The sequence below is a fragment of the Micromonospora sediminimaris genome (assembly GCF_016863575.1).
GTDB classification, from domain to species: domain Bacteria; phylum Actinomycetota; class Actinomycetes; order Mycobacteriales; family Micromonosporaceae; genus Micromonospora; species Micromonospora sediminimaris.
On sequence record NZ_BOPD01000002.1, the window covers coordinates 399447 to 457117 of the forward strand.

The 57671-nt window shown below is 72.3% G+C and carries 53 protein-coding genes and 1 riboswitch (2 of these 54 cut by a window edge); of the genes, 26 read left to right on the plus strand and 27 right to left on the minus strand.

What is annotated here, in order from left to right; translation table 11 throughout:
• The 3 genes from lnt to Vse01_RS01795 all read left to right on the plus strand — a co-directional run.
• Window positions 1-1075 carry the 3' portion of an apolipoprotein N-acyltransferase gene (lnt, locus tag Vse01_RS01785; RefSeq protein ID WP_232511110.1) on the plus strand. It extends 509 nt beyond the left edge of the window, so only the last 1075 of its 1584 coding nucleotides appear in the window; its start codon lies off the left edge, out of view; its stop codon occupies window positions 1073-1075.
• 41 nt (window positions 1076-1116) lie between these two features.
• Window positions 1117-1896 (plus strand): polyprenol monophosphomannose synthase, encoded by a 780-nt coding sequence (locus tag Vse01_RS01790; protein ID WP_093402490.1) that lies wholly within the window; start codon window positions 1117-1119, stop codon window positions 1894-1896.
• Window positions 1897-2031: 135 nt separating this feature from the next.
• Window positions 2032-2589, plus strand: a complete 558-nt coding sequence (locus Vse01_RS01795) for an FxsA family protein (protein ID WP_093402365.1) — start codon at window positions 2032-2034, stop codon at window positions 2587-2589.
• Between the two features lie 54 nt (window positions 2590-2643).
• Here the strand turns inward: Vse01_RS01795 and Vse01_RS01800 are convergent, their stop codons facing one another.
• From Vse01_RS01800 to Vse01_RS01830, 7 genes are all read right to left on the minus strand, one after another.
• The gene (locus Vse01_RS01800) at window positions 2644-2985 is read right to left on the minus strand and encodes an RNA polymerase-binding protein RbpA (RefSeq protein ID WP_046564157.1); all 342 of its coding nucleotides are present in this window, start codon (window positions 2983-2985) and stop codon (window positions 2644-2646) included.
• Window positions 2986-3259: 274 nt separating this feature from the next.
• Window positions 3260-3853 (minus strand): pyridoxamine 5'-phosphate oxidase family protein, encoded by a 594-nt coding sequence (locus Vse01_RS01805; protein ID WP_093402366.1) that lies wholly within the window; start codon window positions 3851-3853, stop codon window positions 3260-3262.
• 53 nt (window positions 3854-3906) lie between these two features.
• Window positions 3907-5064, minus strand: a complete 1158-nt coding sequence (locus Vse01_RS01810; protein WP_093402367.1) for a coiled-coil domain-containing protein — start codon at window positions 5062-5064, stop codon at window positions 3907-3909.
• A 58-nt stretch (window positions 5065-5122) separates the two neighbouring features.
• On the minus strand, window positions 5123-7321 hold the full coding sequence (locus tag Vse01_RS01815; RefSeq protein WP_093402368.1) for a glycosyl hydrolase family 95 catalytic domain-containing protein: 2199 nt from the start codon (window positions 7319-7321) through the stop codon (window positions 5123-5125).
• Window positions 7318-8391 carry a LacI family DNA-binding transcriptional regulator gene (locus tag Vse01_RS01820; protein WP_093402369.1) on the minus strand — a complete coding sequence of 358 codons (1074 nt, stop codon included), beginning with the start codon at window positions 8389-8391 and terminating at the stop codon, window positions 7318-7320. The genes Vse01_RS01815 and Vse01_RS01820 overlap by 4 nt, the downstream gene beginning before the upstream one ends.
• Complete coding sequence (locus Vse01_RS01825) at window positions 8388-10835, minus strand: beta-glucosidase family protein (protein WP_093402370.1); 2448 nt, start codon at window positions 10833-10835, stop codon at window positions 8388-8390. Before Vse01_RS01825 ends, Vse01_RS01820 begins: the two co-directional genes overlap by 4 nt.
• A 255-nt stretch (window positions 10836-11090) precedes the next feature.
• Window positions 11091-12308 carry an ROK family transcriptional regulator gene (locus Vse01_RS01830; protein WP_093402491.1) on the minus strand — a complete coding sequence of 406 codons (1218 nt, stop codon included), beginning with the start codon at window positions 12306-12308 and terminating at the stop codon, window positions 11091-11093.
• A 195-nt stretch (window positions 12309-12503) separates the two neighbouring features.
• Between Vse01_RS01830 and Vse01_RS01835 the strand changes: the two genes are divergently transcribed.
• The 3 genes from Vse01_RS01835 to Vse01_RS01845 are packed head-to-tail and all read left to right on the plus strand — an operon-like array spanning window position 12504 to window position 16199.
• Window positions 12504-14168 carry an extracellular solute-binding protein gene (locus Vse01_RS01835; protein ID WP_232511099.1) on the plus strand — a complete coding sequence of 555 codons (1665 nt, stop codon included), beginning with the start codon at window positions 12504-12506 and terminating at the stop codon, window positions 14166-14168.
• 43 nt (window positions 14169-14211) lie between these two features.
• Window positions 14212-15219: an ABC transporter permease gene (locus Vse01_RS01840; RefSeq protein WP_093402372.1), complete on the plus strand. Its 1008-nt coding sequence runs from the start codon at window positions 14212-14214 to the stop codon at window positions 15217-15219.
• On the plus strand, window positions 15216-16199 hold the full coding sequence (locus tag Vse01_RS01845) for a carbohydrate ABC transporter permease (RefSeq protein WP_093402373.1): 984 nt from the start codon (window positions 15216-15218) through the stop codon (window positions 16197-16199). Before Vse01_RS01840 ends, Vse01_RS01845 begins: the two co-directional genes overlap by 4 nt.
• Before the next feature lie 72 nt (window positions 16200-16271).
• Here Vse01_RS01845 and Vse01_RS01850 read toward each other — a convergent pair whose 3' ends face one another.
• Complete coding sequence (locus Vse01_RS01850) at window positions 16272-18620, minus strand: TIM-barrel domain-containing protein (protein ID WP_093402374.1); 2349 nt, start codon at window positions 18618-18620, stop codon at window positions 16272-16274.
• 160 nt (window positions 18621-18780) lie between these two features.
• On the opposite strand from Vse01_RS01850, the gene Vse01_RS01855 reads away from it, so the two are divergent.
• Complete coding sequence (locus tag Vse01_RS01855) at window positions 18781-20805, plus strand: beta-galactosidase (RefSeq protein WP_373870613.1); 2025 nt, start codon at window positions 18781-18783, stop codon at window positions 20803-20805.
• Between the two features lie 157 nt (window positions 20806-20962).
• The gene (locus Vse01_RS01860) at window positions 20963-22144 is read left to right on the plus strand and encodes a phosphotransferase (protein ID WP_093402493.1); all 1182 of its coding nucleotides are present in this window, start codon (window positions 20963-20965) and stop codon (window positions 22142-22144) included.
• A 38-nt stretch (window positions 22145-22182) separates the two neighbouring features.
• Here Vse01_RS01860 and Vse01_RS01865 read toward each other — a convergent pair whose 3' ends face one another.
• The gene (locus Vse01_RS01865; RefSeq protein WP_093402375.1) at window positions 22183-22833 is read right to left on the minus strand and encodes a LysE family translocator; all 651 of its coding nucleotides are present in this window, start codon (window positions 22831-22833) and stop codon (window positions 22183-22185) included.
• 130 nt (window positions 22834-22963) lie between these two features.
• Here Vse01_RS01865 and Vse01_RS01870 point away from each other — a divergent pair, with 130 nt between their 5' ends.
• Window positions 22964-23422 carry a DnaJ family domain-containing protein gene (locus Vse01_RS01870; protein WP_170863345.1) on the plus strand — a complete coding sequence of 153 codons (459 nt, stop codon included), beginning with the start codon at window positions 22964-22966 and terminating at the stop codon, window positions 23420-23422.
• 112 nt (window positions 23423-23534) lie between these two features.
• Here Vse01_RS01870 and Vse01_RS01875 read toward each other — a convergent pair whose 3' ends face one another.
• Window positions 23535-23738, minus strand: a complete 204-nt coding sequence (locus Vse01_RS01875; protein ID WP_093402376.1) for a cold-shock protein — start codon at window positions 23736-23738, stop codon at window positions 23535-23537.
• A 311-nt stretch (window positions 23739-24049) separates the two neighbouring features.
• Window positions 24050-24370 carry a MerR family transcriptional regulator gene (locus tag Vse01_RS01880; protein WP_093402377.1) on the minus strand — a complete coding sequence of 107 codons (321 nt, stop codon included), beginning with the start codon at window positions 24368-24370 and terminating at the stop codon, window positions 24050-24052.
• Between the two features lie 935 nt (window positions 24371-25305).
• Between Vse01_RS01880 and Vse01_RS01885 the strand changes: the two genes are divergently transcribed.
• Both Vse01_RS01885 and Vse01_RS01890 read left to right on the plus strand, forming a co-directional pair.
• Window positions 25306-26043: a VOC family protein gene (locus tag Vse01_RS01885; RefSeq protein WP_093402378.1), complete on the plus strand. Its 738-nt coding sequence runs from the start codon at window positions 25306-25308 to the stop codon at window positions 26041-26043.
• A 283-nt stretch (window positions 26044-26326) separates the two neighbouring features.
• The gene (locus Vse01_RS01890; protein WP_093402379.1) at window positions 26327-26887 is read left to right on the plus strand and encodes a DUF1062 domain-containing protein; all 561 of its coding nucleotides are present in this window, start codon (window positions 26327-26329) and stop codon (window positions 26885-26887) included.
• A 78-nt stretch (window positions 26888-26965) separates the two neighbouring features.
• On the opposite strand, the gene Vse01_RS01895 is transcribed toward Vse01_RS01890, so the two are convergent.
• Window positions 26966-27433, minus strand: a complete 468-nt coding sequence (locus Vse01_RS01895; RefSeq protein ID WP_093402380.1) for an HNH endonuclease — start codon at window positions 27431-27433, stop codon at window positions 26966-26968.
• A 112-nt stretch (window positions 27434-27545) separates the two neighbouring features.
• Here Vse01_RS01895 and Vse01_RS01900 point away from each other — a divergent pair, with 112 nt between their 5' ends.
• Entirely contained in the window at window positions 27546-28544 is a 999-nt protein-coding gene (locus tag Vse01_RS01900; RefSeq protein WP_093402381.1) for a tyrosine-type recombinase/integrase, read from the plus strand.
• A gap of 8 nt (window positions 28545-28552) precedes the next feature.
• Here the strand turns inward: Vse01_RS01900 and Vse01_RS01905 are convergent, their stop codons facing one another.
• Window positions 28553-29335 carry an FkbM family methyltransferase gene (locus tag Vse01_RS01905; protein ID WP_093402382.1) on the minus strand — a complete coding sequence of 261 codons (783 nt, stop codon included), beginning with the start codon at window positions 29333-29335 and terminating at the stop codon, window positions 28553-28555.
• Window positions 29336-29390: 55 nt separating this feature from the next.
• Complete coding sequence (locus tag Vse01_RS01910) at window positions 29391-30923, minus strand: ArnT family glycosyltransferase (protein WP_093402383.1); 1533 nt, start codon at window positions 30921-30923, stop codon at window positions 29391-29393.
• Between the two features lie 148 nt (window positions 30924-31071).
• Between Vse01_RS01910 and Vse01_RS01915 the strand changes: the two genes are divergently transcribed.
• Window positions 31072-31497: an Hsp20/alpha crystallin family protein gene (locus Vse01_RS01915; RefSeq protein ID WP_093402384.1), complete on the plus strand. Its 426-nt coding sequence runs from the start codon at window positions 31072-31074 to the stop codon at window positions 31495-31497.
• Window positions 31498-31602: 105 nt separating this feature from the next.
• Complete coding sequence (locus Vse01_RS01920) at window positions 31603-32061, plus strand: Rv0361 family membrane protein (protein ID WP_093402385.1); 459 nt, start codon at window positions 31603-31605, stop codon at window positions 32059-32061.
• Window positions 32062-32065: 4 nt separating this feature from the next.
• Here the strand turns inward: Vse01_RS01920 and Vse01_RS01925 are convergent, their stop codons facing one another.
• From Vse01_RS01925 to Vse01_RS01955, 7 genes are all read right to left on the minus strand, one after another.
• Window positions 32066-32767 (minus strand): ABC transporter ATP-binding protein, encoded by a 702-nt coding sequence (locus Vse01_RS01925; protein ID WP_093402386.1) that lies wholly within the window; start codon window positions 32765-32767, stop codon window positions 32066-32068.
• Window positions 32768-32789: 22 nt separating this feature from the next.
• Window positions 32790-33758, minus strand: coding sequence for an ABC transporter ATP-binding protein (locus tag Vse01_RS01930; protein WP_093402387.1), 969 nt, complete (start codon window positions 33756-33758; stop codon window positions 32790-32792).
• Entirely contained in the window at window positions 33755-36436 is a 2682-nt protein-coding gene (locus Vse01_RS01935; protein WP_093402388.1) for an FtsX-like permease family protein, read from the minus strand. Before Vse01_RS01935 ends, Vse01_RS01930 begins: the two co-directional genes overlap by 4 nt.
• Window positions 36437-36488: 52 nt before the next feature.
• Entirely contained in the window at window positions 36489-39686 is a 3198-nt protein-coding gene (locus Vse01_RS01940) for an FtsX-like permease family protein (protein WP_093402389.1), read from the minus strand.
• 108 nt (window positions 39687-39794) lie between these two features.
• On the minus strand, window positions 39795-40499 hold the full coding sequence (locus tag Vse01_RS01945; protein WP_373870615.1) for a thymidine kinase: 705 nt from the start codon (window positions 40497-40499) through the stop codon (window positions 39795-39797).
• A 111-nt stretch (window positions 40500-40610) separates the two neighbouring features.
• Complete coding sequence (locus tag Vse01_RS01950; protein WP_093402390.1) at window positions 40611-42005, minus strand: MFS transporter; 1395 nt, start codon at window positions 42003-42005, stop codon at window positions 40611-40613.
• Between the two features lie 21 nt (window positions 42006-42026).
• Window positions 42027-42797: a glycerophosphodiester phosphodiesterase family protein gene (locus Vse01_RS01955; protein ID WP_093402391.1), complete on the minus strand. Its 771-nt coding sequence runs from the start codon at window positions 42795-42797 to the stop codon at window positions 42027-42029.
• A 106-nt stretch (window positions 42798-42903) separates the two neighbouring features.
• Here Vse01_RS01955 and Vse01_RS01960 point away from each other — a divergent pair, with 106 nt between their 5' ends.
• From Vse01_RS01960 to Vse01_RS01970, 3 genes are read left to right on the plus strand one after another with little or no spacing between them, the layout of a single operon-like run.
• Window positions 42904-43617, plus strand: a complete 714-nt coding sequence (locus Vse01_RS01960; RefSeq protein ID WP_093402392.1) for a hypothetical protein — start codon at window positions 42904-42906, stop codon at window positions 43615-43617.
• A 1-nt stretch (window position 43618) separates the two neighbouring features.
• Window positions 43619-45334, plus strand: a complete 1716-nt coding sequence (locus Vse01_RS01965) for an AbeC-like domain-containing protein (RefSeq protein WP_093402393.1) — start codon at window positions 43619-43621, stop codon at window positions 45332-45334.
• A complete protein-coding gene (locus Vse01_RS01970; protein ID WP_093402394.1) occupies window positions 45331-45696 on the plus strand; it encodes a hypothetical protein in 366 nt (121 codons plus the stop codon). The genes Vse01_RS01965 and Vse01_RS01970 overlap by 4 nt, the downstream gene beginning before the upstream one ends.
• A gap of 3 nt (window positions 45697-45699) precedes the next feature.
• Here the strand turns inward: Vse01_RS01970 and Vse01_RS01975 are convergent, their stop codons facing one another.
• A complete protein-coding gene (locus tag Vse01_RS01975; RefSeq protein WP_093402395.1) occupies window positions 45700-46479 on the minus strand; it encodes a lysophospholipid acyltransferase family protein in 780 nt (259 codons plus the stop codon).
• Between the two features lie 177 nt (window positions 46480-46656).
• On the opposite strand from Vse01_RS01975, the gene Vse01_RS01980 reads away from it, so the two are divergent.
• Window positions 46657-48072 (plus strand): cytochrome ubiquinol oxidase subunit I, encoded by a 1416-nt coding sequence (locus tag Vse01_RS01980; protein ID WP_093402396.1) that lies wholly within the window; start codon window positions 46657-46659, stop codon window positions 48070-48072.
• A gap of 15 nt (window positions 48073-48087) precedes the next feature.
• Entirely contained in the window at window positions 48088-49086 is a 999-nt protein-coding gene (gene cydB, locus Vse01_RS01985) for a cytochrome d ubiquinol oxidase subunit II (RefSeq protein WP_093402397.1), read from the plus strand.
• A gap of 42 nt (window positions 49087-49128) precedes the next feature.
• Here cydB and Vse01_RS01990 read toward each other — a convergent pair whose 3' ends face one another.
• Complete coding sequence (locus Vse01_RS01990) at window positions 49129-49566, minus strand: winged helix DNA-binding protein (protein ID WP_093402398.1); 438 nt, start codon at window positions 49564-49566, stop codon at window positions 49129-49131.
• A 92-nt stretch (window positions 49567-49658) separates the two neighbouring features.
• On the opposite strand from Vse01_RS01990, the gene Vse01_RS01995 reads away from it, so the two are divergent.
• From Vse01_RS01995 to Vse01_RS02005, 3 genes are read left to right on the plus strand one after another with little or no spacing between them, the layout of a single operon-like run.
• Window positions 49659-50117 carry a MarR family winged helix-turn-helix transcriptional regulator gene (locus Vse01_RS01995; protein WP_093402496.1) on the plus strand — a complete coding sequence of 153 codons (459 nt, stop codon included), beginning with the start codon at window positions 49659-49661 and terminating at the stop codon, window positions 50115-50117.
• Window positions 50118-50119: 2 nt separating this feature from the next.
• Window positions 50120-50587: an OsmC family protein gene (locus tag Vse01_RS02000; RefSeq protein WP_093402399.1), complete on the plus strand. Its 468-nt coding sequence runs from the start codon at window positions 50120-50122 to the stop codon at window positions 50585-50587.
• A gap of 52 nt (window positions 50588-50639) precedes the next feature.
• On the plus strand, window positions 50640-51806 hold the full coding sequence (locus Vse01_RS02005) for a GNAT family N-acetyltransferase (RefSeq protein ID WP_093402400.1): 1167 nt from the start codon (window positions 50640-50642) through the stop codon (window positions 51804-51806).
• Window positions 51807-51869: 63 nt separating this feature from the next.
• Here the strand turns inward: Vse01_RS02005 and Vse01_RS02010 are convergent, their stop codons facing one another.
• Together Vse01_RS02010 and Vse01_RS02015 are read right to left on the minus strand one after the other, a co-directional pair.
• A complete protein-coding gene (locus Vse01_RS02010) occupies window positions 51870-52601 on the minus strand; it encodes a hypothetical protein (RefSeq protein ID WP_093402401.1) in 732 nt (243 codons plus the stop codon).
• Between the two features lie 72 nt (window positions 52602-52673).
• A complete protein-coding gene (locus Vse01_RS02015) occupies window positions 52674-53135 on the minus strand; it encodes a peroxiredoxin (protein WP_170863333.1) in 462 nt (153 codons plus the stop codon).
• Between the two features lie 141 nt (window positions 53136-53276).
• Here Vse01_RS02015 and Vse01_RS02020 point away from each other — a divergent pair, with 141 nt between their 5' ends.
• Window positions 53277-54005 (plus strand): glucose 1-dehydrogenase, encoded by a 729-nt coding sequence (locus Vse01_RS02020; protein WP_093402402.1) that lies wholly within the window; start codon window positions 53277-53279, stop codon window positions 54003-54005.
• Between the two features lie 149 nt (window positions 54006-54154).
• On the plus strand, window positions 54155-54322 hold the full coding sequence (locus Vse01_RS02025; protein WP_170863334.1) for a hypothetical protein: 168 nt from the start codon (window positions 54155-54157) through the stop codon (window positions 54320-54322).
• 30 nt (window positions 54323-54352) lie between these two features.
• Here the strand turns inward: Vse01_RS02025 and Vse01_RS02030 are convergent, their stop codons facing one another.
• Window positions 54353-55075 (minus strand): hypothetical protein, encoded by a 723-nt coding sequence (locus Vse01_RS02030; RefSeq protein WP_139233094.1) that lies wholly within the window; start codon window positions 55073-55075, stop codon window positions 54353-54355.
• Between the two features lie 218 nt (window positions 55076-55293).
• Entirely contained in the window at window positions 55294-55854 is a 561-nt protein-coding gene (locus Vse01_RS02035) for a cysteine hydrolase family protein (protein WP_093402404.1), read from the minus strand.
• A gap of 112 nt (window positions 55855-55966) precedes the next feature.
• Here Vse01_RS02035 and Vse01_RS02040 point away from each other — a divergent pair, with 112 nt between their 5' ends.
• Entirely contained in the window at window positions 55967-56965 is a 999-nt protein-coding gene (locus Vse01_RS02040) for a tyrosine-type recombinase/integrase (RefSeq protein ID WP_093402405.1), read from the plus strand.
• Window positions 56966-56992: 27 nt separating this feature from the next.
• A riboswitch (ZMP/ZTP riboswitch) is annotated at window positions 56993-57077 on the plus strand.
• 14 nt (window positions 57078-57091) lie between these two features.
• A protein-coding gene (locus Vse01_RS02045; RefSeq protein WP_093402406.1) for a bifunctional 5,10-methylenetetrahydrofolate dehydrogenase/5,10-methenyltetrahydrofolate cyclohydrolase crosses the window boundary here: on the plus strand, window positions 57092-57671 show its 5' portion. 326 nt of this gene lie beyond the right edge of the window; only the first 580 of its 906 coding nucleotides appear in the window; its start codon is at window positions 57092-57094; its stop codon lies beyond the right edge, outside the window.

The window sequence follows — 57671 nt, forward strand, 5'->3', positions numbered from 1 at the left end:
TGGGCTGCTGGTCGCCGGGGCGTGGTGGACGGCACGGGCCCGCCGCGGCACCGGTGGCCCCCGCTGGTGGGCGCCCGCGGCCGGGTGTGCCGCGGCGGTGCTGCTGCTGTTCGCCGGTGGGCTGGCGGTGCCGGTGGCCACCACCCGGGACACGGCGAGTGTGACGGTGGCGATCGTGCAGGGCAACGTGCCGCGGCTCGGGTTGGATTTCAACGCGCAACGGCAGGCCGTGCTCGACAACCATGTCGACGCCACCATCGCCCTGGCCGGCGAGGTCACCGCCGGCACCCGACCCCGACCGGATCTGGTGGTGTGGCCGGAGAACTCCAGCGACATCGACCCGCTGCGCAACGCGTCGGCCGGGGCGCGGATCTCCGCCGCCGCGGACGCCGTCGGGGTGCCGATCCTGGTCGGCGCCGTGCTGTTCGGGCCGGAACGGGGGCAGGTGCGCAACGCGGGACTGCTGTGGCGTCCGGGCAGCGGACCCGACCTGGAGCAGCTGTACGTCAAACGGCATCCGGTGCCGTTCGCCGAGTATGTGCCGCTGCGCCGGATCGCCCGGATGGTCAGCGACCAGGTCGACCGGGTACGGGCCGATTTCGTGGCCGGCACCGAGGCTGGGGTGGTCGACAGCGGGCCGGTGGTGCTCGGCGACGTGATCTGCTTCGAGGTCGCCTACGACGGGCTGGTCCGCGACACCGTCGTCGGTGGGGCGCAGCTGCTGGTGGTGCAGACCAACAACGCCACCTTCGACGAGGCCGAGGCGCGTCAGCAGTTGGCCATGGTGCGGCTGCGGGCCGTCGAGCACGGGCGTGCGGCGTTGATGGCGTCCACGGTCGGGGTGTCCGGGTTCGTCACCCCGGACGGGCGGGTAAGCGACGCCACCGGGTTCAACACCCGCGCGGTCGTGGTGCGGCAGCTGCGGCTGACCGAGGGGCGCACGCTGGCCACCCGGGTCGGGGTGCTGCCGGAGGTGGTGCTGGCCGGGCTGGCGGTGGCTGCGCTGGCCGGCGCGGCGGTGCTGCGGCGTCGGCGGGACGGCCGACCGGTGCCGGGGGCCGCCCACCCGGGGTGAAGGGGGCAGCGGTGGTACGCGGAACCGACATCCGTCCGGTGATGACCGGGGTGCCCGGCGTGGGTCGGGTGCTGGTGGTCATCCCCACCTACAACGAGGCCGACAACGTGACCGCGATCGTGCGGCGGGTCCGCGTGGCCGCGCCGCAGGTGGAGATTCTGGTCGCCGACGACAACAGTCCGGACGGTACGGGCGGTATCGCCGAGGGCATCGCCCGCGCCGACCGGCGGGTGCACGTGCTGCACCGGGAGGGGAAGCAGGGACTCGGCGCGGCGTACCTGGCGGGGTTCGCGTGGGCGCGGCGGCGTGGCTTCGATGCGGTGGTGGAGATGGACGCCGACGGTTCCCACGCCCCGGAGGACCTGCCGGCGTTGCTGGCTGCGGCCCGCGACGCCGACGTGGTGATCGGATCGCGGTGGACCCGGGGCGCCCGGGTGGTGAACTGGCCGTTGCGGCGGCTGTTGCTGTCGCGGTGCGGCAACCTGTACGCGCGGCTGGCGTTGGGTATGCCGGTCGCCGACGCCACCGGCGGCTACCGGGTCTACCGGGCCGGGGTGCTGGACGCCCTGGATCTGGATTCGGTGTGTTCGCAGGGGTATTCGTTCCAGGTGGAGTTGTCCCGGCTGGCGCACCGTGCGGGTGCGCGGATCGTGGAGGTGCCGATCACGTTCGCCGAGCGGGAACGCGGCGCCAGCAAGATGAGCCCGTTGATCGTCGTGGAGGCGCTGTGGCGGATCACCGGCTGGGCGGTGCGTGACCGGCGTACGGCGGTGCGGCGTGGGCTGCGCGCGGCCACGGCTGGACAGGCGCGGTGGCCCTGAGCGCGGCTCGGTTCGCCACGGGCGAGCCTCCTCGAACCCGCGCTGAGCGGTCGCGTGTCATGCTTGACGAACGGGACGGCTGCGCCGCCGGGGCGGGGCCGCCACGATGAGGCGCCGTGAGGCGGTTGGGGTGAAATGCGCCGAACACTGAGGTTCGTACCGTTGGCTCTGCTGGTGTCCGTGGCCGTGGAGATCGCCGTGTTCGTGGTGGTGGGTCGGACGCTCGGGTTCGGTGCGGCGACGCTGCTGGTGTTCGCGGCCTCGCTGCTGGGTCTGGTGTTGCTGCGCCGGGAGGGCGTGCGGGCGTGGCGGGGTTTCCGGGAGGCGGCGCAGTCGGGTCGGCCGCCCGGTCGGCAGGTGACCGACGGGCTGGTGGGGCTGCTCGGTGCGTTGCTGCTGGCGACCCCGGGGCTGGTCAGTGGCCTGGTGGGGTTGCTGTTGCTGGTGCCGCCGGTGCGCCGGTTGACCCGGGGTGCGGTGCAGCGGGCCGCTGAGCGTCGGGTGTCGTCGATGACCGCCGGTGACCTGTTCGGTCCCCGTCGGGTGCGGGTGTACCGGGGTGGGCCGCAGCAGCCGGGGCAGGCTCCGCCGCCGCAGGGCCCGGCGACGACACCGCCGCAGACCTCCGCTGCCGGGACGCGTCCGGCGGTGGAGGGCGAGGCCATCGAGGGTGAGATCGTGGAACCGCGCTGACGTACGCGAAACGGCGCCCCCGGGACTTCCGGGGGCGCCGTTGACGTGAACGGGTCAGGCGCGGCCGCGACGGGTGCGAACCTCTTGCAGCCGTTCGGCCAGGATGTCCTCAAGCTCGGCGATCGAACGTCGCTCCAGCAGCATGTCCCAGTGGGTGCGCGGCGGCTTGGCCTTCTTCTGCTCGGGCTCGCTGCCGTCGACCAGCCGGGCCACGCTGCCGTCGAACTTGCATTCCCAGGTGGTCGGCACCTCGGCGTCGACGGCGAACGGCACCTCGAACTGGTGACCCTTGGCGCACAGGTACTCGCGGGTCTGCCGCGGCGCGAGCTCCGTGTTGCGGTCGGATTCGTAGCTGACCGCGCCCAGCCGGCTTCCGCGCAGCATACGCTCGCCCATGATCGACTTCCCCTCTTCGGTGGTGCAGGTCCTATCGGTGTAACGGTCCGTCTCCGCCGGGCCATTCCCACTCCCCGCGCCTCGACAACCCCGTACACCCGGGTGCGCAGTCCAGGGTAGCCGGCCATGACGTACGCCCGGCGAGGGTCGTCCCGGCCGGGTCGTCTCGGCGGACCGTCACCGCCAGCGGGAATGGTAACCGGCCGAGGTCGTCGCCCGGCGACGCAGTGGTTTGACGCGCCGGGCGGGCACCCGTTGGTGTGCGACGGCCCGGTCAGCCGGTCCGCGGTGTCGGTGGCAGCGGCAACGGCAGCCCCGGCAGACCGTCGATGCTGGTGGCGACGTTGTCCTTGCCGGCGAAGTAGGCGTCCAGCGACGTGTCGTCCTCCCGGGCGAAACGGCGGGCGTGCAGGTCCCGGTCGGTGTCGTAGGTCATCAGTGGCACCGCGTAGCCGCAGGTGTCGCGGATCAGCCGGGCGTGCACCACGATGACCGCCCGCAGGCCGTGCTGGGTGGCGTCGATGTCGGGGAAGTGTGCCAGCAGGTCGGGGAAGCGGGGGTCGTCACGGAACACCGGCTCGCCCCGGCCGTGTACCCGCACGATGTTGGGCGGGCCGGTGAAGGCGCACCACATCAGCGTGATCCGGCCGTTCTCCCGCAGGTGGGCGATGGTCTCGGCGTTGCTGCCGGCGAAGTCCAGATAGGCCAGCGTCTGCTCGTCGAGCACCGCGAGGCAGCCCCGCAGGCCCTTCGGGGACAGGTTGACGGTGCCGTCGCCGGCCAGCGGGGCGGTCGCGGTGAAGAACATCGGCTGTGCCTCGATGAACTCCCGCAACCGCCCCTCGATGCGCTCATGCGTCTTACCCATACCGCCATCCTCCCCCACCCCCACCCGCCGCCCGTCGCCGCGCCGGGTGGGGGTCAGGGGGTGGGGCGGGTGAGGGCGGTGGCCAGGTCGGCGACCTTCGCGGCCAGCTGCGCCACCCGCTCACGGGCACCGTCGCGGTCTGCCTCGGTGGCGCGTAGGCGTACCGTCAGCTCGCTCACCTGGCGCTCGGCGGCGTTGAGCGTCGCCCGTACGCCGGCCAGTTCCTCACCCAACCGGTCGGCGCGGCCGGCGAGCGCGGCCTGCTGCTCACCGGCCTGTCGGGCCTGCGTCCGGGCCCGTTCGCGGTCGGCCTCGGCCTGCGCCCGCGCCTGCTCCGCCCGGTCGGCCTCCGCCCGGGCCGCGGCCGACTCCGCCCGGGCCTGCTCGGCCTCGGCGCCAGCCCGCGCAGCCTCCGCCCGGGCCTGCTCGGTGTCCACTCGGGCCTGCTCGGCTGCGGCCCGGGTCTGGTTCAACTCGACCCGCAGCCGGTCGGCCTCGGCCAGCGTCGCGGCGCTGGCGGTGGCGGCCCGCTCCGCCTCGGCACGGGCGGCGTCGCGTTCGGCGACCAGGTCGTCGTGGCGACGACGCTCGGCGGTCAGGTCGGCGCGCACCGAGGTCACCTCGGCGCGGGCGGCGTCGCGATCGGCCTCGGCCTGCGAACGCAACGCCTGCGCGGCGGCGGCCTCCCGCCGCGCCTCGTCCCGGGCGGTCTGCGCATCCTGCGCCCGCTGGGCGGCCGATTCCGCCTGCTCGGTCGCGCGGGCGGCCTCGGCCCGGGCTGCATCCCGCTCGACGGTCGCCGCCTGAGCCTGCCGACGCTGCCGCTCGGCGTGGGCGTTCGCGTCCTCGGCGGCCCGCAGCGCCTCGTCGCGTTCGGTCTGCGCCGCCGCGATCTCCCCGGCGGTCTCCGCACGCAGCTGCGACAGCTGCCGCTGCACCCCGGCCGGGGACAACTCGGCGTGCAGCGCCTCGGTCAGGGTGTCCACGATCTGGTCGAGCCGGTCCACCGCCTCCCAGGTCCGGGCCACCTGCCCGGGCAGACCCGGGGCGTTGCGGTGCCGCATGCGGCTGTTCCGGGAGGCCCGCTGGCAGGCGCCGTCGTTGTCCCGGCAGTACCGGAACGGGCGGCCGGCGCCGGCCCGCTGCGGCACCTCCCGCCCACAGTGGGCGCAGGGGCGGGTGTCGGCGGCGGAAGTCGACTGAACGTCCATCGAACGGGCAGTCTAGTGCCCCGCCCAGCGCCGCCGACCAGGTCGCGGCGACGCCGGGCTACCCGGTGAAGGACACCTCGATCGGCTCACCGGCGGGCATCCTCCGCACCGTCTCGCCGTACGGGCTGCGGACGCGCAGTCGTCGAGGCACCGCCGAGACCAGCCGGGCCCGCACCGCACCCGGCCACCACGCCAACTCCTCGACGGTGACCCGCCCGGGACAGCGCACCCCGCGCAGGGTGCCACGGGGCAGCCCCGGCAACGGCGCCGGCAGCAGCCGCAGCCGGCCCGGCCGCCCCTGCACCAGCGCCTCGATCAGCACCGCCGGCAGGGCGTGCGCGGCGTCGGCGTTGTAGGTGACCCGACCCGGGTTGTGCGCGCTCATCAGCGACCGGAAGAACATGTCGTTGCCGACGATCTTGAGTAGGTTCGCTTCGACAAGTGGCCCGTCGTGCAGCCGGGCGGCGACCAGCGCCCGGTGCAGGCTGCCGTGCGCGGACAGGTTCTCCTCGCCCCGGCGGCGCAACGCCCGGTGCGCGGCGGCGGCCAGTTCCGGAGTGTCGTCGGGGTTGATCTCGTCCAGTGGCCACACCGGATACAGGTGGCTGACGTGGCGGTGGTTCTCGTCGGCCCGGTAACCGGGCCACGCCCACTCGGTCAACGCACCGTCGGCATCGCGGCGGTACGGCGGCAGCCGCGCCGCCAACCGCGTCCACCGCCGCTGGCCGGTCAGCGCGGCGGCCACCGTGAACGCGTGCCGCGCCGCAGCGAGGTCCATGGTGGCGTTGACCGCCACGTGCACCGCCGTGCCCGACTCGTCCAGCGGCCCGGTCTCCGCCGAGTACGACGGCACGAACCCCCACGTCCCGTCGTCGCCGGTGGCGGTCAGCACGTCGGCGAAGAACTCGGCCACCTCCACCAGCCAACCCGCCACCTCACCCAGCGGCTCCCCGGTCACCAGATGCCGCTCGTAGAGCGGGAACAGCAGCCAGTGCGCGCCCGGCAGCCACGCCGCGAACGGCCAGTCCGGATGCAGATGGAACAGGTGGCCGTGTTCGCCGTCGGTGCGGCTGGGCGCCAGCAGGCCGCGGGCGCCGTAGATGGCGCGGGCGTTGCGTCGCCAGTGTTCGACCTGGGCGCGTACCAGCCGGGCGTGTGCCTCGGTGACCTCCGGCAGGGCCGCCACGTTGGCCGAGGCCAGTTGCAGGTTGAGGTTGGCGTCGGTGGTGAAGTCGCCGGCCCAGGCCGCGTCCCACGAAGCGAGCCACAACCCGGTCAGCCGGGGTGGCAGCACACCACTGGCGCTGAGCAACAGGTAACGCCCGGCGTGGAACAGCCGCTCCAGCAGCGCCGCGTCCAGCGTGTGCGGGTGGGCGGCCTGCCGGGCCAGCAGGTCACCGACCGGCAACGCCCGCTGCGCCGCCGGCACCGCCAGGTCCAGCTCGACCCGCCGGTACGCCGGGGTGTGCCGGGCCGTGTGCCGGGCGAGCAGGTCACCGTAGCGGGCGTCGCGGTGGGCGGTCAGCCGGCGCTGCAACGCCCCGGTACGCCACCGGTCGCGCGGGCGGTCGAGGACCGTCAGCAGCAGGGCGGGCCCGTCGACGTGCACCTGGTCGCCGTCGATCTCGACCGCGCCGCGCAGCAGGGTCAACCCCTCGAAGCCGTACGCCGCGCCGGCGGTCGGGTAGCGGGCCCGCACCCGCAGGAAGACCAGCCCGTCGCGGCGGTACGCCGACACCGCGTAGCGCAGCCCGGCGGGGCGGCCGGGCAGTTCGCCGGTCGCCCCGACCCGGCAGGCTCCCATGTCCAGCCGGGTGACGATCAGCCGGTCGGTACGCGAGACGAACGAGCGGCGGCTTCCGCCGGCCCACCGCACCACGACCTCGCCGGTGTCGAAGTCGGTGTACCGGCGGTAGTCGCCCACCGGTGGGCCGTCGGCGTCGACGGTGAGCGCGAAGCCGGGATGAAACGACTGGGTCCAGCGCAGCATGCCGTCACCGGCCAGCAGCTGGCTGGCCTGCGCCCGCCGACCGGTCAGGATCAACCGCCGGATCCGGGGCAGCAGCGCGGCCAGCCGCGGCGGGCGGGCGTCGTGGGTGCCGTTGGGCAGCACGAACCGGTGGTGGTTGACCACGATGCGTTCGGCCCACGGCCGGCCGTGCACCATGATCCCGTACTCGCCGTTGCCGGCGAGCAGGGCGTCCTGCCAGTCGGTGGCCGGTGCGGTGTCCCAGATCCGGTGGACCGGACCGGTCACCGGGCTGCCGCCCGACCGTCGTGCGGCACCGGCGCGCCGGTGGCCGCGGCCGTGCTGTCCCGGACGGTCAGTCGGGGTTCCAGCAGCGTCACCTGCGGGGTCGGCTCGTCCCGCAGCTTGCGCATGAGCAGCGACACGGCCTGCCGGCCGATCTCCTCGGCGGGTACCGGCACCGAGGTCAGGCGGGGGCTGGCGTGCTCGGCGAACTGGTCCGGGCAGACGGCCACCACCGACACGTCATCGGGCACCCGTCGACCCAGTGCGGCCAGCGTCGCCTGCACCGGCCCGACCGCCGCCTCGTTCTGCACCACCAGGGCGGACAGCTCCGGTTGCCGGGCGAACAGCTCGACCACCCGTGCGTGCACCTCGGCGGCGTTCTCCTCGCAGGGCAGCGCGACCGCCTCAACGCCGTGCCGGGCCGCCGCCTCGACCACGCCCGCCCGGGTGCGGTGGGCGAATCCGGTGCCCCGGTCGTAGACGGCGGCAGGGGCGCCGAGCAACGCGATGCTGCGGTGGCCGAGCCCCGCCAGGTGTTCCACGCAGACCTGCCCGGCCCGGTGGAAGTCCAGGTCCACACAGGTCAGCCCGTCGGTCTCGGCGGGCAGCCCGATCAGCACGCTGGGCCGCCCCAGCCCGCGCAGCAGCGGTACCCGCACGTCGTGCAGTTCCACGTCCATCACCAGCACCCCGTCGACCAGGGCGCCGGCGGCGATGCGGTGCAACCCCTGCGGGCCCTCGTCGGAGGTCAGCAGCAGCACGTCGTGGTCGTGACCGCGGGCGGAGGTCACCACCGCCGTGGCGAACTGCATCACCACCGGCACCTGGATGCCCGAGCGCAGCGGCAGCACCAACGCGATGACGTTGGCGCGGCGGCTGGCCAGGGCCCGCGCGCCCGCGTTCGGGTGGTAGCCGAGCAACCGGACGCTGGCCAGCACCCGGTTGCGGGTCAGCTCCGAGATGGCCCGCTTGCCGCTGAGCACGTACGACACGGTGCTCACCGCGACACCGGCGTGCCGGGCCACGTCGGCGATGGTGGGTTGACCGGACGGTACCCGGCCCCGCCCGCTCACCGGACTCCGCTCGTGGCGTGCGGCCGGGCCGGCGGCGTGAGTGGCTCACCGCGTACGGCCACCGCGCCGACCAGCCGCACGTCGGTCGCGGAACGCCCGACCAGCACGGTGTGGGTGGCGTCCTCCACCACGAAGCTGCCCGCCTCGGCGTCCCACCAGCTCAGCTCGGCGCTGCGCAGCCGCAGCGTGACGGTACGCCGTTCGCCGGGGGAGAGGACGATCCGGGCGAAGTCGCGTAGTTGCCGCAGCGGCTGCTTCACCCGGGAGCGCCGTTGCCGGGTGTAGAGCTGCACCACCTCGACACCGGGACGGTCACTGGTGTTCGTGACGTCCACGCTCACCTCCACCTCCTCGCCGACGCTCACCGTCGTGGCGCTCAACCGCAGGTCGCGGTAGTCGAACTCGGCGTAGGACAGTCCGTGCCCGAACGGGTACAGCGGCTCACCCCGGTAGTACAGGTAGGTGGAGTCCGCGCCGATCACGTCGTAGTCGAGCAGGTCGGGCAGGTCGGCGGTGTCGGCGTACCAGGTCTGGGTGAGCCGGCCACCGGGGTCGACGTCGCCGAGGAGCACCTCGGTCAGGGCGCGGCCGTGTTCCTGCCCGCCGTGCGCCGACCAGAGCACCGCCGGCAGCTGCTGTTGTGCCCAGCCCAGCGCGTACGGGTAGCTGCTGGTCACCACCAGCACGGTGCGCGGGTTGGCGGCGTGCACGGCGCGCAGCATCGCCTCCTGCCGGGCCGGCAGGGCCAGGTCGAGACGGTCCTCGGTCTCGCGTCCGTTGACCATCGGGTGGTTGCCAAGGGTCACCACCGCCACGTCGGCGGCGGCGGCCAGTTCGGCGGCCCGCGCCGCGCCGTCGGTGACCAGGTCGATGCCGAAGCCGGTGCCGGCCTGCCGGTCGTCGCCGTCGACCCGCAGCCGGCCGTCCTGGTCCACGGTGACGTACCGGTCGGTGGCCAGGTGGCGCAGCAGCACGGTGCCGTCGGGCAGCGGGTCGAACTGGAAGGTTTCCCGGACCACCCAGCCGCCGGGGCCGGACCGGTCGTTGACAAGCGCGCCGTCGTCGTCGACGCCGACGTGGCGGCCGTTGCCGACGGCCCGCAACGCGATGGTGTCCCGACTCCAGTCGAACACGTCGAACGAGGCCGGGTCGTCGCCGACGGTCAGCGGCCCGCCCTCGGCATCGTCGGTGCAGCCCACGTAACGGTCACCCACCCGCAGCGCGATCCGGTCGGCACCCGGGTGGGTGGTGATCGTCGGCAGCCGCTCGGCCAGCCCCGCGAGGGTGCTGATCGCGTACGGCAGGGTGCCGCTGTACCAGTCGGTGTGCACGGTGTCGGCGAGCGGACCGAGCACCGCGATCCGCAGGTCGGGCGCGAGCGGCAGCAGCCCCCGGTTGCGCAGCAGCACGATGGACTGCCGGGCGGCCTCCCGGGCCAGGTCCCGGTGCGCCGGGCAGTCGATCACCTCCGGGCCGGTCTGGGCGTACGGGTCGGTGTGCGGGGGATCGAGGTCGCCCAGCCGCAGCCGGACGGTGAGCACCCGACGGACCGCCCGGTCCACGTCGGACTCGGTGATCAGTCCACGGCCCAGGGCCTCGGTGAGGTGTCGTCGGGTGGGCGCGCTGTCGGTGTCGTCCTCGGTGAAGCTGTCGATCCCGGCGCGTAGCGCCGCGGCGAATCCGTCGACGTGGTCGGGCAGGTGGCCCTGCACCCCGGCGATGTTGCTCACCGCCCCCGCGTCGCCGACGACGAGAACCTCGCCGGGCGCCCACCGGCGCAGCTCACCGTCGATCAGCGGGCTCAGGTGCGCTGGCACCCCGTCGACCAGGTTGTACGCGGCCATCGCGGCGACCGCCGCGTCGGCGGCGAGGGGGGCGCGGAACGCTGGAAGTTCGTACTCGTGCAGCACCCGGGGTGGCAGGTCGCTGGAGGTGGTGGCCCGGTCGGTCTCGTTGTTGTAGCCGAGGAAGTGCTTGACCGTGGGGGCGGTACGCAGCCGCTGAGGATGCCCGCCACGAAGCCCCTGGGCGTAGGCGGTGGCGAGTCGGCCGGTCAGCCACGGATCCTCCGACCAGCCTTCCTCGTTGCGTCCCCAGCGCGGGTCGCGCAGCGGGTTGACCACCGGCGCCCACACGTTGAGGCCGACGCGCTGCGGGTCGGTGTGGTGTTTGGCGCGTACCTCGACGCCGACGGCGTCACCGACGGCGCGTACCAGGTCGGGGTTCCAGCTGCTGGCCAGGCCGATGGCCTGGGGGAAGACGGTCGCCGGTCCGAGCCAGGCGACGCCGTGCAGTGCCTCGGTGCCGGTGCGGAAGCCGGGCAGGCCGAGCCGGGGGACGGGGGTCTGCCACTGGTGCAGCAGCCCGATCTTCTCCGGCAGGGTGAGTCGGGCGAGCAGGTCGTCGACGCGGTCTCGGATCGGGGGCGTGGTGCGGTCGGTCATGGTGGATCGCCTTCCAGTGCCCGGCGCGCCGGAGGTCGAAGCGCTTCGACGGCGGATGGCCGAGCGGCCTCGCAGGTCATGGTGGGGTGACGGTCGTCGGCCCGGACGCTGGCGAAGCGCTTCGACAAACCGTGGAAAGCAAGCCGCCCCGGGTGCCCGTGCGGAGCGGCTCGCTTCGAGGTTGGCACCTGGGACGGGTCGGGTCAAGACTCCGACCGGCCGAGCGGGTATCGACCGGTGACGTTGCCCGCCGGGTCAGCGGGCGGGCAGCCGTCCGGCCTCGACGGTGGCCAGTGCGGCGGTTGCGCCGCCGAGCGCGGCGGCCGTGTCCAGGGTGGAGGCTTCCAGCCGGCAGCCGCCGGCGCCGGGGGCGTGGGCCCGGGCGGCCAGCTCCGACCGGGCCGCCGGCAGCAGCCAGGGTGCCAGGGTGGCGAGATGGTCGCCGAGCACGACCGTCTCCGGGTTGAGCAGGTCGGCCAGGACGGCGACGCCGCGGCCCAGGTGCCGGCCGATCTCGGCCAGGCCGCTGCACACCCCCGGATCGTCCTGCCGGGCCAGCGCCACGATCCGGGTCAACTCCGGCAGGTAGTCGAGGACCGGGCCGTCGGCCTCGGCATCGGGCAGCAGCCGGTGTACCACGGCGGGCAGGCCGACCAGGGCGGTCAGGCAGCCGTGGACGCCGCAGGCGCACGACGGCCCGTTCGGATCCAGCGGCAGGTGCCCGATCGCCCCGGCGAAGCCACGCCCGCCGCGGAGCAGTCGTCCGGCGGCGATGATGCCGGCGTCGACGGTGAGACCGCCGGTCAGGTGGACCAGTTCGGTGGTGCCCGCGTGACCGCCGTGCCGCTGCTCGGCGAGGGCGGCCAGGTTGGCGACGCTGTCGACCCCGACGGCGAACTCCGGATCCCGCAGGATGGCGCGCAGTTCCGCCGCGACCGGCACGTCCCGCCAGCCCAGGGCGCTGGCCAGTGGCACCGCGCCGGACGGGTCGACAAGGCCGGGTACGCCGACGGTGAGGCCCAGCACGGTGCGGCCCTGCGCGGTGACCCGCCCGACCGCCCGCCGGGCGAGCGCGGCCAGGGCGCGCAGCGTCTCGGTGGGGGGCACGGTGGTCGCGGCGAAGGCCCGCCGCCAGGTCAGCAGCCGGCTGCCGCCTAGGTCGATGGCGACAGCCACCAGCTCGTCGGGGCCGATCTGCAGGCCCAGCGCGGCGTACGGCTCGCCGTCGAGGACCAGCATCGTGGCGGGTCGGCCGACCCGGTTCTCGGTGAGCCCGGTCTCGCGGACCAGCCGCTTGTCGATCAGCTCGGTCACCAGGCTGGAGACGGTGGCCTTGTTCAGGCCGGTGCGGGCGGCGATGTCGGCGCGGGAGCAGGGGGCGTGCAGGCGTACGTGCCGCAGCACCACCGCCCGGTTGGCGACGCGGACGTCACCGAGGTCGGTCGGCTGCGGTTCGTTGTGGATGCTGATCACGATCTGCCCGCTCCCTGCGCCGGTGTCGCGGCGCGCGTCCATCATCGCGTACCGCGCTGGCGGGGCCGACCAGGCCGCCAGCGCTGTCTTGTGGGACGGATTGCCGTCGATTAGTTTGTTCGGCTAGAACCCCAACTAATCCTAGCCGGAGTCCCCCGCTCCGCAAACCGTTATCGACGACGAAGGGAGTGCGCCGTGACGCCTTCTGCGCGCACATCCACCGACCGCCGGACCATGCTGCGGCTGATCGGCCTCGGCGCCGCCGCGACCGTGGGCGGCGGCGCCCTGGCCGGTTGCAGCAAGGAGGCCGGCAGCCAGGGCAGCGCCACGAACGCCGACGCCATCAAGGCGGTGCTGCCCACCTACAAGCCGGCCGAGCTGCTCAAGCCGGACATCCCCGGCGAGGGCCCGATCCCGCACGGCTACCTCAGCTACCCGCGCGAACTCGTCGACGCGGTCACCGAGACACCCGGCCGGGGTGGTCCGCCGATCCAGACGATGAGCCCCTGGTGGGGGCCGACCCCGCCGCCGCTGGGCCGCAACTCCTACCTGGGCGCGGTGAACGGCAAGCTCGGCGTGGAGGTCAACCCGAGCCTGCAGGACGGCCTGACCTACGCCGACAAACTCAACGCCATGCTCGGTGCCCGCGACGTGCCGGAGCTGCTGTCCGCGCCGAACTGGGAGGTGGACAAGGTCGCCCGGTTCTCCGACGCGGTCAAAGCGTTGTTCACCGACCTGACCGACCACCTTCAGGGCGACAACGCGGCGAAGTACCCGTACCTGGCGGCGCTGCCCAGCGGCGCCTGGGAGTACTCGGTCTGGGGTGGGCGGCTCTACGCCGTGCCGTTCCCCACCGACGGTCCGTTCGCGTGGGCCATGTTCTACCGCAAGGATCTGCTCGGCGCCGCCGGCCTGGCCACCCCCACCAGCCCCGACGAGCTGTACGAGTTCGGCAAGAAGGCCACCGACCCGGCCAAGGGCGTGTGGGCCTTCGGCAGCGTCTTCGAAATGATCCAGCAGTACTTCGGCTGCAACCAGACCTGGCGCAAGAAGCCCGACGGCGGTCTGCAGCACAAGTTCGAGGACCCGGCGTTCGAGGCGGCGCTGGCGTTCACCGCCCGGCTGTTCGCCGAGGGCCTGGTACACCCGGACACGGCGGAGAGCAAGGGCGAGGACGAGAAGCAACTGTTCAACTCCGGCAAGATCCTCATGTACCGTGACGGCCTCGGCGCCTGGCAGGGCATGCAGAGCGAACGGGTCAAGGAGCTGCCCACCTTCGACATGCAGCCGCTGCCGGTCTTCGGCGCGCAGGGCGCCCAGCCGGTCATCTGGGGCAGCGAGAAGCCGATCTTCTACACCTTCCTCAAGAAGGACCTGCCCGCCGAGCGGGTCGACGAGATGCTGCGGGTGCTCAACTGGTGTGCCGCCCCGTTCGGCAGCCGGGAGTTCGAGCTGCGCGAGTACGGCGTGGAGGGACAGCACTTCACCCGGGGCGCCGACGGCACGCCGGCGCTCACCGAGCTGGGCCGTAAGGAACTCGGCGCGCAGTACACCCACATCGGCGGCCGGGTGCCGGTCAAGGTGCGCAGCGGCGACACCCCGAACTACGTGCAGGACTACATCGGGTACTACCGCAACCACATCGGCCAGATGGAGCAGGACCTGTTCGCCGGGATCAAGCTGGAGCTGCCGGCGAACTGGTCGAAGATCATCCAGCCGACCGAGGACAAGATCCGCGACATCCTGCGCGGCCGTCGCCCGGTGAGCGACCTGGCCCAGGTGCGCAAGGAGTTCCTCGACACCGGTGGCGAGGAGGGCCGCGCGTTCCACGAGAAGGCGCTCGCCGACAACGGCCGATGAACGGACGAAGGAGCGTGCCGCCGACCGGTGCCGGGGTGCGGTCGTGAGCGCCCCCGGCGCCGTCGACACCCGGCCACCCGCCGGGCGTACGCCGTCACCGCGGCGTCCCCGGCGGGGTGGGCGGCGCAGCCTGCGGGTCCGGCTGCGCCGCGACTGGCCGCTGCTGGCGATGGCCGCACCGGCGGCGGTGCTGCTGCTGGTCTTCCACTACCTGCCCACGCTGGGCAACATCATCGCCTTCCAGGACTACAACCCGTTCGTCGGCGACGACCCGCTTGACGCGTTCCTCAACAGCGAGTGGATCGGCTTCGGCAACTTCGAGGCGCTCTTCCGCGACCCGCTGTTCTGGGACGCGGTCCGCAACACACTGAGCATCACCGCCTTCCAGCTGGTGTTCTTTTTCCCGCTGCCGATCCTGCTGGCGCTCATCCTCAACAGCGTGGTCTCCGGGCGGCTGCGCGGCTTCGTGCAGAGCGTCGTCTACCTGCCGCACTTCTTCAGCTGGGTGCTGGTGGTGACGTTCTTCGTGCAGATGTTCGGCGGAGCCGGACTGCTGGCCCAGGAGATGCGCCAGGCCGGTCTGGAGCCCTGGGGGATCATGACCAACCCGGACACGTTCATCGTGCTGGTCACCGCCGAGGCGGTCTGGAAGGACCTGGGATGGGGCGCGATCGTGTTCCTGGCCGCGCTGTCCGCCATCGACCAGAACCTGTACGAGGCGGCGGCGGCCGACGGGGCCGGCCGGTGGCGGCGGTTGTGGCACATCACCCTGCCCGGACTGCGTCCGGTGATCGTGCTGCTGCTCATCATGCGGCTCGGCGACGCGCTCTCGGTCGGTTTCGAGCAGTTCATCCTGCAACGGGAGGCGGTCGGCCGGCAGGCGGCCGAGGTGCTCGACACGTTCGTCTACTACCAGGCGATCAGCACCCAGCAGTGGGGGCTCGGCGCCGCGGCGGGCCTGTTCAAGGCGGTGGTCGGGCTGGTGCTGATCCTCACCGCCAACAAGATCGCACATCGGCTCGGTGAGCAGGGGGTGTACTCCAAGTCATGACCGCACAGCTCAGTGGGGCCGGCCCGGTACCGGCGGCACCGGCCACTGCGGGGCCACCCGCGCCACCGCCACGGCGACGTCACCCCGGTCGTCCGGTGTGGGCGGGCCGCCCGTCGACGTCGCTGACCATCGGCAAGGGGGTCGTGCTCACGCTGCTGGTGGCGGCGGTGCTGGTGCCGCTCTGGGCGGTGCTGGTCACCAGCCTCGCCTCACGCGGCACCATCGACGACGCGGGCGGCATGGTGATGATCCCTCGGGAGTTCGACCCGTCGGCGTACATCACCATCTTCAGCGGCGGCGACGTCACCCGGGCGGTGTGGGTCAGCACCCTGGTCACCGTGTTCGGCACCACGGTCAGCCTGGTGCTCACCGTGCTGGCCGCGTACGGGCTGTCCCGGCCGGGCTCGGTGGCCCACCGTGGGCTGCTGTTCTACTTCCTGCTGACGTTCCTGATCTTCCCAGGGCTGGTGCCGAGCTACCTGGTGGTGACCGGGCTGGGCCTCAAGGACAGCCTCTGGTCACTGATCCTGCCCAGCGCGATAAGCGTGTTCAACCTGGTGGTGATCCGCGCGTTCTTCATGAACGTGCCGGCCGAGCTGCTCGACAGCGCCCGCATCGACGGCGCGGGGGAGTTGCGCATCCTCACCCGGATCGTGCTGCCGTTGTCCAAGGCGGTGATCGCCGTGGTCGGGCTCTTCTACGCGGTCGGCTACTGGAACGTGTACTTCAACGCGGTGCTCTACATCGACTCCAACGACAAGTTCCCGATCCAGCGGGTCCTGCAGAGCTACATCCTGGCCGGGCAGTCACCGAACGTCTCCGGCGCGTCGGTGAACCTGCCCGGGGTGACCGCGTACCCGCCGACGCTCGCGGTCAAGATGGCGGTGGTGGTGGTGACGGTGATCCCTGCGGTGATCATCTACCCGTTCGTGCAGCGGCACTTCACCAAGGGCGTGATCACCGGCGCGGTGAAGGGCTGACCCCCACGCGGATCGCGGCCCCGTACCCGCGCGGTGCCCGACTCCGTCCAGTCGGGCACCGCGCGGGTACGGTCAGCCCGGTGCGGGGAAGAGCCCCGCGAAGGGCAGGACGGTCACCGCCGCACCGTTGAGCAGCGACCGGGCCGGTCGGTCGGCGTCGCCGACCCCCGCGAGCGCCAGCTGCCCCACCAGCAGCGGCCCCCGGGTCTGGATCCGCAACTCGTCGCCGTCGCGGACCGCCTCGATGATCGTGTCGCCGTCCACGTCGTGCACGACGGTCCGCCCCTCCACCGCGCCCCAGCAGACCAGGGTGACCTCCCGGAACGGCCCGTCGCCGACCGTGGCCTGCGGCGCGACCAGCGGCAGCAGCGCGCCCCGGCGCACGTACAGCGGCAGCCGGGACAGCGGCAACCGCACCCGCAGGTGCCGGCCACCCGGGTGCAGTTCGCCGGTGGCGGCGTCGAACCAGTCGTCGCCGACGGGCAGGTACACGTCCCGCTCGCCCGAGGCGTCGGTGACCGGCGCGACCAGCAGATCCGTCCCGAGCCGGTACTGCAGGTCGGTCGTCCAGGCCGTCGGATCCTGCGGGGTGTCGACAAGCAGGGCCCGCATCATCGGTACGCCGGTGCGGGCCGCCTGGACCGCCGCCGACCAGAGGTACGGCATCAACCGGTAGCGCAGCCGCAACGCGGCCACCGCGAGCCGTTCCGCCTCGGCGGGAAACTCCCACGGCAGCCGGCTGGTGGTGCCGTGCAGCCGCACCAACGGCGACAGCGCGCCGAACTGCGACCAGCGTACGTAGAGGTCGGGTTCAGGGGTGCCGTGGAAGCCGCCGGTGTCGTGGCTCCAGAACGGCACCCCGGACAGGCCGTGTGACAGGCCCCCGCGCAGCGTGCTGGCCAGGGCCGGCCAGGTGGCGTTGACGTCGCCGCTCCACTGCGCGCTGTGCCGCTGACCGCCCAGGTAGGACGAGCGGGCCCACACCGCCCGGTGGCCGGCCACCTCCTCGGTGACCGCGGCGACCACGTCGTTGAAGAGCAGGGCGTAGACGTTGTGCAGCTCGACGCCGCTCATCCCGTTGTGCGCCACCGCGTCGGCGGGCACCCCCTCGGCGAAGTCGGTCTTGAACACCGCCACCCCCTGCCGCAGCAGGGGCCGCAGCAGCCCGGTGAACCAGTCCACCGCCGCCGGGTTTGTCAGGTCCACGATGGCCGAGGCCGGGTAGCTGCCGTGCCACACGTCGGCGACGTACGTGCTGCCGTCGGGTCGGCGCAGGAAGTAGCCGGCCGCGTCGGCCTCGGCGTAGAGCGGGCTGGCCGTCATCAGGTACGGATTCATCCAGAGGCAGACGCGGAAGCCCTGCTCGGACAGGGTCCGCAGCATGCCGGCCGGGTCGGGAAACGCCTCGGTGTCCCAACGTAGGTCCGACCAGTTGCCGGCCACCTGCCAGTAGCAGTCCAGGTGCAGCACGTCGCAGGGGATGTCGCGTTCGCGCAGGCGCCGGGCCCGCTCCAGCACCCGTTCCTGGCTGTCCGGGTAGAAGCCCGAGGAGACCCAGGTGCCGAAGGCCCAGCGCGGCGGCAGGTACGGCTGCCCGGTCAGCTGGTGCAGCCGGTCGAGCACCTCGGCGGGGGTCGGTCCGGCCAGCACGTAGTAGTCGAGCAGGTCGTCGGGGACGAGGATCTGCACGGCGCTGTGGGTGGACTGGCAGACGTCGAACTGCACCGGCAGCCCGCTGTCGACCAGGACGCCGTAGCCCCGGTTGGACAGGTAGAACGGCACGTTCTTGTGCGCCCGGTCGGACTCGCTGCCGAAGGCGTCGAAGTTCCACATCAGAGCCCGCTGGCCACGCTTGTCCAGTGGGGTGAACTTCTCACCGAAGCCGACGAACCGCTCGTCGCCGGGGGCGACGAAGCTCTCGTGCCAGGCGACCCGGACCCCGTCGCTGGTCGAGTGTCCGAACGGGAGGGTGCGTTGCCGGCCGCTGATGTCGATCGTGCCCGGATCCTGCTCCAGCAGCAGCGAGCCGTCGGGGCGCAGGAACCGGATGTGCCACGGGTCGAGCCGGATCTCGGCGATCAGCGCGCCGGCGTCGATCCGCAGTTGCCGGTCGTCGACGGTGACGGTGGCCGGGTGGGGACGGGGATGCGTCAGCGGCATCAGCCGGGCCGACCGGCTGCGGGCCTGCGGATCCTCGGCCAGGCGTACCCGGATCATGCCGTCGCCGGCCGCGTCGATGCGCACCACCGCCGTCACCCCGTCGGCCAGCACCGCCTTGACGGTGGCGCCGTGTGCGTCGGTGCCGGCGATCTCGGCCCGGCTCACCATGGCCGGTCCGCCCTCACCGGGGGTGCGCACCGGCAGGTCGGGTGGGTCGGCGACGAAGGTCTCGTAGGGCACCAGCGGCGGTCTGTACGGCATCAGCTCTCCTCGGCGGCGTTCGCGGCGGTGCCGACAGTTTCTTTAACTATCCAACGAACTGTCAACGATGATGATGAATGCAATCCACCTTCGACATGTTGACATGCGCAGTGATGATCCATAGTTTGGATGCATCCCCAACTAAACCGGTGGGCTGGTGATGGTGATGTGGACCGACGGCCCGCTCTGCTACGGCGGCGACTACAACCCCGAGCAGTGGCCGGCGCAGGTCTGGTCCGAGGACGTGGCGCTGATGCGCCAGGCCGGAGTCAACCTCGTCACCGTGGGGGTGTTCGCCTGGTCCCGGCTCGAACCGGCACCCGGCCGGTACACCTTCGATTGGCTCGACCAGGTGCTCGACCTGCTGCACGGCGGGGGCGTACGGGTCGCCCTGGCCACCCCCACCGCCTCGCCACCACCCTGGTTCTCCCTGGCCCATCCGGGCGCGCTGCCGGTCACCGCCGACGGGATCCGGCTGCACCACGGCAGCCGGGACACCTACTGCGCCGCCACCCCCGCCTACCGCGACGCCGCGCTGCGCATCACCACCGCCCTGGCCGACCGGTACGCCCACCACCCGGCGCTGGCCGGCTGGCACGTGCACAACGAGTACGGCACCACCTGCCACTGCGAGCACACCGCCCGGGCCTTCCGGCGCTGGCTGACCACCCGCCACGGTGACCTGGCCGCCCTCAACGACGCCTGGGTCACCAGCTTCTGGAGCCAGCACTACTCCGACTGGGCGCAGATCAGCACCCCCCGGGCCACCCAGTACCTGCCCAACCCCGGCCACCTGCTCGACTTCCGCCGCTTCTGGTCGGACACCCTGCTCGCCGCGTACACCGAGCAACGCGACCTGCTGCGGGCGGCGAACCCGGCGCTCACCATCACCACCAATTACGTACTCGGTGACTGGGTGCCGGTCGACCACGCCCGCTGGGCCACCGAGGTCGACCTGGTCGCCGTCGACCACTACCCGTCCGCCGTCGACGGCGGCGCCGAGGAACAGACCGCGCTCGCCGCCGACCTGGCCCGTGGTTGGGCCCGACACGCCGCCCACCGGCGCCCCGGCTCGCCGCCGGCGGGCGGCGCAGCGGCATGGCTGCTGATGGAGAGCGCACCCAACCAGATCCACACCGCCGGACGGATGCACACCAAGGAACCGGGTCGGATGCTGCGGCACAGCCTCGCCCACGTGGCCCGCGGCTCACACGGTGCGATGTTCTTCCAGTGGCGGGCGCCGGTCGGCGGTGCCGAGCGCTTCCACAGCGCCCTGGTGCCGCACGCCGGCCCGGACAGCCGGGTGTTCCGGGAAACCGTCGCACTCGGTGCCGCGTTGCGGCAGCTCAGCGAGGTCCGGGGGAGCGTCGAGGCGGCCGTGGCGCTGGTGGTCGACGCGGCCAGCGGCTGGGCGCTGCGCCACCCGGGCCTGCCGTCGGCCCTGCCGGATTACCACGACGAACTCGCCGCCGCGCACCGGGCATTGTGGCGCAGCGGGTACGCCTGCGACACGCTCACCCCGGGCGACCCTGTCGACGGGTACCGGCTGCTCGTCCTGCCGGCCCTCTACCTGATCGACGACGACGCCGCCGAATGGCTGCGCGGCTACGTCGACGGCGGCGGGCACCTGCTGGTCACCTACCTCAGCGGCGTCGCCGACGAGCACGCCCGGGTACGCCTCGGCGGCTACCCCGGCGCCCTGCGGGAACTGCTCGGCGCGTACGCCGAGGAGTTCCACCCCCTCGACGCGGCCGACCAGGTCCGACTCGACGACGGCGGGACCGGGCGGATCTGGGCCGAGACGCTGCGCCTGACCGGCGCCGACACCGTCGTCTCCTACACCGGTGGCGTACTCGACGCTATGCCGGCCGTCACCCGGCACCGGGTCGGCGCCGGCACCGCCTGGTATGTGTCCACTCGCCTCGACGACACCTCCTACCGGCGGCTGCTCGACACCGCGGCGCGGGCGGCCGGCGTCACCACCGTCTGCCCCGACGCACCCGAGGGCGTCGAGGCGGTACGCCGTCGCGACGGCGCGGCGAGCTGGCTGTTCCTGCTCAACCACACCGACCACGAGCAGCGCGTACCCGCGAGCGGAGTGGATCTGCTCACCGCGACGCCGATCGAACGGGCGGTCACCCTGGCGCCCGGCGGTGTCGCGGTGCTCCGCGAGCACAAGGGTTGATCCGTCGGCCGGAGCTGGCTAATCTCGCACCAGCGCGTCGGGAACGCGCCGAGACTCGCCGGTAGGCTCGAAGCCACCCCCACACACCACCTGTCGAGCGACGGACACCGAAGCTCAGTTCCGCCCGTGCGAGTCCGGGCGAGCAATGAGGTGCCGTGTGAAGACCCTGCCCGACAACCCCAGCCTCGACCACCTGCGTCAGCAGGCCAAGAACCTGCTCGCCGGTCTGCGCGACATCGAGCCGGCCGCGACGCTGACCACCGCTCAGGCCCGGCTGGCCGAGCAGTACGGCTTTCCCACCTGGGCAGCGCTGAAGACCGAGGTCGCCCGGGTGCGGGGCCGGGCCGAGATCGCCGAGGTTTCGCTGGCCCGCGCGATCGCCGCCAAGTACGGCCTCGGCGACGTCGTCGGCGAGATGCGCACGGTCGCCCGCGCCGACGACATGGGGCGTCGCTGGTCGCTGGTGACGGACCGGGGCCGCTGGGCGGTGCGGACGATGGACACCTGGTGGCCCATCGTCGACGCCGAGACCGACGTGGCGTTGCAGCAGGCCGCCGCGGCCGCCGGTGTCCTGCTGCCCGCGCCGGTGCGCAGCCGTGCGGGCCGCATCGTCGAAACCATCGGCGGGCACCGTTGGCGGGTCTACGAAGGGCTGCATTCCGGGCCACCACTGCTCGCCCCGGCCCGTTCGTCGCTCACCCGCGCGGTCGGCGGGGTCCTCGCCACGATCCACGGGCTCGGCCTGCCGGTGGATCGGATCAGCCCGTGGCACGGCACCCGGCTGGCCACCGCGAGCTGGCCTGAACTCGCCGCCGTCGCTGCGGCTCGCCAGGCCAGCTGGGCTGGGGCGCTCGACGCCACAGTGGCCACCCTGACGGACCTCGACGGCATCGGCAGCGACACCGGGACGCCGGACCCTGTGCTCTGCCACAACACCCTCGGACCGGCGAGCACCCGGCTGGCCACCAACGGCCGCCTCGTCGTTGTCGGCTGGGAACATGCCGGTGGTCAACCGCCGAGCTGGGAGCTGGCCAACGCACTGCTGGACTGGGCCGTGGTTCCCGGTGGGGAGGTCAACGTGGCCGGCGCCCGCGCGTTGCTCGACGGGTACCGCGCGACGGCGGACGCCCTGCCGCCGCTGGACCTGGCCGCGTTCCGGGGCGCGGTCACCAGCCTCGCCAACTACGTCTCCGGCCAGGTGATCGCCGCCCTGGACGCACCCGACGACGAGGAGCGGCGGTACGCTGACCGCAGCGTCGCGCACCTGCTGTCGCACCTGCCCACCCGCGCGGTCCTGGAGAAACTGCTGGACGCGGCCATCGGGGCGGTACGCCGCTGACCTTGACCGGGCGGCCCAGCCGGTGGCGGTGCGCAGGTTCAGCCGGTGGCGACGGCGGCGCGGGACCGGTCGGCGGCGATCCGCACCGCCATCGCCGCCAGGACCGTGCCCATCAGCATCCGCTGTACGCGCAGCCACAGCGGCCGCCGGCTGAGGAAGCCGGCGATGCCACCGGCGGTGAGCACGATGAGCGCGTTCACCGTCAGCGCCACGGTGATCTGGGTCAGCCCCAGCAGCAGGCTCTGCCCAGCGATGTTGCCGCGTGCCGGGTCGATGAACTGCGGCAGCAGCGACACGTACAGGATGGCGATCTTCGGGTTGAGCAGGTTGGTGACCAGACCCATGGTGAACAGCCGGCGGGCCGGATCCGGTGGCAGCGGCGCCGGGTTGAACGGCGACTGTCCGCCCGGGCGCAACGCCTGCCACGCCAGCCACAGCAGGTACGCCGCGCCGGCCAGCTTGACCGCGGTGTACAGCGCCGGCACCAGCACGAACACGGTGGCGATGCCGGCGACCGCGGCACCCAGATACACCGCGAAACCGGCAGCGACCCCGAGCAGCGAGATCAACCCGGCCCGCCGGCCCTGGGTCACCGACCGCGACACCAGGTAGACCATGTTCGGCCCCGGCGTCAGCACCATCCCGAGGGCGACCAACGCGATGCCGACGATTCCCGCCGTACTGACCATGCCCGTGCCCCCCGTCCCACCGTGTGTCTGAGCCTAGGGCACCGGGGAATGCCGGTCGGGCCCGTGACGCTGCGCCATCGGGAGACGGTGGTCACGCTACGGTTGGCCCGGGGAGGTGGCGACGGTGGAGATGCGGTGGGAGGCGTCGGTCGAGGCGCAGATCCGGTCGGCGCAGGAGCGAGGCGAGTTCGACAATCTGCCCGGCGCAGGCAAGCCGATCGCCGGCCGGGGCGTGCCCTACGACGAGTCCTGGTGGATCAAGAGTTTCCTGGAACGCGAACAGGTTCCGACCGACCTGCTGCTGCCCACTCCGCTGCTGCTGCGTCGCCGCATCGAGCAACTCCCCGACGAGGTCCGGGAACTGCCCACCGAGCAGGCGGTGCGGGCGGTCGTGGCCGACCTCAACGCCGAGGTGCTGGCCTGGCTGCGTAACCCGTCCGGCCCACGGGTCGTGGTGCGCCCGGTCGACGCCGACGCGGTGGTGCGGCGGTGGCGGGACGAGCGGCGCAAGAGCGTCTCGCCGGCACCCGTCGCCGAACCGCCGGTCCCGCGACGACGGTTCTGGTTCCGCCGCCGCCGGGCCACGTGACGGGCCGGCGTGAGCCATGAGCGGACGAGGTGACCGGCCCGGCGGTGACGTGACGCGGACATGCCGAACGGCGGCCCGCTGAACCAGTCGGGTCGCCGTTCGCAGGACGAGATCAGAGCGGGCGGATGTTCTCCGCCTGCGGGCCCTTCTGGCCCTGGGTGACGTCGAACTCCACCCGCTGGTTCTCGTCGAGGCTGCGGAATCCGCTCGACGAGATCGCGGAGAAGTGGGCGAAGACATCGGCGCCGCCGCCGTCCTGGGCGATGAAGCCGAAGCCCTTGTCGGCGTTGAACCACTTCACGGTACCTGTAGCCATGTCTGCTCCTTCGCAGGCTGGTCGAGACCGCGGTGTGCGGACTCTTACGCCGCCGCGTTGATCGCCCGCGCCGAACCGACACGACAAACGAAAAGCGCCGGACAGGTTTCAGATAACCCATCAGGCGCCGGAAACGTCTACGGAAATCAAAACTGCAACGGAATGACCGTAGCACAGGCGACCCGTAGCGGTCCCGATGTCCTGGCTGTATCCCTGGTCTTAGCGGCGCGGTACCCCGCCGGTGTCCGCAGGTTCTTCGGGACACGACAGACGGTCCCTCCCGTGATGGGGAAGGACCGTGCGGCGTGGAATCAGGCAGCGCCGGGCTGCTGGCGGCACTTGTGGTCCCGGTTGTGCTGGAGGGCTTCTTCGAGCTGGTCTTCGAGAATGATGATCCGGCAGGCGGCTTCGAGAGCGGTGCCGTGGTCGACCATCTCCCGGGCCCGGGCGGCCAGGCGCAGCTGGTAGCGGGAGTAGCGGCGGTGTCCGCCGCCGGAGCGGAACGGAATGATCAGTTTCGCCTCGTCGAGGCGGCGCAGGAAGTCCTGCGAGGCGCCCACGATCTCGGCGGCGCGGCCCATGGTGTAGGCGGGGTAGTCGTCGTCGTTGAGCATGTCGTCCGATTGGGCCATACATACCTCGTCATGAACGAGGGCCCCGGCGCAGAACGCGCCGGGGCCCAGGGTTACGGGTTGAATACACCATCTACCGACAGGTTCGTCGGGTTCTCGTGTCCGCACCGCGCCGCTGCGGGCATGCGGTGCGCGGATCGCATAAGCGTGACCGGAGACCACCTCACGTTCGATGGGGCAACGGCGTCCACCGCAGAACTGGCACTACGTCCTGACGGCGGGCGATCCAACGGCGTCCAGCCCTCCCTTTCCTCTTCTTCCACTGCCTGCGGTGCTGTCCGCCGATGTCGGAGCCTCACGCGACTTCATGGCCCCGCACACGTGCGGCGGATCCTTGCTGCGTCAGGCGGAGCCCCGAACCTGCGTCGGCTCCCCCTGCGGTTGCCCTGACCTGGAGTTACGTCAAGGTCTTGTCGTGCATTTGCGGTGTTACGTGCGGTGCTGTGGTGCCACCGCAGTGGCCGAGCGAGCCGCGAGAAGTTCCGGGCCCTGCTTGACGCTCGGCCTTTCGTCAGCGTCTTTAACCGATCTCTCTCGTCAACGGAGGCAACGTTACCCACCCCTACCCAGAATGTCTAGTCTCAGGAGACCAGATTTTCTCGGTCCGTGCGCAGGGTTCTCCGCACGTGCCGACGGCCGGCGGCGGTGTGCGTCCGGCGGAGGAGAGGTCAGCGGCGGCCGGGAGTTCACCGGTGACCGTGTCCGAAAGCGCTGCGCCGGGCACCCGGTCGGGTTGGCCGAGCGGCTGGTCGCCGACGACCGGCATCCACGCCTCGCGCAGTTATTGGATTATCGAATCCGACAATCCAATAACTGGACCACAGTAATCGGACATAACGTACGCACATCATAATGACTGTTAAGGTGCGTAAGTGCTTAGGTTGGTGTGCGCGGCCGGCTCACCCGCCCGTCCTGCGAGGCATAGGGTTGGCGGCATGGCGCTGCGGCTCGTTCAGGTGAACTACAAGGCTCGGGACGAATCAGCCCTCGGCCGGTTCTGGGCGGACGCGCTCGGCTGGGGCGTCTCCGTCGAGGAGCCCGGTGTGGTCAACGTCGAACCCGTGGGCTTCGCCTGGCCGGACCCGACGGCCGTCTGCATCGACGTCGTCATCGTCCCGGATCCGGAGACGGTGCGGTACCGTGCGCACCTCGACCTCGCCACCACCTCTGCGGCACACCAGGCGGAGCTGGTGGGCCGCCTGATGGACCTCGGCGCGACGCCCGCGGACATCGGTCAGGGAGACGTCCCGTGGACGGTGCTGGCCGACCCGGAGGGCAACGTGTTCTGCGTGCTGGAGCCTCGGGAGATCTACCGGGACACCGGGCCGATCGCCGCCGTAGTGGTCGACTGCGCGGATCCGCGGACCATGGCCCGGTTCTGGGGTGAGGCGACGGACTGGGCCCTGCACGAGGTCACCGATGACCATGCGCGGTTGCGGTCGGCCCAGGGCGTCGGACCGTACCTGGAGTTCCTGCGCAAGCCGGGGCCGAGGAGTTGGTGGAACCGGGTTCACCTGGACCTGAAGCCCTACTCCGGTGACGATCAGGCGTCGGAGGTGGCGCGACTGGAGGCGCTCGGCGCCACAGTCGTTGACGTCGGCCAGGGCGACGTGTCGTGGCGGTGCCTCGCCGACCCCGAGGGCAACGACTTCTGCATCCTCAGCCCAGGCTGACGCCGAGCACTCAGCGACCGAGCCGCCGCGGGCGCGCGGGCAGCGGCTCCGGACGGAAACCGGTTGAGCCTCGCCTGGACGTTGCCATAGGTTGCCGACGACCCGTCCCAGTGAAGACAGAGGACACATACCCGCGTGACCCCGCCTGCTCTCTGAACCTGACATCTCTTCCGCTCTGGTAGCCGACGTCCCCGTCGGCCTCGCCGGGCTGCCCTCGCGCGCCCGGTCGTACAGCGCTTGAGGCCGCGCGCAATCGGCCTCGTGTCAGGTCTTCGGAGCAATCGTGTCTTCACCACCTCATATCGTGCTGCCCTGGGTCGTCCGTCGGACCAGGCTGCCGCTGCTGTCGCGGCGGTGCGTGGACTGCGGGTCGGAGTCGGCCACCACCGGCCCCGGCAGGTTCCGGGTCAACGCCAACCACAAGTTGCTGGACGTGTGGCTGCTGGTCCGCTGCGTGTCCTGCGATCGGACCAGCAAGCTCACCGTGTACGAGCGGACGCCGGTCAGTTCGTTCGATCCGGTCGAGCTGACCGGTTACCGGGTCAACGACGCGGAACTGGTGGCGGCCCGGTTGTTGGATCCGCTGTTCGCCCGTCGTAACCGTTTCACTCTCGACTGGACGGGGGCGTGGCGGCTGGACACCCCGCCGGAGTGGCCCGGCCAGACGTGGCCGGTCCAGGTGGCGGTCGACTTCGCCGATCCGGTGCCGGTGCGTCCGGAACGGCTCATCGCCCACGGGCTCGGCCTGAGCAGGGGCGAGGCGCTGCGTCGGATCAAGTGCGACATCCCGGTGCGCCGTTCGAGGAGTGCCGGGTTCACCTTCACCGTGCTGGCCGGCGATTGACCGGCGGGCCCGGGCGGGTCACTCCCGGCCCGCCCGGGCCACCGGGCGACGTCGATGCAGCAGGCGGGGTCTGCTGGGTCAACAGGGCGCTCGCCCGTACGCCGCCCGGGCCTGCGCCACCTCTGCGGCCTGGCGCTCACGCCAGCGCTGCTGCGCCAACCGGTTGCACGTGCGGCAGACCCGGCGCAGGCGGCCCGTCGCCGGATCGGTCTCCCGTTCGTGCCCGTTGCGGCAGCGCGGCGGCTGGGTGCGTTCCCGGCAGTTGTCCGCGTGGCTGAGCTGGCGCAGGTGGGTCGGCTCGATGCAGTCCGGCGCCCCGCAGTCGTGGTGGACCTCCAGGGTGGGGTCGTAGCCGCCGACGAAGACCACGTACGCGGCAATGTGTGCCCACGCCCGTCCGGCGAGCTTCTGGTGCACGCCGCGCCGGTTGCCGTAGCCGCGCACGATGAGGCATCCGGTGTCGACCCGGGTCGACCGACTCAGCAGGTACGCCCGCAGGGTGTCCTCGGTGAAGTGTCGGGACAGACCGTTGACCTGAGACAGCACCAGGTCAGCGTAGGGGCCGGGTGCGACGTGGAGCCCGGCCTACCAGCGGCCGATCATGATGTTTCGGCGCGCCTGATCGTCAACCCACAGCAGGGCTGAGAGCATTTTTCACATGCGTCCGCACGACACTTCGGTGCAGTACCGCCCGTCGGCCTACCCGGCCCTACCCGACGGGCCGATGGCCGTCACCGACGCATGGTTGCGTAACCGGCGGTTGAGCGAACACACCCGCGATGCGTACCGCCGGGACGTCGCCGGCTGGCTGGCCTGGTGCGCCGCCCGGGAGTTGGACCCGCTGCGCGCGAACTTCCTGCATGTCAACGAGTACGGGCGGGCGTTGGAGAACAGCGTTTCGGCCCGGACCGGCCGCCCGTTGACCGCGGCGACGGTGGCCCGGAAGCTGTCCGCGCTGTCGAGCTGGTACGACTTCCTGGTCAAACTGCGGGCGGTGGAACTCAACCCGGTCGCCGGAGCCGACCGGCCACGGGTCGACCGGGACCACTCGGCCACGGTCGGTCTGGCCCCCGACGAGGTGGACGCTCTGCTGGCGGCGGCCGAGGCCGAGACCGGGCCGACCGCTGCCCGTAACCGGGCGGCCGTCGCGCTGCTCGCCGACCTGGGACTGCGGGTGGGGGAGCTGGTCTCGCTCGACCTGACCGACCTGGGCGCCGAGCGGGGACACCGCAGCGTGCGCTTCGTCGGCAAGGGCGGCCGGGCCCGCCGCCGGGCGCTGACCCCGGGCACCGCGTACGCCGTCGACGCCTACCTGGCCGAGCGGGCCGCCGCGCAGCGGGTGGAGGTGGCGCAGTTGACCGGCCCGTTGCTTGTCACCGCCAGCGGCGCCCGCCTCGACCGGCACTCGGTGTTCCGGTTGGTCCGTCGGCTCGCCCGCAGCGCCGGGATCGACGCGTGGGCGCGGCTGTCACCGCACTCGCTGCGGCACGCCTTCGCCACCACCGCGCGGTCCGAGGGAGTGCCGCTGGAGGACGTGCAGGACGCGATGGGCCATGCCGATCCGCGTACCACCCGCCGTTACGACCGGGACCGGCACAACCTGGACCGGGATCCGGCGTACGCCATCTGGGCGGCCCGGGCCCGCCGCCGCAGCTGACCGGCGGGTCAACCCCGTGGCGTGCGGACGCAGTACACGTCGCCGGAGTTGGCCTCGTGCGGCAGCGCGAGCAGGTGCGCAGCCATCTCCTCGGCATTCACCCAACGCCCGAGGGTCAGCGACTTGTCGTCGCCGAGCGCCACGTCGAACCCGTCGAACCCGAGCGTGGCGAGCCGGTCCAGGCACCGCACCGCGACCGCCCGTCCGATCGTGGTGAACTCGAACGACAGGGCGGGCAGGGGGCGGCTCAGCCCGGCGAGCACAGCGTCCTCGAAGCCCTCCACGTCGATCTTGACGAAGGCCGGCGTGCCGTGCTCGGCGATGAGCGTGTCGACGGTGGTCACCGGTACCTCGATCTGACCGTCCCAGACCTGGTCCTCCCAGCCGCCCGCGCCCGTGGCGGCGGTGACAAAGTCGGTGGAGGCGGTGGAGACGGTGGGGTTGGCCGAGTTGACGAGGAAGCCGATCCGCCCGGGTTGGGCACCGCAGGCCGCCTCGATCAGCGTGACCTGGTCGTCGGCGGCGTAGATGGCCCGCAGCGCCCGCAGGCACAGCGGTTGCGGCTCGACGGCGACGACCCGGGCACCGAGCCGGCGGAAGCTGCCGATGTGGTCTCCCACGTGCGAACCGATGTCGAAGACCAGGTCACCGGGGCGGACGAAGCGGGCGTAGAAGGCGTCCATCGCCGCGTCCCGGTCGGGATCGCCGTAGTAGACCTCAAGCGATCGGCGCAGCGAGGCGGTACGCGGGTCGGTCTTGAGGGCCTCGACCGCGGCGGAGTGGGTACCCATCGCAGCACCTTAACCCGCCCGGCGTGCTCGCCGTGGCGGTCCGCGTGGCTGCCGTTCACCCCGTGTGACGTACCTCGGCGTCCCAGATGTCGGCCCACGGACGCCGCAGCCCACGGCACAACCAGATCGGTCCGCCGTTCTCGTCGTTGTCCACCGCCACCCCCAGGTCCACCCGCCCGGCGAGAGTGACCTCGGTGAACCAGGACCGCAACCGGTCCGGCCTCGACCACCCGACGGCGATCACCACATCGGCGCCGTCCGGCGGCCGGCCGAAGTCGGCCATGCTGTTGTGTCCGGAGTACGCGGCGGGCAACCCACGCTGCGGACCGAACCGGGCCACCGCGCCCGCCTCGCCGTAGTTGCCGGTGAGGATGATCGCCCGGGCCTGCTCCTGCGCCGGCAGGGTGCGGTGCACGGCAGCCAGCGAGTCGGTGAACGCCGGCCAGCCGATGGTCTCCCCGGCGTCGTAGTTGACCGCCACGACGAAGCCGGGCAGCCGGTCGGCCGGCAGGACCGGCAGCAGCAGCACCGCGTTGCTGGCGGCGGTGAGGACGACAACCGCCGCCAGCGGGGCGCGGCGTACCCGACTGCGCGCCGCCCAGCCGGCGGCGACGACCGCTCCGGCGGCGGTGAGCACCAGCAGCAGCGGGGCGTCGTAGTAGCCCTTGCCGCCGAGGAACAGCACGATGCCAGCCACCACCAGCCACGCCCAGCCGAGCGCCCGGTAGCTGCGCCAGCCGGACCGGCGCAGCAGCACCACCAGCCCGGTCACCCAGATCGGCACCACGAACGGACTGATGATCACGAAGTGCAGCAGCAGGGCGTCGAGCCGACCGCTGTAGGAACTGTCCCCGCCGGAGATCGTCGCGGCGACTCCCAGCTGCGGGAAACCGTTCACCGCCTGCCAGCTCAGGCTCGCGGCGGTGAGCAGCCCGAACAGCGCGGTGGCGGCCAGCACCCAGCGGTCACGGAGCAGCCGGCGAGGCCCGGCCAGCGCCAGCCCGGCCACCAAACCCACGGCGAGCGACGCGGGCAGCAGCTTGTTGAACATGCCGAGGCCCAGCACCAGCGCGACGGCGAGGGCCCACCGGCCGTCCCCGGTGCGCAGCAGTCGCACCGTGCACAGCGCGGCGGCCAACCAGACCACCAGGTCGACGGTGCTGGTGCTGAGCAGATGACCGGTGGCCAGCACGATCCCCGACGTGGCGCCGAGCAGGGCGGCGAACGTCTGTGCGCTCCGGTCCGCACCGAACTGCCGGGCGGTCGCGGCAACCAGCAGCACCGCACCGCCGGCCAACAGCGCCGACGGCGTCCGAAGGGCGAGCAGGCTGCCGGGGGCGACCGTGTCGGCGAGTCGGGCCAGCGCCGGTACCAACGGCCCCTGGTCGACGTACCCCCAGTCGAGATGCCTGCCGGCGAGCAGGAAGTACAGCTCGTCGCGGTGGTAGCCGTAGCGTGGGGCCAGAGCCAGCAAGACCAGGGTGACCGTCGCGGCGACCAGCCACGGCCCGGTGGTCCGGGGACCGGGCTCGGGGGCCGGCGGCTGCTGTGTCGCACCGGTTCGGACCCGCGGCGTCGCCGTTGTCACTGTGACATTGTCGCCCGTGCCCGCCAGGTCGGTAGGGCGCGACCGGCCGACTTGACGGTGGGCGTCGGGCGCGCTAAATAAAAAGCAGAAGTTGAGTCATGCGGACTCAACTAAGGACCTTCGGCCAGGAGAACCGAGGAGGCACCCGATGCTGATGCGCACCGACCCGTTCCGTGAGATCGACCGGCTCGCCGAGCAGTTCTTCGGCAGCACCAGCCGCCCGGCCGTCATGCACATGGACGCCTACCGCGACGGCGACTACTTCTACGCCGCCTTCGACCTGCCCGGCGTCGACCCGGAGAGCATCGACTGCACCGTGCAGCGCAACGTGCTGACCGTCCGCGCCGAACGCCGCCGCCCAGCCGGCGACAACGTCGAACTGGTCGCCGCCGAACGCCCGATGGGCGTCTTCAGCCGCCAGCTCTTCCTCGGCGACACCCTCGACACCGACAAGCTTGAGGCCGGCTACGACAACGGCGTGTTAACGCTGCGGATCCCGGTGGCCGAGCGGGCCAAGCCCCGCCGGGTCACCATCAGCGCGACCGGCAACGGCCGCAAGGAAATCAAGTCCTGATCAACGATTCGCCCCCGGCGTGGCCGGACGGGACGCGGTGCGGTCCCGCCCGGCCACGCCCACTTTCCGCCCGCCGCGCCGGCCGATTCTCTACCGTCGAGTGGTGTGGGCGCTGCGCAGCCGTGGAGCAGACCGGCCCGGCGACGTCATCCGATGCGGACCGGCCTCGCCGTCGCCGGAGCCGCGGTGGCGCTGTGCTGCGTCGGCGTCGCCGGCCTGGGCGCCTGGAACCTGCAACTGGTCACCCAGGCCGCCGCCCCGGTTCGCCAGACCGCCGAAGGGTTCCTGCGCGAAGTCACCGCGGGCGACACCGGCAGCGCGTACGAGCGGCTCTGCGCCGACGCGCGTACCCGGTGGAGCGAGATCGGCTTCACCAGCTGGGTACGCACCCCGCCGGTGGTGCGCGACTACGAGATCATGGACGTGTCCGTGGCCACCCGCGGCGGCCGACCCCACGGCAAGGTCACCGTGCTGCTGACCCGCGACAGCGGCAGCACCGAACAACGGGACCTGTCGGTAGTGCGGGAGGACGGCGGCTGGCGAGTCTGCGGCGACCCGTACTGACCTGTCACACCCCGATTGACTCGGCCGCCTCGACCAGCCGACCGTCGCGCAGCACCAGCACCCGGTCGGCCAGCTCCACAAGCGTCGGGTCATGCGTTGCCACCAGCGCGGTCATGCCCCGGGCATGCACCAGCGCCCGCAGCAGGTCCATCACCGCCCGGCCGGTCTCCGAGTCCAACTGGCCGGTCGGCTCGTCAGCGATAAGCAGCGCCGGATCGTTGGCCAGCGCCCGGGCGATCGCCACCCGCTGCTGCTGCCCGCCGGACATCTCGTACGGCCGCTGCGCCGCGTGACCACCCAGCCCGACCAGCTCCAGCAGCACCGACACCCGCTGCTCACGGTCCGCCGCCGGAACCTTCGCCAGCCGCATCGGCACCCCCACGTTCTCCGCCGCGGACAGGATCGGAACCAGCCCGAAGGACTGGAACACGAACCCGATGGTGTCCCGACGCAGCCGCAGCAGATCCTTCTCGCTGGCCGCAGTGACCTCCTGACCGGCCACCCACACCCGCCCCGAGGTGGGCCGATCCAGGCCGCCGATGAGATTCAGCAGGGTGGTCTTGCCCGCCCCGGAACGGCCCCGCACCGCGACCAACTCACCGCGACCAGCACGCAACGAGACGTCCCGCACCGCGTGGACCACCCGGTCGCCGACGCCGTAGTCGCGGCTGAGCCCCTCGACCCGGATCAGATCCTGCCCGCTCACCGCGTACCCCTCTCGTCCCCGCTCACCGCGTACCCCTCTCGTCGCCGGACCGGACCTGGACGTGGTCCGGCTCCAGGGTCAACCTCACCCGGTCCCGTAGCGCCAACGCGTCGACGAAACCCGCCGGAAGCTGCATCCGCCCGGCCCGGTCCAGCACCGCGTACTCCTCGGTCACCAACTCCTCGACGCCGTCGGCACCGACCCGCGCCGTGCGGTGCACCTCCGAGGCGGTGCGACCGTCGCGGATCGACACCGTACGGCGCACCTGTGCGGCGACCTGCGGGTCATGGGTCACCATCACCACGGTCACCCCCAGCTCGGCATTGATGGTGCGCAGCGCGGCGAAGACCTCCCCGGCCGTCGCCTCGTCCAGCTCACCGGTCGGCTCGTCGGCGAAGAGCACCTCCGGGTCGTTGGCCACCGCCACCGCGACGGCGCAGCGCTGCTGCTCGCCGCCGCTCATCTGCCCCGGCCGACGATCCGCGCAGTAGCCGACACCGACCAGCTCCAGCAGCTCGGCCGCCCGCCGCCGAGCGGCCCGGCCACCCCGGCGCGACAGCCGCATCGGCAGCTCCACGTTCTCCCGGGCCGTCAGGTACGGCAGCAGGTTGCGTGCGGTCTGCTGCCACACGAACCCGACGGTGTGCCGCCGATACCGCAACCGCTTGGCGGCCGACATGGTCAGCAGGTCGTAACCGGCCACCCGGGCGATGCCCGCGGTCGGCGTGTCCAGCCCGGACAGGATGTTCAACACCGTCGACTTGCCGGAACCAGACGCGCCCACGATGGCCAGCAGCTCACCACGGTCCACCACCAGGTCGAGGCCCTGCAACGCGACGACCTCCACCCCCTCGCTGGTAAAGATGCGGACCAGCCCGTCGCAGACGATGTGCCCGCGCAGCCGGTCGGCGCCCCCGGCCCGGGCGGCGGCTCGTTCCGCCGCCCGTCGTTGCAACGTCGCCAGGTCCGGCACATCCGACACCGCCGTCATCGGTTCTCCTCTCCCAGACGCAGCACCTCACCGAGGCGCATCCGCCGGTTCATCAGGTTCTCCACCGCCAGCCCGGTCACCAGGCCCAGGACCACCAGCCCCAACACCGAAGCCAGGACCAACGGATCCAGGTGATCACGAACCGGCACGCCGGGCACGAACGCGGACAGCCCGAGGGTCGGCCCCAGGATCCGGGGCAGGGCCACCCCCACCGCCGCCCCGGTCAACGCCGCGACCAGCACCAACGGCACCAGCTCGTACACCAGCAGCCGTCGGCCACGGCGGGCGGACAGGCCCAGGGTGCGCAGCCGGGACAGCATCCGGCCCCGCCCGGCCGCGTCGGCGACCACCGCGAACCCGACGGCGAGCACCGCCAGCGCGGTACCCCCGGCCGCGCCGGCCGTGAACGCCAAGGTCAGGACGTCGTTGGCCCCGGTCCGGTCCAGGTTTTCGCGGTACGCCCGCCAGGTCTCCAGGGCCGCCGGCACCTGGGTACGCGTCACCTCCACCCCGAGCACCGCCGACTGCCGCCGCCGTTGCGCGTCGTCGGCCACCCCCAACAACTGCGCCTGATCGATGTCGTCACCGGCGACCAGGTACCGGTTCGGGATGATCGGCGTGTACTCGTACTCGGGCAGCGCCTGCCACGGCAGCACCACGAACCGTTCGGTGCCCAACCCGACGCCCGGGAAGGCGTCGGCCACCTCGGCGACCCGGAACTCGTACAACCTGCCCTGCACATCGACGGCAGCCCGGTCACCGACCTGCGCCGCCACCTGCGACGACACCACCGCCGGTACCGGCCCGTCACCCCGGGCGGCAGCCCGCAGGGCGGCCGGCACATCCACCTCGACACCGCTGCGCGCCACCACCTCCGCGAAGGCCGGGCCGTCCACCACCAGCACCCGGGCCGTGCCGATCTGCCGCGACGGCACCCCGGCCCCCGGTGCCAGCCGACGATTCGAGTCCACCCACACCCGAGCCACCGCCGTCACCCCGGCCACCCCAGACAACGCGTCCTGAGCATCGGGGGAGAAGGTGTACCCGGTCAGCCAGGCGTCCGCCGGCACCGTCAACGTGGCCGCCCGGTCCCGGGCCGCCGCGACGGTGGTGGTGACCACCCCACCGAAGACCCCGGTGCTGACCGCGACGATCAACACCGCCAACGGACCCAGCGCCACGGGCGCACCCCGTCCGGCGCGGGCGACACCGAGGAACAGCACCGCACCCCGGGCCCGCGCGGCCAACCGACCGGCCGCCCGCAGCGGCCACGGCAACAGCCGCACCGCCACCAGCGCGGCGGCGACCGCGACCAGCACCGGCACCGAACTGAGGTACGCGTCGACCCCGGCGCCCGGGGCGAGACCACGGCGGCGCAGCAACACCACCCCGAGCGCGGCCAGCACCAGCACGCCCGCCTCGACGGTCAGCCGCCGCACCGACGGCCGTCGCCACGCCACATCGGCACGCCCGGTCACCACCCCGACCCGCCGCTGCGAGTGCATCGCCAACACCGGCACCACGGCGGTGGTGAGCACCGCCACCGCCAGCACCAACCACGGAAACGCCCCGTCGCGACCCGGCACCCGGCTGCCGACGAACCAACCGACAAGCACCGCCAACGGCTGCACGGGCGCGGACTCGGCGAGGCTACGCAGCCCGATGGCGGAAAGCGCCGCACCCCGGGCCCGCAGCAACGCGAACTCGTCACGTCGCCGCAGCACCGTCAACCGCGCCGCCAGCACGATCAGCCCGAGCAGGCTGGCGACCAGCCCCGCCTGCACGACCGCGAGCAGGGCCTGCACCGCGTGCAGTTGCCCGGCGAACCGCGACAGCGCACCGTCCAACGACGTCTGCACGGTCGCCCCCGAACTCCACGACATGCGGCGGGCCTCGGCCACCGCCGCCGTCACCGACTCCAGCGTCGCCGCGTTCAGGCGTCGCTCGTCGAGGCGGTACCGCCAACCACCGACCGCGGGGACACCACTGCCGGCGGATATGACGTCCACCCCGACCCAGTCGGTCACCCCCGCCACGACGTACGGCTCACCGTCCAGCACCGGGACCACCGGCTCCAGGGCGTAGCCCAGGTCGTCCCAGACCGGGTCAGCGGCGTCGCGCGGCTCGAACACCCCGACGAGGTGCGCGTCCGCCTGACCGTCGCGCCCCGCGAACCGCAACCGTTGGCCGGCACGCAACGACAGCGTCTCGGCCACCGCCCCCGACACCACCACCTCCGCCGGGCCGCCCAGGCGGGTACGGGGCCAGCGCCCGGCGGTCAGCTCGGCCGCCTCCACGACGCCGGTCTGGGCGCGCAGACCGAACATCTTCCGGGCACCGCCGTTCATCGGCGGCTCGTCGCCGATGGCGAACAGTTGCTCCTCGTCCAACGACGCCGCGTACCACCGGCGCTCCACCAGGCCCGGCAGCGGCTGCGGCAACTCGGCGGCGTAGCGGTCCAGGTCCGCCTGCCCGGCGGCCACCGGCGCGGGCCGCTGCCCGGCGAGTGACACGTCCCGCACCAGGTGCGGCAGCCGGGCCACGTCGGCGCGCAACCCCCGATCGGCGTACTCCCCGGTCAGCCGCGGCGCGGCGGTCAGCAGCAGCGCCGCCACCAACCCCAGCACCGCCAGCAGGCCCACCTGCCCGCCGTACGCCCTGATCCGCCTCGCGCTCACCGGGCCGACCTTTCGTTCGCGACTGCGGGGCTCGCAAGCTCACTCCTCGCGCTCACTGGTCCTCCCCGGTGCGCAGGTGCGCGGCGGTGAGCCGCCGTCGCACGCTTACCGACACCGCGGCGCTGAACGCCAGGGCCAGCGCCAGCAGTCCGACGCCGGTACCCAGCACCGGCGGCCAGTCGACGCTGAGCAGCGGCGGAGGATCGGGGCGGTCCGCCGACGCAGTCAGGATCACCAGCGGCGCCATCGTCGCCGCCACCCCGATGCCCACGGCCAACCCCACCAGCACACCCATACCGGCGAGGAACGACTGCTCGGCCAGCAGCGACCGGGCCACCAGGCGGTGACCCGCGCCGAGGGTGTGCAGCACCGCCAGTTCCCTGGCCCGGCGCCGTGCCGTGGCGCTGACGTCCACGGCCACGCCCACCGCGGCCAGCAACACCGCAGCCAGGGCGGCGACGAAGAGCGCGCCGCGGGCACCCACGCCGAACGGGTCGCGAGCCAGCTCGTCGGCGACGTCCTGGCGATCCAGCACGGTCAGGTCGTCGAGCGCGGCGGCGGCCCCGGCGACCTGTGCCGCCGCACCCGGCCGGGCGGCGACCCACCACTCCTGCGGCGAGCGGACGATGCCATGCTCGTGGAACAGCCGGGTACGCAGCGACGGCAGGTCGACAAGCAACGCGGCGTCCTCGACGTCGCCGGGCAGGGCCGTGACCCGGTCCACCAGGACCACGTCGACCTCGGCGCCACCCAGGAACAGCCGGGTCTGTGCCCCGACGTCGATGTGCAGCATGTCCAGCGCCGAACCGGTGGCGACCACCGGCACCCGGCCCGGTCCGGCGGTCCGGGTGACGGCCAGTTGCACAGGGGTGTTCCGGGCGAACCAGCCCGCCGGTATGTCCCGTTCGTAGCGACCGGCCAGCGTGGTGCCGGAAACCGTCGGCGCGGTGGCGGTACCGGCGCGGTCGACCAGCTGCCACGGCCCGTCCGCGGTCAGGTCCACCGGGGTGCCGGTGGTGGTGTCCGGGCCGGCACGCAGGTTGGACAGCCGCCAGTCGAGGTTCAGCCGCGGACCACCGAGGGTCTCGGCGGTGAAGCCGGCCAGCCGCCACGGCCCGTCGCCGGCCGGCAGCTCGACGGAGAACCGCAGCGGCTCACCATCCCAGCCGGTCGAGCCCAGCGCCACCCGACGGTGTTCGCCCCGGGCGTCGCTGAGCACCATTTCGTGACGGATGGGCACGCCACTGTCGACGTCACCGCGGGTACGTAGTTGGCCGGTCAGTCGGGTACCGGTCGGCAACACCGTCTCCGGTGCCGGTACCCGCGCGTCGACGAGGCCGCCGAGCAGCCGGTCGGTGGATCCACCGGCCAGGTCGGCACGGAGCCGCAGCACCTGGTCGGCGGCGTCGGCGTCCACCGCCACCATGGTGGCCGGTTCGGCGCCGGCGCCGAGCCGTACCGGCTCGCGCCAGGCCGGCAGGACCGCCCGGATCCCCGGCAGGTCGGCGAGCTGGTCGGCGCGGCCGTCGGGGGCGGCGCCGGTGGCCTCGGTGAGCCGCAGGTCGGCACCGACCCGGTGGGCGGCCTGGTCGTCGAGGGAACGTTGCGAGGTTCCGGCGAGGGACCAGGCCAGGGTGCCGACCGCCACGGCGAGGGCGAGCAGCAGCACCGGGCCGGCGTGCGGACGCCGCCCGGCCTGCCAGGTGCCGAGCATGACAGCGGTCCACGGCCGACGGTCCACCCAGCGTTCCGTCAGCCGCACCAGCGGCGGCAGCAGCCGCAACGCGAGCACCGCCCCGGCCAGCACACCGAGCGTCGGCGCGGCCGCCAGCAGCGGATCGACGCCCAGTTCGCCGCCCCGGGACCGGGACAGCGGGGACGAGTACCTGCTCAGCTGGTACCAGCTGAGCAGGGCCAGGCCGACGAGCAGGACGTCCAGTCCGGCCCGCTGCACCATGCCCCGCCGGCTCGGGCGGGAGCGGCTGGCCAGGTCCGCGACGTAGCTGTCGCCGCGGCGCAGACTCGGACCGATCATCGCGGCCGCGCAGCCGGCGGCCGCGAGCCCGGCCACCAGCCACACCGTCGGGTCGGCCCAGTCCGGCCGCAGCGAGACGGCGGCGAGTCCGGGCAGCCGGTCGGCCAGCCCCAGCAGCTCCACCACGAGCGGCGGGGCGAGAAACACGGCCGGCAGGACGACCAGGGTGGCTTCCCGGGCGGTCAGCCCGGCCACCTGCCAGCGGGCCGCGCCCCGGGCGCGCAGCAGCGCGGTCTCACCCCGCCGGTGCTCGGTGAGCAGGATCGCCACGAGCAGCAGCGCGTACCCGCCGAGCACCACCACCAGCAGCATCGGAGTGACCAGGGCGGACCGGCCGACGAGGGTGGCCTGGCGCAGCCGCTGCACCAGGTCCACCAGGTTACCGCTGACCACCGCCGAGTCGCCGAGGCCGGCTTCGGTCGGGCTGCTCGTGGTGATCCGGCCGGCGGCGTCGGCGAGCCGGTCCAGGGCGGTCGGGCCGACCCCGGCCAGGTCAGGCTCGACCAGCCAGCCGGCGGAGGCGTTGGCCAGGAAGTGGGTGTCGAAGTCATCCCGGGACACCGTCATCGGGCCGTAGGTGGCCGCCTGCGGCAGCGAACCGGTCGTCGTCTCCGGCGCCAACCGCCAGTACGCGGCATCCGGGTCGACCGGAGTGAACACGCCCGTCACGACGACCTCGGTGACCTGCCCGCTGAGCCCGTCGGTGATCGGGATGCGGTCGCCGACACCCACCCGCAGCGTCGTCGCGGCCACCTCGGCGATCGCGGTCTGCACCGGACCGGCCCCGGTCTGCGGCCACGACCCGGCGGTCAGCCGCGCGTGCGCGGGCAGATCGTCGAGGAACATCACCGACGCGTAGGTGGCCCCGCTGCGGTCGGCGACGGCGTCGCCGGTGTCTCCGCGCAGCTGCCGACCGGCCGCGTACCCGGCGGTGCTGACCCGGGCCGGTAGGCCGGCCAGGTCGGCGGCGACCTGCTTGCGCAACGCGTCGTCACGGTCCCGCAGCGCCTCCGCGGTGCGGCCGGCGGAGGCACGTACCAGAATCGAGCGTTCCTCGGCGGTGGCCGCCGTCAGCACGTTGCGGGTGCCGGAGTCGACGACGTCCCGGTTGTACGCGGCCAGACCGGCGAGCGCGACGGTGGCCACCAGCGCCGCCCCGGCGGCCGCCAGCAGCAGACCCCTCGTGGCCCGGGCACGCCGCAACGCGAACCTCATGTGTCCTGTACCCCCGCCGGTCCGCGGGCCGGTGTGGCCCCTGGTTGCTGCCGTCATGCACCAGGAGGGGCCGAGTCCCGCGAAAGGTTCGCAGCGGTGATCGTTTCGTTATGCGGGGACGCGGCCTCCGCTGCCGGGGCCCAGGTCACCGGCGCGGTGGTGCCGCCGGCAGAGCACCTGGTACCGCACGTCCGCGGTGTCGACGGTGTCGCCGATGACGACCTGCGCGCCCTCGCGGGCCACCCGCCCGTCGGCGACCCGGGCGTTGAGCAGGCCCTCACGGCCGCACCAGCAGAGCACCTCGACCTGGATCCGGGCCACCGAGTCGGCCAGCTCGAACAGCCGCTGCGCCGCCGGGAACAGGCTGGAGCGGAAGTCGGTGGCCAGGCCGAAGGCGTACACGTCGACGTCGTAGCTGTCGACCAGGTCGGCCATCTGCTCCACGTGCTCGACCCCGTAGAAGCTGGCCTCGTCGCAGATCAGGTAGTCCACCCGTACCCCGTCGGCCCAGGCGTCGCGCACAAGCGTGCGCAGGTCGAGCGCGTCGGTCACCTCGATGGCCTCGTGGGCCAGACCGATGCGGGTGGTGACCTGCGGGCCCAGGGAGCGGTCGATGCGGGTGGTCACCAGTCCCCGGCGGCCCTGCCGGGCATGGTTGTAGTTCATCTGCAGCGCCATCGTGGACTTGCCGCAGTCCATCGGCCCCCAGTAGAACCGCAGCGCGGCGGCGTGCGCCGGCCGCCCGTCGACGCCACGGGCGGCGACGCACCCGGCCGGGCTGTCGCCCGCGGCGGGCAGGGTCGGGCGGGCCAGGCAGGTCGGTACGGCGTCGTCGGTCGTCACGGACCGGCAGCCTAGTGCGGTGTGCTCCCGGCTGGCGCGGTCGACCCGGCCGGGGTGTCGATCATCGCATCGGCGCCCGGGTCAGAGCACCCGGGGCGGGGTGTTGCCGGCGGCGACGATGGCCCGTCGGATCGGCACCGCCAACAGCAGCAGGAAGCCGACCACGAAGAAGATCAGCAGCGAGACCAGACCGACCCGGTAGGAGTTGGTGAGCTGGAACACCAGCCCGAACGCCGCCGGTCCGAGCCAACTGGTGCCCTTGTCGCTGATCTCGTAGAAGCCGTAGTACTCACCCTCCTTGCCGTCGGGGATCAACTGACTGAACAGCGACCTGCTCAGTGCCTGACTGCCGCCGAGGACCAGGCCGATGGCCGCGCCGAGCACCATGAACGGCAGCGGATCCTCAGCGGGCAACCGGAACGCCGCGACGATCACCAAGGTCCACAGCACCAGGCTCAGCAGGACCGTCTTCCACGCCCCGATCCGACCGGCCAACGCGCCGAGGGTCAACGCGCCGCCGAAGGCCAGGAACTGCACCAGCAGGATCGTCACGATCAGGGTGCTCTGCCCCAGCCGTAGCTCCTCGGTGCCGTACACGCTGGCCAGCGTGATAACGGTCTGGATGCCGTCGTTGTAGACCAGGAACGCCAGCAGGAAGAACAGCGTCAGCGGGTACGTCTTCATCCCCCGCAGGGTGCGCCCGAGCTGCCGGAACCCGTCGGTGAGCACGTTGCCGCGGCCGGCGGCGGCCAGCGCGGCGGCAGTCGGGTGCTCCCGCAGCCAGCGCAATGGCACCAGGGTGAACGCCGCCCACCACAGCCCGGCCGACACGATCGACCAGCGGGCCAGATCCAGGGTGCGCTCGGCGGTGCCGTTGTCGAACGACTGCACCACGACCAGGTTCAACGCCAGCAGCAGACCGCCGCCCAGGTAACCCAGCGCCCAGCCTCTGCTGGAGATGCCGTCGCGTTCGTCCGGCCCGCCCAGCTGCGGCAGGAACGAGTTGTACACCACGATCGACGCCCCGAAGGCGATGTTGGCGATCAGCAGCAGCACGCCGCCGAGCAGGTACCGGTCGCCGGTGACGAAGAGCATCGCGGTGGTGGCGAACGCGCCGGTGAACGCGCTTGCGGCCAGCAGCCGCTTCTTGTGCAGCGACCGGTCGGCGATCGCGCCGATCACCGGCAGCACGAAGACGGTCAGCAGCACCGACAGCGAGATCGTGTACGGGTAGTACGACCCGGCGGCCACCTTGATGCCCAGCGGATAGACGTAGCCGCTGCAGTTGTCGGCACCGGGTTCGCAGCCGGCAGCGAGCTTGGCGACGCTTGTCAGGTACGGCCCCAGGAACACCGTGATGACTGTGGTCTGGAAGGCCGAGTTCGCCCAGTCGTAGAAGTACCAGCCGGTGCGTTCGCGCCGGGTGCTTCGCGGTGGTGGGATGTCCTGCGCCGCCGGGGTGACCGTCTCGGCCATGGGGGTCCTCCGCCCAGGTGTTCAGGCGGCCCAGTGGCCGCGGCTGCGGTAGACGTCGCGCAGCACGCCGACGTGGTCGGTCATGATGCCATCAACCCCAAGATCAAGTAACTCGTGCATCTCGGCAGGTTCGTCGATCGTCCAGACGTGCACCTGCAGGCCGAGCCGGTGGGCCGTGCGCAGGAAGCGACGGTCGACCACCGGCACCCGCCCGTAGCGCACCGGCACCTGCGCGGCCACCACCGACGGCGGTAACCGCAGCGGCCGTCCGGCCCACGAGGCCCACCGCAGCCGGGCCACTCCGCGTACCCCGAGGCTGGTGGCGACGCGTCCGCCGGTCAGCGCCCGCAGCCGGGTCAGCCGGGCGTCGCTGAACGAGGCCAGCAGCACCCGGTCGGCGGCGCGAGCCCGGTCGACAGTGGTCACCGTGGGCGTCACCCCCTGGTCGGACTTGACGTCGATGTTGAACCGCACCTGTGGCCACGCGCCGAGCACCTCGTCGAGGCGGGGCACCACGGCGGAGCCGCCGACGCGCACCGTGGCCAGGTCGGCCCAGCGCATGGCGCCCACCCGGCCACGCTGCCCGGTGACCCGCTCCAGGGTGTCGTCGTGGAACACCACGGCCACCCCGTCGGCGGTGCTGTGCACGTCGGTCTCGACGTACCGATAGCCCAGCTCGACCGCCCGCGCGAACGCGGCGGCGGTGTTCTCGTCGCCGTCGGCGGCGCCGCCGCGATGGGCGAAGGCCAGCGGCGCGGGTGCGTCGAGGTAGGGGTGCGCGTTCGTGGGCACGCGGCGCAGTATGCCTGGCCCCGGTGACCGCCCGGTGGCGGGCCGGCGGCGACCCGGATTCGTCCCGTCGTCCACGCCCCATCCGATACCCACCGGTGATTGCCGGATGCCGGACAGTAACCTTCCCTGCTCGGTCGGCACCGGCGACGATGCCCCGGTGATGCCGTGGACGAGTTCTGTACCGCGACGAGACGACCCGCCCTCGACGCCGGCGGCGCTGACCATCCGCCCGGTGCACCCGCTGCCCGGACGCGTCGCGCCACCGCGCCGCCCGGCGACCCGCGATCTTCCGCCGGGGTTCGGGGCGCTGCTGGTCACGACCCTGGCCGCCGGCAGCCCCTGGGGGTACGAGGTGCTGCGGGAACTGAGCGTCAACCTGCCCCGCATCGACGGCCCGGCCGGGATCCTCACGACCGCGGTCGACGCGCTGCTGCTGGGGCTGTCGTGGCTGCGGTGGGGCAGCCCGGACACCCTGTCCAGCTACCAGCTCGCGCGCACCGCCCAGGTGGCGCTGTTCGTCCTGATCGTGCTGGTGCTGCTGCGCAGGTTGGCCGCCTGGGCCACGCCTCCCCGGGCGTACCGCTTCTTCGGCACGCTCGGCGCGACGGTCGTGGCGGCGACGCTCGCCACGACCGGCGGCGCCCTGGTGCATCTGGCCGTCGACAGCGGCGTCTACACCGGGTCGGCGATGCGTGCGGAACTGCTGAACGAACTGGTACGGGCACTGCTGTGCGGGTTCGTCGTCGGCCTGCTGCTCGCGGCGGCACCGGCACGGCGGCGCCGGCCGCGACCGACCGTTCCCGGTCTGGGAGGCAACTGACATGGTGATCCGGCAGGCCACCCCCGAGGTCTCGACGGCGGGCCCGGCGGACGCCACGAGCGAGGCGACCCGCTACCTGTGCGTGGCGGCGCACACCGACGACACGTTCGCCGACTCGGCCCTGTCCGAGGTCCTCGACGACGAACTTCGGGCGGTGGCGCCCTCGGTCGGCTTCGACCTGACCACCGTGCTGCGGCACTGCCTTGAGGCACGTCAGCGGCGCATCCGTCGCGATGCCGGCCTGCTCATCGCCGGCAGCATGGCCCTGCTGCTGGCGCCGCTGTGGACGCTGCTGGCCGCGGCGGTGCTGGCGGTCGGCATGTCGCTGACCCGGGCCAACCGGAACGGCCCGCTGGCCTCGGCGGCGGCACTGGTCGCGACGATCGTGGTGTCGCTGTGGCTGGTGGCGCAGTTCGCCGGGGTGCAGACCGACGAGGACGGCACGCTCGACTGGATGATCGGCCTGCCCTGGCTGGCGCTGGTGGCCGGGCTGCTCGCGTACCTGATCCTCGTGCTGCACCTGCTGGGCACCCGGCAGCTGCTGGTGCAACGGCTGCGGCGCGGTCACTTCCAGCCCGCGTCGCCCGAAACCGGCCCGGTGCCGCAGCGCCACGCGGCCCGCCTGGCCCAGCTCGACACCGCGCAGCACGGCAACGTGACGATCTACAGCGGGTACACCCCGTTCGTGGGGCACGGCGCACCGGTGGCCGGCTGGTCGTTCGCCCTGCCCATCCACCGGGCCGAACAGCACCTGCCCGAACCGGCGACGGCGGTCACCGACGACGACCCGGACGCCACCGTACAGTTCGCCGTGGTGGATCTGATCGACCACGTGCGGCAACGACTGGCGGCGATCCGGCTCGACCCGGCCGGCGACCCGGAGCTGAATCCGGAACGGCTCGCCGGGCTGGTGCTTGAGGATCGGGTCTTCGTGCACGGCGGTCTGCTGACCGACGATCCGCAGCTGCTGCCCGAGCGCAGCCGGATGCCCCGGCAACGCTGGTCCGACGAGCGGCTGCGAGCGGTGGCGAGCCGGCCGCAGGGCGCCGCCCGACACTTTCTGGGCGCTCTGGTGCCGTCCTGGGGCGGCGAGGTGGTGGCCTGCACGTTCCTGCACTTCTCCACCGATGGTCGGGTGCTCTACCTGGAGTGCGCCCGGACGTTGCTGGAGCCGCCCCGCATCGAGTACCACGACGTGGACCGGCTGACCGAGTGGATCCCGGTGCGCCAGTTCGTCCAGTTGTTCACCGCCGCCGCCGAGCAGTTGGTGCGTACCGCCTTCGGCGCGCCGGTGCGCCTGGTACGCGACGGCGTCCGGGTGGTGCGTCACCAGATCCGGCAGTCGCGGTCCCGCCGGATGGCCCGCGAGGACCTCGGCTACGACTACGGCGCCCGGGCCGGGGTGCGGGAGCTGGCCACCGGCACCACCTACCACAACTACTTTCAGGTGCTCGACGCCGCGAAGCATCTCAAGGTGGTCGAGCGGCACGTGCTGGCCGCCATCGTCGACTTCCTGGAGGACAAGGGTGTGGACACCGCCGAGTTCCGCACCCGGCAAACCATGATCCTCAATCAGGGTGTGATCCAGACCGGCGGCCTCAGCGTCGTCGGCAACCAGGCGGTGGGCGCCGGCGCGCGGGCGGAGCAGCAGACCACCACGGAACAGCCGGCACCACAGGGCACGAGCCGTCGAGCCGGCACCGGGAGGCCGTCATGACCACGTCCGACAACTCGATCAACTTCGGGATCCAGCAGTCGGGTGGGGTGAGCCAGGTCGGCAACCAGGCGGTGGGTCCGGGAGCGCACGCGGTCGGTGGGACGTTGTGGGCCACCGCGCCGGGGGTGGACGTGCCGGCGCTGGTGGCCCAGCTGGTACAGACCCTCGACCAGCACCGTGACGAGCTGCCGGAGCCGGCTCGGGCGGTGGCCGCGGAACTGCGGGTCCAGCTGGCACGGCCGGATCCGGAACCGGCCCGGGTGACGGCGCTGTTGCAGCGCCTGGCGGCCCTGGCCGCGCCGGTGGCGCCGGTGGCCTCGGCCGTGACCGAGGTGTTGCGGGCCGTGCAGCAGGCGACCTGAGGCTCAGCCGGCGGCGGGGCGGCGCCGGTGGGCGCGGCTGGGGTCGACCGGCCGGCTGGGGTCGAGGTGGCGGGGGCGGTCGGGTTCGTCCGGCCGCAGCGGGGCCAGGGTCTCGGTGAGCGCGTCGATGATCCGGTCGGTGGCCTGTCGGGCCGCGCCCGGCGTGCCACGGGTCACCTCGGCCAGGTCCACCGGGTCGCCGAAGTGCACCCGTACGGTGGGGCGGCGCACCAGCGCCCGGGCGACGCCGCGCAGCATCCCTTTCGGGGCCTGGTAGGGCAGCACCTCGTGGGATCCCCACTGGGCGAGGGGAATCACGGGCGCGCCGCAGGCCAGGGCGAGGCGGGCGGCGCCGGTCTTGCCGCGTTCGGGCCACATGCCCGGGTCCAGGCCGATACGTCCCTCCGGGTAGACCAGGATCGGTGCGCCGGCGGCGACCGCGGCGGCGGCATCGTCCAGGGCCCGGTGTACGCCACTGGTGCCCCGGTCGACCCGGATGTGCCCGGCGCTGCGCATCGCGGTCCCGATCAGCGGGGCCCGGAACAGCCCGCCGGTGGCCATGATCCTGGGTGCCACCCGGCGGGCCCGGCAGGCCGCGGCGAGCACGATCGGGTCGAACGGGCTGATGTGGTTGGCGGCCAGGATCAGCGGCCCGCCACGCAACCGGGCCGGGATGTCGCCGGTGACCTCCAGCCGGGCCAGCGTCCCGACGACGACGCGGGCCAGCAGCAACGCGACGCGCCAGATCAGCGGCGGACGCCAGGGGGAGTGGGCTGCTTCCATCAGCGGGAAATGGTCGCACGGCGGGCGGGCGGCCCGGCGGCCAGGGCGGGCCGTACGACAGAGGTGAGCAGGGTCATTGGTCCCGGTCCGGTTCGGGCCGGCCGCCTCTGCCAATCCTCGTACGACGCGCTGTAGTATTTACTACGTCTTGTAGTATGAATAGCCTGGGGGTCGCAGGTGGACGCGTTGGACGTCGCCCGCTGGCAGTTCGGTGTCACCACCGTCTACCACTTTCTCTTCGTGCCGTTGACCATCGGCCTGTCCGTTCTGGTCGCCATCCTGCAGACACTCTGGCACCGCACGGGGGACGAGAAGTACCTCAAGCTCACCAAGTTCTACGGCAAACTCTTCCTGATCAACTTCGCCATGGGCGTGGTCACCGGCATCGTGCAGGAGTTCCAGTTCGGCATGAACTGGAGCGACTACTCCCGCTTCGTCGGCGACATCTTCGGCGCGCCCCTGGCCATCGAGGCCCTTGTCGCGTTCTTCCTCGAATCCACATTCATCGGACTGTGGATCTTCGGCTGGGACCGACTACCCAAACGCCTGCACCTGGCCAGCATCTGGGCCGCCGCCATCGGCACCAACCTGTCGGCGTACTTCATCCTCGCCGCGAACTCGTTCATGCAGAACCCGGTCGGCTACCGCTACAACCCGGACACCGGTCGCGCCGAACTGACCGACTTCCTCGCCGTGCTGACCAACAAGGTCGCCCTGATCACCTTTCCGCACACCATCGCCGGCGCCTTCCTGGTCGCCGGGTCGCTGCTGGTGGCCGTCGCCCTGTGGCACCTCATCCGCCACCGCGACAGCGCCGACACCCCCGCCTACCGCTTCGCCGCCCGCTTCGGCTCCTGGGTCACCCTGATCTCCGCCACCGTCGTGGTCATCACCGGCGACATCCAAGGCAAGATCATGACGCAGGTGCAGCCGATGAAGATGGCCGCCGCCGAAGGGCTCTACGCCACCGAGAGCCCCGCGTCGTTCTCCGTACTGACCGTCGGCAGCCTCGACGGCAGCCGCGAACTGTTCGCCCTCAAGATCCCGTACCTGCTGTCCTACCTCGGCACCGGCGACCCCAACGGCACCGTGCAGGGCATCAACGACCTCCAGGCCCGCTACAGCGCCCAGTACGGCGCCGGCAGCTACACCCCGATCATCCCGGTCACCTACTGGAGCTTCCGGCTCATGATCGGCTTCGGGCTCGCCGCCGCCGCCATCGCCCTGCTGGTGCTCTGGACCCAGCGCAGAGGCCGCGCCGTCCCGAACAGCAAATGGCTGCTGCGCGCCGGCCTGGCCATGCCGATCCTGCCGCTGCTGGCCAACTCCTTCGGTTGGATCTTCACCGAGATGGGCCGCCAGCCCTGGATCGTCTTCGGCGAGATGCTCACCCGCGACGGCGTGTCCCGCAGCGTCTCCCTGACCGAGGTGCTCACCTCCTTCACCGCCTTCACCCTCATCTACGCCGTCCTCGCCGTCATCGAGGTGAAACTGCTGATCCGTTACGCCAAGGCCGGCGTACCAGACGTCACCCCGGCCCCCGAACCCGACGACACCGACGACGCCGAGCGCCCGCTCGCCTTCGCCTACTGAGTCCGGAGCCCCACCGTGGAACTGACCACCATCTGGTTTCTCCTCGTCGCCGTGCTGTTCACCGGCTACTTCATCCTCGAAGGCTTCGACTTCGGCGTCGGCATGCTGCTGCCCGTGCTCGGCCGCGACGACAAGGAACGCCGCGTCATGATCAACACGATCGGGCCGGTCTGGGACGGCAACGAGGTCTGGCTGATCACCGCCGGAGGCGCCATGTTCGCCGCCTTCCCCGAGTGGTACGCCACCCTCTTCTCCGGCTTCTACCTGCCCCTGCTGCTCATCCTGCTGGCCCTGATCGCCCGCGGCGTCGCCTTCGAATACCGCCACAAGCGTCCCGAGGCGTCCTGGAAACGCCGCTGGGACAACGCCATCTTCTTCGGCTCACTCGTCCCGGCCATCCTGTGGGGCGTGGCGTTCGCCAACATCCTGCGCGGCGTGCCGCTGGACGCCGACCACGAGTACGTCGGCGGACTGCTCAACCTGCTCAACCCGTACGCCCTGCTCGGCGGCGCGACCACCGCGGCGCTGTTCGCCACCCACGGCGCCGTCTTCGTCGCCCTCAAGACCGTCGGCGACATCCGCGCCCGGGCCGCCGCGCTCGCCGTGCGCCTGGGCGTGGCCGCGGCGGTCCTCGCGGTGGCCTTCCTGAGCTGGACCCTGACCATCCGCTCCAGCACGGCCGCCGTCGTGCTCGCCGTCGCCGCCGCGCTCGCCCTGCTCGGCGGTCTCGCCGCCGCCACGGTACGCCGGGAGGGCTGGGCCTTCACCGGCACCGCCGCCGCGATCGGCCTGGCCGTGGCCACCCTGTTCGCCGCCCTGTTCCCGAACGTGCTGCCCTCCACGCTGGACCCCGCCGGCACACTCACCGCCACCAACGCCGCCTCCACCCCCTACACCCTCACGATCATGACCTGGGTGGCGGTGTTCTTCACCCCGATCGTGCTGGCCTACCAGGGCTGGACCTACTGGGTCTTCCGCAAGCGCATAGGCGTGGCCCACATCCCGCAGCACTGACCGGCCGGCGGGCGGAATCCGGGAAAACCCGGGCCCCGCCCGTCACGCCGCCGCCAGGGTCTGCTCGGCGCGGCGGCGCACCACCTCCAGCACCCGCGCCGCCGCCGCGAGGTCGTCGGTCGGAAGATCGGCCCACAGCCGGGCGCCGATCTCGGCGGAAGCCGCGGCGACCAACTGCTGCGTGTGCCGCCCGGTCGGGGTCAGCGCGACCCGGGAGGCGTCGGAGGGCAGCGGCGCCACAAGCGTCGCCGCGATCAACTCGGCAAGCGTGGCGTACGCCGACGCGGTCGACACCTGCATCGCGTCGACCAGCCGACGGGCGGCATCGACGCGGGGGAGCGGAGCATCGGCGGCAGCCAACGCGTTGAGCAGCAACCCCTGCGCGAAGGTCAACCCGAGACGGTCCAGCTCCCGCTCCAGCACCGCCCGGGTGGCGTAGTGGGTCCGGCCGAGCATCTGCCCGTTGAGGGTGATGGACATGTCAACCTCTATTCATTGGTGAAGCCAACGTTGGCGGAGCCAACATACCATCGATCGTGGGTGCCGCCAACGAAATCGCGTACAGTCCCCACATGGAGCAACCCAGCGCCCCCACACCCAACCGACTGCGCACCACCCCCAGCTGGCTGCTCACCCAGACCGCCGCCCACGCCACCCGCCTCGTCACCACCGCACTCGCCACCCGCCACGCCCGCGGCTACCACTACCGACTACTGGCCACCCTCGCCGAAACCGGCCCCGCCAGCCAGGCCGACCTCGGCCGACACAGCGGCATCGACCGCAGCGACATCGTCGCCACCCTCAACGACCTCGCCGACCGCCACCTCGTACGCCGCCAAGCCGACCCCACCGACCGCCGCCGCAACATCGTCCACATCACACCCGCCGGCCAACGCGAACTCACCCACCTGCAACACGCCCTCGACACCGCCCAGGACACCCTGCTCGCCCCACTGAACCCCACCGACCGCCACGAACTCGTCCGCCTGCTCGACCTCCTGCTCACCCACCACAGCGAACCGGAAGGCTGACCATGGCCCGCACCCACCACTACGCCACCACCGTCACCTGGACCGGCAACCTCGGCACCGGCACCAGCAGCTACCGCGACTACCGACGCGACCACGACATCACCACCGACGGCCGCCCACCCATCCCCGGCAGCTCCGACCCCACCTTCCACGGCGACCGCACCCGCTGGAACCCCGAACAACTCCTCCTCGCCGCCCTGTCCCAGTGCCACATGCTCGCCTACCTGCACCTGTGCGCCGACAAAGGCATCGTCGTCACCGACTACATCGACCACGCCACCGGCACCATGACCACCGACAACACCGGCAACGGCCACTTCACCGAGGTCACCCTGCGACCCCACGTCACCGTCGCCGACCCCACCACCACCGACATCGCCACCGCCCTGCACGACGACGCCCACCACACCTGCTTCATCGCCAACTCGGTCAACTTCCCGGTCCGCCACCACCCCGTCACCACCACCTGAACCCACCGGAAAATCCCGTCGACCCCACCACCACGACCGCTATCGTCGGCCCGTGCCCGACGTGCGTGAACTCACCCCCGACGACCTGAACGACGCCTGGCAACTCGGCCGGCTCGCCTTCGGCTCCGACCCGCAACCACCCCCACCACCAAACCCCACCGGCCGAACCGCCCACGGTGCCTTCGACCCCACCGGAAAACTCATCGGCAAAGCCATCGACCTGCACGACGAACAATGGTGGAGCGGACACGCCGTACCTGCCGCCGACGTCGCCGGCGTCGCCGTCGCCCCCGAAGCACGCGGCACCGGAGTGGGCCGAGCCCTACTGACCACCCTGCTCCGCCACGCCCACGACCGCGGCGCCGCCGTCAGCACGCTGTTCCCCACCACCGCCGCCCCCTACCGCGCCTGCGGCTGGGAGATCACCGGCCAACTACGCACCCTCGACCTACCCACCGCCACCCTGCCCCGACACCGCCCCGACCCACGGCTGACCATCCGCGCCGGCACCAGCGCCGACCTGCCCGCCACCGCCGAGCTCTACCAACGCGTCGCCCACCACCGCAACGGCCTGCTCACCCGCACCCACCGCCGGTTCACCGCCACCGACGAACTGCCCTACGACGGGCTCACCCTCGTCGAACACGACAGCCAACTGGTCGGCTACGCCGGCTGGGACCGAGGCCGCGGCTACGGCCCCGACGCCGTACTCACCGTCGAAGACATCCTCGCCACCACCGCCGACGCCGCCCAAGCCCTCGTCGGCACCCTCGCCAGCTGGTACAGCGTCACCCCGACCCTGCGCGTGACCCCGCTACCCGACGACACCGTCAGCACCCACCTGCCCCTGGAACGCGCCCGCGAACACGAACGCGAAGCCTGGATGCACCGACCCGTCGACATCGTCCGCGCCGTACAGGCCCGCGGCTGGCCCACCCACACCCACGGCCAGGTCACCTTCACCCTCACCGACGACCTCGCCGACTGGAACACCGGCACCTGGCAACTCACCGTCGCCGACGGCCACGCCGACCTGCACCGCACCACCACCGACGCCGACCTGCACCTGACCGTACGCGGCTTCGCCCGCCTCTACACCGGCACCGGCACCGCCCGCACCCTCGCCGAAGCCGGACTGCTGCACCACCGCACACCCGACCCCGCCGCCCTGGACCTGCTCGCCGCCGGACCCACCGCCCACCTCATCGACTACTTCTGACAAACGCCGACGGCCCGGCCCGGCAGGGGATGCCGGACCGGGCCACCGATCGGATCGAAACCCTCAGCCCGCCTCGCGCAACTCCGCCAACCGGGCCTCGATCTCCGCCAACTCCGCCCGCAACTTCTCGGCCTGCCGCTCCGCCTCCGACCGCTCGGCGGCCAGAATCTGCTCCACCGCCTCATGCACCCCCGGCACATCCACCAACGCCACCATCCGCAGCGCCTCCGCCGGCTTGAGCACATACGGCTTGGCCAACACCTTCCCACCCTGCTGCGCCGCGACCGTCCACTCGCCCTCGGCATAGGCCAACGTCACCGTCAACCCCGCCGGCCCCTTCGGCTTCGCCGCCTTCACCGCCCGCCGAGCCGGCTTCGCCTCCACCTTCGACCCCACCGTCTCGTCCACCCTCGGCTCCTCCCGACCCGACTGCTCATCCCGCCCCGGCTGCTCCTCCCGACGCTGCTGCGGCACCCGATCCAACACGAACTCCGGCGTCACCACCGCCGGCTCGACCGGCGCCGGCTCCACCTTCGACTCCGCCGGCCGCCGACCCGCACCCCGCGGCGCCACCGCCACATCGGCGGGGGAGAAGGGCAACTCGTCACGCCCGAACCGCACCACCACGAACTCGTCGGACTCCGCCGGATCGGTCAACTCCACCACCTGACCCAACTGACCGGCGATCTGACCGGCCGCCGCCGTGAACACCACCTTCGGCTTACGCCCCGCGGCCAACGCCTCCCGGATGCCGCGCACCTCGTCCTCGGACAAACCCTGACCAGCGGCACCCATCGCCCAACCTCATTCCTCGTACACGTGTTCAGCCGCCTGCCTTGATACCAGCAGCCAGCGACAACCCGAAGATCAGCCCCCCAACGCCCGCAACGCCCGATCGGCATGCTCATTCATGCCCAACTCGCTGTGCACCACCTCGACGACCCGCCGATCGACCCCGATCACGAACGTCATCCGCCGGGTACTCAACGGACCCAACGGCAGCCGCCGCCGCACCCCGAACCGCTCGGCCACCACGCCGTCCGGATCCGACAACAACGGATAGTCGAAACCGTGCAACCGCGAGAACTCCGCCTGACGCCGCACCGAATCCCGGCTGATGCCCACCCGCTGCGCCCCGACCGCCGCGAACTCCGCCGCCAGATCCCGGAAGTGACAACTCTCCGCCGTGCACCCCCGCGTCATCGCCGCCGGATAGAAGAACAACACCACCGGCCCCGCCGCCAGCAACTCCGTCAACCGCCGCGGCCGACCCGTCTCGTCCGGCAACTCGAAATCCTCGACCAGATCCCCGACACCTACACCCGCCACGAGCCCTCCCCACCGACACCATCGCCGCGAGCGTAAGCCATCGCCCACCACCGACCGTGCGCTCGACCACACCGCGCTACCCGCCACCGCCACCACGCCGGTAACGTCCCCGACACCGGCTCGGGGCAGGGGAGAGGTCCATTGGCCAACGTCACCGTCATCACCGGCGGCAGCCGCGGCATCGGCGCCGCCACCGCCCGCCGCCTCGCCCACACCGGCCAGCACATCGCCATCGGCTACCGCCGCGACCACACCGCCGCCGACACCGTCGTGGCCGAACTGCGCGCCACCGGCGTACGCGCCATCGCCGTCCCCGCCGACACCCGCGATCCCGACCAGGTCACCGCCCTGTTCGACGCCGCAGCCGAACTCGGCACCCTCACCGGCCTGGTCAACAACGCCGGCATCACCAGCCCGATCGGCCCCTTCACCGACCTCGACCCCGACGACCTGCGTCGCGTCGTCGACGTCAACCTCATCGGCTACGTCCTCTGCGCCCAACAGGCCGCCCGCCGGATGAGCGACGGCGCCGCCATCGTCAACCTCTCCTCCGTCGCCGCCACCCTCGGCAGCCCAGGGGAGTACGTCCACTACGCCGCCGTCAAAGCCGCCACCGACGCGCTCACCACCGGCCTGGCCAAGGAACTCGCCCCCCGCGGCATCCGCGTCAACGCCGTCGCCCCCGGCATCATCCGCACCGACATCCACGCGCTCTCCGGCCAACCCGACCGGCCCAACCAAGCCGCCGGCCGGATCCCACTCGGCCGCCCCGGCGAACCCGACGAGGTCGCCGCCGCCGTCGCCTGGCTGCTCAGCCCCGACGCCTCCTACACCACCGGCGCTATCCTCCGCGTCGGCGGCGGCCTCTGACCGCCGACCCGCCAGCGCCAGACGGCGCAGGCACGACGCCAACGAGCCAGGCCGAGCGGGAATGCGCGCCGGTCACCCGGGTAGCCCCACGAAGGCCGCCACCGCGCTCCGGGCGCCCGGCGGCTACCCGACGCAGGAGGGGAGCAGACATGCAGACCACCTACGACTCGGTGGACGACCTGGCCGCGGCGCTGCGCCGGGCGGCGTCCGCCCACGACCGCCACGAGAAGAAACTCGGCCACCCCGACCCCGACTGGCCGGACTGGTACGCCCGACACATGGTCGACGAGCGCGCCGGCCACCAACAGCACCGCTGAGCGTTGAACCGCCGGTACCCGTGCCCGCCGTCAGGCAGGCCACGGCACCTCGTGGTACGTGATCCCCGAGGAGATGGTGACAACATGCTGGTGCCGCCGCAACGGACCGTCCCGTAGCGCGTCGAGGTCGACCGGTCGCGCCTCGACGAAGACCGTAGGCCAGGTGAGATCCGGAACGGGCTGGCTGTTCAGGGGATCGCCGAGCCGTGACCATTCGGCCTGCCCAGTCCAGTCCTGTGCCCAGCCGACCTGAACAGTCCAGCCCCGCCCGGGGACGAGGTAGCCCAACCCGGGCTTGGGTAGCAGCAATCCGTCCTCGGTCCTGCCGTTCGCCGCGTAGTAACTCTCGATCTCATCGATGGCCGACTCGGTGGAGGGCACCAGCCCGGCAGCTCTGGCGTGCCTGTCGACCTCCCGCAGCACCTCCAGCAAGTCACCGTCGGCCCCGAGATACCTGGTCTCGGTGAGACCGCAACTGATGCGGTACTCGTCGTGGGCCCACAGACCGTTCGTGTCGCCGGCATGGCAGATGTCCCGCGTTGCCACGGCGACCGGCCTGAGCGGCGACGCCCGGGCCACGTCGGAGAGCAGGATGCTGAGCTGCTCGGCGCTCGACGCACTTGCCTGCCGGACCGCTGCCGATTGCGCTTCCCGGCTGGCTTCCTCGCGCGTGGGTGCGTCCGACCCGCAGGCCGCCAGCGTGAACACCAGAGCTGCGGCTGCCGCCGACGTGACCAGGTGACGAGGAGTCATGGTTGCGAGGATGCTGGCCGCAGTCAGACGAAGCATGAGTCGCCGTACTCATCTCGCCGCATCGCCGACGTCGTGAACGCCAGAGGTGGGAAGCCGCACGTCGGCGGCCCCGCCTCTCCTCGACGACGACCATCCGCGCACCGATTCGATAATGCACATTATGTAACGTTGAGTGGGTGGGGCCCCTGCCCTGACCGATCCAGAGGCCCACCCGACGGTCAGCCGATGGGACCGAAGTTGACTTCGGCGGCCTGGACGGTCCCGGCCTGGCGGCCGGGTGCGCTGTGGAAGCTCCAGTACAGGTTGGTGTGGGCGATGACCTGCTCCGGCGGCGGCGCGCCGTAGGCGGTCAGGTCTTCCGTGGTGTGCGCGTCGCCGACAAGCGTCGCGTCGTAGCCGCGCACGAACGCGCCGTGCAGAGTCGACCGGATGCACGCGTCGGTCTGCGCGCCCGTGACGACCAGCCGGCCCACGCCGCGCTCGGCGAGCACCGCCTCCAGGTCGGTGTCCTCGAACGAGTCGCCGTAGCGCTTGTGCACCAACGGCTCGGTGTCCTCGCGGAGCAACTCGGGCACGTACTGCCAGGCCTCGCTGCCCTGCGGGAGGCCTTCGTCGGAGTGCTGCACCCAGACGACCGGCACGCCCTCGGCGCGCGCCTTACCCAGCACCGTGTTGATGTTGGCGATGACGCCGTCACGGTCATGGGCGTCCGCCACCACCCCGTTCTGCACGTCGATGACGAGCAGCGCGGTGTTGGGTCGCTCGGGCAGGGTCGTCATGGTGCGCCTCCGGTGACGGTGAACTCGGTGATCGCACCGTAGCTCCGACCCCTGACAGAAACGCTCCCCTGCCCTCGGGCCCGGAACGTGAAAGTCATGCATAATATCCCTTATGCATGACAAGCAGGACGAATCGGTAACAACGCTGATCGAGGAGTTCCTGACCGCCCGGGCCACCCGTAAGCCCTCCCCGCACACCCAGGCGGCCTACCGGCGGGATCTGACCACCGTCGCCGCGCTCGCCGCGGAGCTGTCCACCCCTCCCCTCCCCCTGGCCGAGCTGCCCGTCGACTCGCTCTCCCCCAGGCTGATCCGGGCCGCGTTCGCCCGATTCGCCGCCGGCCGAGCGGCCAGCTCCGTCGGTCGGGCCTGGTCCACCTGGAACGGCTTCTTCTCCTTCCTGGTCGCCGAGCAGGTGGTGCCCGGCAATCCGATGCCGGCCGTGGGACGTCCCCGCACTCCCCTGCCGACGCCCAAGCCGCTGCGCGGTGAGGACACCCCCGAACACCTGCTCACCTCGGCGGCACGGGCCGAGGGACGGCAGCGGGACCCGTGGCCGGAGCGGGACGTGGCGGTGCTGGCGCTGGCCCTGTGCGCGGGGCTGCGACTGTCGGAGCTGCTGGCATTACGGGTCGATTCGCTCGGTGGCCGCCCCGGTGAGCGCCGGCTGGAGGTGGCCGGCAAGGGCGGGCGCCCCCGGGTACTGCCAATCGAGCCGGATCTGGACGCGGTGCTGGCGAGCTATCTGGACAGCCGTGCCCGCCGCTTCGGCGCGCGTACGGTGCGGCAGGTGTCGCCGCTGTTGGTGGACCGTCAGGGTGAGCCGCTGCGCCGGGGCGGTCTGCAGTATCTGGTGGAGTCCTGCTACCGGCGGGCCGGGATCGTCGACCGGGTGCCGCGTGGGGCGCGGCTGCACGCGCTGCGGCACACGTTCGCCACCCGGTTGGCCGAGGACGGCGCCGGGGCGGCGGAGATCATGCGGCTGTTGGGGCACGCGTCGTTGGCGTCGTCGCAGACGTACATCGAGGTGACGTCGGGGCAGCAGCGGGAGGCGGTGCGGGCCAACCGTACGAACCGGGCGTTGGCGGGGCTGCTGCCGGCTCCTGACTGAGCTGACGCGGCCGGTGGTGTGGCAGGCTGGCGAGGACGCGACTGGCGGCATCGGGGATGGGATCGACCATCGGGAAGCTCGTCGTGGGGGGTCGTCCGCCTGGGCCTGCCACGGGCGAGGTGAGCCATGTCGACGACGGCGCGGTTGCTGCCGGGTGTGCCGGTGGCGGAGGAAATTCTGGCCCAGGTGGCCGAGGGGGTGGCGCAGCTGCGGGCGGCGGGGGTGACTCCGACGTTGGCGACGGTGCTGGTGGGTGACGACGAGGCCAGCGCCGGTTACATCCGGATCAAGCAGCGGCGGGCGGCGGAGCTGGGTTTCGCCTCGCCGCACGTACGGTTGGCGGCGTCGGTGTCGCAGGCCGACGTGCACGCGGTGCTGGCCGACTTCAACTCCGATCCTGGGGTGCACGGGGTGTTGGTGCAGCACCCGATCCCCGGCGGTCTGGACTACGACCGGGCGTTGCAGACCCTCGCCCCGGATCTGGACGTGGACGGGATGCATCCGGTGAACATGGGGCGGCTGGCGTTGGGGTTGCCGGGACCGCTGCCGTGCACGCCGGCGGCGATCGAGGCGTTGTTGGCGTACCACGGGGTGCCGGTGGCTGGTCGTGAGGTGGTGATCCTGGGTCGTGGGGCGACGTTGGGGCGGCCGTTGGCGATGCTGCTGGCGCAGAAGCGGTCGACGGCGAACGCGGCGGTGACGGTGG

Coding starts and splice junctions, on each gene's coding strand:
- Vse01_RS01790 (WP_093402490.1), top strand. CDS start 1,117: ATGACCGGGGTGCCCGGCGTGGGTCGGGTGCTGGTGGTCATCCCCACC.
- Vse01_RS01795 (WP_093402365.1), top strand. CDS start 2,032: ATGCGCCGAACACTGAGGTTCGTACCGTTGGCTCTGCTGGTGTCCGTG.
- Vse01_RS01800 (WP_046564157.1), bottom strand. CDS start 2,985: ATGGGCGAGCGTATGCTGCGCGGAAGCCGGCTGGGCGCGGTCAGCTAC.
- Vse01_RS01805 (WP_093402366.1), bottom strand. CDS start 3,853: ATGGGTAAGACGCATGAGCGCATCGAGGGGCGGTTGCGGGAGTTCATC.
- Vse01_RS01810 (WP_093402367.1), bottom strand. CDS start 5,064: ATGGACGTTCAGTCGACTTCCGCCGCCGACACCCGCCCCTGCGCCCAC.
- Vse01_RS01825 (WP_093402370.1), bottom strand. CDS start 10,835: ATGACCGACCGCACCACGCCCCCGATCCGAGACCGCGTCGACGACCTG.
- Vse01_RS01845 (WP_093402373.1), top strand. CDS start 15,216: ATGACCGCACAGCTCAGTGGGGCCGGCCCGGTACCGGCGGCACCGGCC.
- Vse01_RS01850 (WP_093402374.1), bottom strand. CDS start 18,620: ATGCCGTACAGACCGCCGCTGGTGCCCTACGAGACCTTCGTCGCCGAC.
- Vse01_RS01855 (WP_373870613.1), top strand. CDS start 18,781: ATGGTGATGTGGACCGACGGCCCGCTCTGCTACGGCGGCGACTACAAC.
- Vse01_RS01865 (WP_093402375.1), bottom strand. CDS start 22,833: ATGGTCAGTACGGCGGGAATCGTCGGCATCGCGTTGGTCGCCCTCGGG.
- Vse01_RS01870 (WP_170863345.1), top strand. CDS start 22,964: ATGCGGTGGGAGGCGTCGGTCGAGGCGCAGATCCGGTCGGCGCAGGAG.
- Vse01_RS01875 (WP_093402376.1), bottom strand. CDS start 23,738: ATGGCTACAGGTACCGTGAAGTGGTTCAACGCCGACAAGGGCTTCGGC.
- Vse01_RS01880 (WP_093402377.1), bottom strand. CDS start 24,370: ATGGCCCAATCGGACGACATGCTCAACGACGACGACTACCCCGCCTAC.
- Vse01_RS01885 (WP_093402378.1), top strand. CDS start 25,306: ATGGCGCTGCGGCTCGTTCAGGTGAACTACAAGGCTCGGGACGAATCA.
- Vse01_RS01900 (WP_093402381.1), top strand. CDS start 27,546: ATGCGTCCGCACGACACTTCGGTGCAGTACCGCCCGTCGGCCTACCCG.
- Vse01_RS01905 (WP_093402382.1), bottom strand. CDS start 29,335: ATGGGTACCCACTCCGCCGCGGTCGAGGCCCTCAAGACCGACCCGCGT.
- Vse01_RS01915 (WP_093402384.1), top strand. CDS start 31,072: ATGCTGATGCGCACCGACCCGTTCCGTGAGATCGACCGGCTCGCCGAG.
- Vse01_RS01930 (WP_093402387.1), bottom strand. CDS start 33,758: ATGACGGCGGTGTCGGATGTGCCGGACCTGGCGACGTTGCAACGACGG.
- Vse01_RS01940 (WP_093402389.1), bottom strand. CDS start 39,686: ATGAGGTTCGCGTTGCGGCGTGCCCGGGCCACGAGGGGTCTGCTGCTG.
- Vse01_RS01950 (WP_093402390.1), bottom strand. CDS start 42,005: ATGGCCGAGACGGTCACCCCGGCGGCGCAGGACATCCCACCACCGCGA.
- Vse01_RS01960 (WP_093402392.1), top strand. CDS start 42,904: ATGCCGGACAGTAACCTTCCCTGCTCGGTCGGCACCGGCGACGATGCC.
- Vse01_RS01965 (WP_093402393.1), top strand. CDS start 43,619: ATGGTGATCCGGCAGGCCACCCCCGAGGTCTCGACGGCGGGCCCGGCG.
- Vse01_RS01970 (WP_093402394.1), top strand. CDS start 45,331: ATGACCACGTCCGACAACTCGATCAACTTCGGGATCCAGCAGTCGGGT.
- Vse01_RS01975 (WP_093402395.1), bottom strand. CDS start 46,479: ATGGAAGCAGCCCACTCCCCCTGGCGTCCGCCGCTGATCTGGCGCGTC.
- Vse01_RS01990 (WP_093402398.1), bottom strand. CDS start 49,566: ATGTCCATCACCCTCAACGGGCAGATGCTCGGCCGGACCCACTACGCC.
- Vse01_RS01995 (WP_093402496.1), top strand. CDS start 49,659: ATGGAGCAACCCAGCGCCCCCACACCCAACCGACTGCGCACCACCCCC.
- Vse01_RS02000 (WP_093402399.1), top strand. CDS start 50,120: ATGGCCCGCACCCACCACTACGCCACCACCGTCACCTGGACCGGCAAC.
- Vse01_RS02010 (WP_093402401.1), bottom strand. CDS start 52,601: ATGGGTGCCGCTGGTCAGGGTTTGTCCGAGGACGAGGTGCGCGGCATC.
- Vse01_RS02025 (WP_170863334.1), top strand. CDS start 54,155: ATGCAGACCACCTACGACTCGGTGGACGACCTGGCCGCGGCGCTGCGC.
- Vse01_RS02030 (WP_139233094.1), bottom strand. CDS start 55,075: ATGACTCCTCGTCACCTGGTCACGTCGGCGGCAGCCGCAGCTCTGGTG.
- Vse01_RS02035 (WP_093402404.1), bottom strand. CDS start 55,854: ATGACGACCCTGCCCGAGCGACCCAACACCGCGCTGCTCGTCATCGAC.
- Vse01_RS02040 (WP_093402405.1), top strand. CDS start 55,967: ATGCATGACAAGCAGGACGAATCGGTAACAACGCTGATCGAGGAGTTC.